At 72.4% G+C, this 56,978-nt stretch carries 46 protein-coding genes and 2 pseudogenes (1 of these 48 running past the window's edge); 28 read left to right on the top strand and 20 right to left on the bottom strand.

What is annotated here, in order from left to right; translation table 11 throughout:
• The 3 genes in view from AB0O82_RS30135 to meaB are tightly spaced (at most 12 nt apart) and all read left to right on the top strand, a layout consistent with a single transcriptional unit that may run on beyond the window.
• Positions 1–1,726 carry the 3' portion of a methylmalonyl-CoA mutase family protein gene (locus AB0O82_RS30135; protein ID WP_363587075.1) on the top strand. 143 nt of this gene lie to the left of the window's left edge, so only the last 1,726 of its 1,869 coding nucleotides appear in the window; its start codon lies beyond the left edge, outside the window; its stop codon occupies positions 1,724–1,726.
• A complete protein-coding gene (gene scpA / locus AB0O82_RS30130) occupies positions 1,723–3,927 on the top strand; it encodes a methylmalonyl-CoA mutase (RefSeq protein WP_363587074.1) in 2,205 nt (734 codons plus the stop codon). The genes AB0O82_RS30135 and scpA overlap by 4 nt, the downstream gene beginning before the upstream one ends.
• Positions 3,928–3,939: 12 nt before the next feature.
• Entirely contained in the window at positions 3,940–4,941 is a 1,002-nt protein-coding gene (meaB, locus tag AB0O82_RS30125; protein ID WP_363587073.1) for a methylmalonyl Co-A mutase-associated GTPase MeaB, read from the top strand.
• Between the two features lie 297 nt (positions 4,942–5,238).
• On the opposite strand, the gene AB0O82_RS30120 is transcribed toward meaB, so the two are convergent.
• The 3 genes from AB0O82_RS30120 to AB0O82_RS30110 form a co-directional block, all read right to left on the bottom strand.
• Complete coding sequence (locus tag AB0O82_RS30120) at positions 5,239–5,712, bottom strand: DIP1984 family protein (RefSeq protein WP_363587072.1); 474 nt, start codon at positions 5,710–5,712, stop codon at positions 5,239–5,241.
• 114 nt (positions 5,713–5,826) lie between these two features.
• On the bottom strand, positions 5,827–6,645 hold the full coding sequence (locus AB0O82_RS30115; RefSeq protein ID WP_363587071.1) for a hypothetical protein: 819 nt from the start codon (positions 6,643–6,645) through the stop codon (positions 5,827–5,829).
• A 318-nt stretch (positions 6,646–6,963) separates the two neighbouring features.
• Positions 6,964–7,443, bottom strand: coding sequence for an ATP-binding protein (locus tag AB0O82_RS30110; RefSeq protein WP_363587070.1), 480 nt, complete (start codon positions 7,441–7,443; stop codon positions 6,964–6,966).
• 395 nt (positions 7,444–7,838) lie between these two features.
• On the opposite strand from AB0O82_RS30110, the gene AB0O82_RS30105 reads away from it, so the two are divergent.
• The 3 genes and pseudogenes from AB0O82_RS30105 (at position 7,839) to AB0O82_RS30095 (ending at position 9,758) form a co-directional block, all read left to right on the top strand.
• On the top strand, positions 7,839–8,951 hold the full coding sequence (locus AB0O82_RS30105; protein ID WP_363587069.1) for a hypothetical protein: 1,113 nt from the start codon (positions 7,839–7,841) through the stop codon (positions 8,949–8,951).
• Between the two features lie 3 nt (positions 8,952–8,954).
• Positions 8,955–9,179, top strand: a pseudogene (locus AB0O82_RS30100) (antibiotic biosynthesis monooxygenase); the annotation flags it as partial.
• Positions 9,180–9,284: 105 nt separating this feature from the next.
• Positions 9,285–9,758 carry a hypothetical protein gene (locus tag AB0O82_RS30095; RefSeq protein WP_363587080.1) on the top strand — a complete coding sequence of 158 codons (474 nt, stop codon included), beginning with the start codon at positions 9,285–9,287 and terminating at the stop codon, positions 9,756–9,758.
• A gap of 20 nt (positions 9,759–9,778) precedes the next feature.
• On the opposite strand, the gene cyaB is transcribed toward AB0O82_RS30095, so the two are convergent.
• The 3 genes from cyaB to AB0O82_RS30080 form a co-directional block, all read right to left on the bottom strand.
• On the bottom strand, positions 9,779–10,348 hold the full coding sequence (gene cyaB / locus AB0O82_RS30090; RefSeq protein WP_363587068.1) for a class IV adenylate cyclase: 570 nt from the start codon (positions 10,346–10,348) through the stop codon (positions 9,779–9,781).
• Between the two features lie 113 nt (positions 10,349–10,461).
• Positions 10,462–11,043, bottom strand: a complete 582-nt coding sequence (locus AB0O82_RS30085; protein ID WP_363587067.1) for an HD domain-containing protein — start codon at positions 11,041–11,043, stop codon at positions 10,462–10,464.
• A 13-nt stretch (positions 11,044–11,056) separates the two neighbouring features.
• The gene (locus AB0O82_RS30080) at positions 11,057–12,169 is read right to left on the bottom strand and encodes a helix-turn-helix domain-containing protein (protein WP_363587066.1); all 1,113 of its coding nucleotides are present in this window, start codon (positions 12,167–12,169) and stop codon (positions 11,057–11,059) included.
• 268 nt (positions 12,170–12,437) lie between these two features.
• Here AB0O82_RS30080 and AB0O82_RS30075 point away from each other — a divergent pair, with 268 nt between their 5' ends.
• The 3 genes from AB0O82_RS30075 (at position 12,438) to AB0O82_RS30065 (ending at position 15,185) form a co-directional block, all read left to right on the top strand.
• The gene (locus tag AB0O82_RS30075) at positions 12,438–12,614 is read left to right on the top strand and encodes a hypothetical protein (protein WP_363587065.1); all 177 of its coding nucleotides are present in this window, start codon (positions 12,438–12,440) and stop codon (positions 12,612–12,614) included.
• Entirely contained in the window at positions 12,611–13,798 is a 1,188-nt protein-coding gene (locus AB0O82_RS30070; protein WP_363587064.1) for a methyltransferase domain-containing protein, read from the top strand. Before AB0O82_RS30075 ends, AB0O82_RS30070 begins: the two co-directional genes overlap by 4 nt.
• Before the next feature lie 226 nt (positions 13,799–14,024).
• The gene (locus AB0O82_RS30065; protein WP_363587063.1) at positions 14,025–15,185 is read left to right on the top strand and encodes an XRE family transcriptional regulator; all 1,161 of its coding nucleotides are present in this window, start codon (positions 14,025–14,027) and stop codon (positions 15,183–15,185) included.
• Positions 15,186–15,240: 55 nt separating this feature from the next.
• Here AB0O82_RS30065 and AB0O82_RS30060 read toward each other — a convergent pair whose 3' ends face one another.
• Complete coding sequence (locus tag AB0O82_RS30060; protein WP_363587062.1) at positions 15,241–15,843, bottom strand: superoxide dismutase; 603 nt, start codon at positions 15,841–15,843, stop codon at positions 15,241–15,243.
• 175 nt (positions 15,844–16,018) lie between these two features.
• Between AB0O82_RS30060 and tsaD the strand changes: the two genes are divergently transcribed.
• The gene (tsaD, locus tag AB0O82_RS30055; protein WP_363587079.1) at positions 16,019–17,071 is read left to right on the top strand and encodes a tRNA (adenosine(37)-N6)-threonylcarbamoyltransferase complex transferase subunit TsaD; all 1,053 of its coding nucleotides are present in this window, start codon (positions 16,019–16,021) and stop codon (positions 17,069–17,071) included.
• 207 nt (positions 17,072–17,278) lie between these two features.
• A complete protein-coding gene (locus AB0O82_RS30050; RefSeq protein ID WP_363587061.1) occupies positions 17,279–19,558 on the top strand; it encodes a M9 family metallopeptidase in 2,280 nt (759 codons plus the stop codon).
• A gap of 73 nt (positions 19,559–19,631) precedes the next feature.
• Here the strand turns inward: AB0O82_RS30050 and AB0O82_RS30045 are convergent, their stop codons facing one another.
• Entirely contained in the window at positions 19,632–20,084 is a 453-nt protein-coding gene (locus AB0O82_RS30045) for a DUF5990 family protein (protein ID WP_363587060.1), read from the bottom strand.
• Between the two features lie 473 nt (positions 20,085–20,557).
• Between AB0O82_RS30045 and AB0O82_RS30040 the strand changes: the two genes are divergently transcribed.
• Together AB0O82_RS30040 and AB0O82_RS30035 are read left to right on the top strand one after the other, a co-directional pair.
• Positions 20,558–21,604, top strand: a complete 1,047-nt coding sequence (locus AB0O82_RS30040) for a cytochrome P450 (protein WP_363587059.1) — start codon at positions 20,558–20,560, stop codon at positions 21,602–21,604.
• A gap of 39 nt (positions 21,605–21,643) precedes the next feature.
• A complete protein-coding gene (locus tag AB0O82_RS30035) occupies positions 21,644–22,663 on the top strand; it encodes a cupin domain-containing protein (protein WP_363587058.1) in 1,020 nt (339 codons plus the stop codon).
• Between the two features lie 318 nt (positions 22,664–22,981).
• On the opposite strand, the gene AB0O82_RS30030 is transcribed toward AB0O82_RS30035, so the two are convergent.
• From AB0O82_RS30030 to AB0O82_RS30020, 3 genes are all read right to left on the bottom strand, one after another.
• Positions 22,982–24,982, bottom strand: coding sequence for an ABC transporter ATP-binding protein (locus AB0O82_RS30030; RefSeq protein ID WP_363587057.1), 2,001 nt, complete (start codon positions 24,980–24,982; stop codon positions 22,982–22,984).
• A gap of 368 nt (positions 24,983–25,350) precedes the next feature.
• Positions 25,351–28,563: a type 2 lanthipeptide synthetase LanM family protein gene (locus AB0O82_RS30025; protein WP_363587056.1), complete on the bottom strand. Its 3,213-nt coding sequence runs from the start codon at positions 28,561–28,563 to the stop codon at positions 25,351–25,353.
• Positions 28,564–28,742: 179 nt separating this feature from the next.
• Positions 28,743–28,922, bottom strand: a complete 180-nt coding sequence (locus tag AB0O82_RS30020; RefSeq protein WP_063346527.1) for a hypothetical protein — start codon at positions 28,920–28,922, stop codon at positions 28,743–28,745.
• 367 nt (positions 28,923–29,289) lie between these two features.
• On the opposite strand from AB0O82_RS30020, the gene AB0O82_RS30015 reads away from it, so the two are divergent.
• The gene (locus AB0O82_RS30015) at positions 29,290–29,874 is read left to right on the top strand and encodes a hypothetical protein (protein WP_363587055.1); all 585 of its coding nucleotides are present in this window, start codon (positions 29,290–29,292) and stop codon (positions 29,872–29,874) included.
• Between the two features lie 16 nt (positions 29,875–29,890).
• On the opposite strand, the gene AB0O82_RS30010 is transcribed toward AB0O82_RS30015, so the two are convergent.
• A complete protein-coding gene (locus AB0O82_RS30010; RefSeq protein ID WP_363587054.1) occupies positions 29,891–30,139 on the bottom strand; it encodes a hypothetical protein in 249 nt (82 codons plus the stop codon).
• Between the two features lie 353 nt (positions 30,140–30,492).
• On the opposite strand from AB0O82_RS30010, the gene AB0O82_RS30005 reads away from it, so the two are divergent.
• Positions 30,493–31,050, top strand: coding sequence for a histidine kinase dimerization/phosphoacceptor domain-containing protein (locus AB0O82_RS30005; RefSeq protein WP_363587053.1), 558 nt, complete (start codon positions 30,493–30,495; stop codon positions 31,048–31,050).
• A 103-nt stretch (positions 31,051–31,153) separates the two neighbouring features.
• Positions 31,154–31,255, top strand: a pseudogene (locus AB0O82_RS30000) (DNA-binding response regulator); the annotation flags it as partial.
• A 181-nt stretch (positions 31,256–31,436) separates the two neighbouring features.
• On the opposite strand, the gene katG reads toward AB0O82_RS30000, so the two are convergent.
• On the bottom strand, positions 31,437–33,671 hold the full coding sequence (gene katG / locus AB0O82_RS29995) for a catalase/peroxidase HPI (RefSeq protein WP_363587052.1): 2,235 nt from the start codon (positions 33,669–33,671) through the stop codon (positions 31,437–31,439).
• 200 nt (positions 33,672–33,871) lie between these two features.
• Between katG and AB0O82_RS29990 the strand changes: the two genes are divergently transcribed.
• From AB0O82_RS29990 to AB0O82_RS29960, 7 genes are all read left to right on the top strand, one after another.
• Entirely contained in the window at positions 33,872–34,285 is a 414-nt protein-coding gene (locus tag AB0O82_RS29990; protein ID WP_363587051.1) for a transcriptional repressor, read from the top strand.
• 98 nt (positions 34,286–34,383) lie between these two features.
• Positions 34,384–34,815, top strand: a complete 432-nt coding sequence (locus AB0O82_RS29985) for a GNAT family N-acetyltransferase (protein ID WP_363587050.1) — start codon at positions 34,384–34,386, stop codon at positions 34,813–34,815.
• A 181-nt stretch (positions 34,816–34,996) separates the two neighbouring features.
• Positions 34,997–35,542 (top strand): SRPBCC family protein, encoded by a 546-nt coding sequence (locus AB0O82_RS29980; RefSeq protein WP_363587049.1) that lies wholly within the window; start codon positions 34,997–34,999, stop codon positions 35,540–35,542.
• Between the two features lie 228 nt (positions 35,543–35,770).
• Positions 35,771–37,342, top strand: a complete 1,572-nt coding sequence (locus tag AB0O82_RS29975; protein ID WP_363587048.1) for a class I adenylate-forming enzyme family protein — start codon at positions 35,771–35,773, stop codon at positions 37,340–37,342.
• Between the two features lie 73 nt (positions 37,343–37,415).
• Complete coding sequence (locus AB0O82_RS29970; protein ID WP_363587047.1) at positions 37,416–39,407, top strand: FAD/NAD(P)-binding protein; 1,992 nt, start codon at positions 37,416–37,418, stop codon at positions 39,405–39,407.
• Positions 39,404–40,891 (top strand): adenylosuccinate lyase family protein, encoded by a 1,488-nt coding sequence (locus AB0O82_RS29965; RefSeq protein ID WP_363587046.1) that lies wholly within the window; start codon positions 39,404–39,406, stop codon positions 40,889–40,891. The genes AB0O82_RS29970 and AB0O82_RS29965 overlap by 4 nt, the downstream gene beginning before the upstream one ends.
• A gap of 73 nt (positions 40,892–40,964) precedes the next feature.
• On the top strand, positions 40,965–42,533 hold the full coding sequence (locus AB0O82_RS29960) for a class I adenylate-forming enzyme family protein (RefSeq protein WP_363587045.1): 1,569 nt from the start codon (positions 40,965–40,967) through the stop codon (positions 42,531–42,533).
• A 56-nt stretch (positions 42,534–42,589) separates the two neighbouring features.
• Here the strand turns inward: AB0O82_RS29960 and AB0O82_RS29955 are convergent, their stop codons facing one another.
• The 6 genes from AB0O82_RS29955 to AB0O82_RS29930 form a co-directional block, all read right to left on the bottom strand.
• Positions 42,590–43,447: an arylamine N-acetyltransferase gene (locus AB0O82_RS29955; RefSeq protein WP_363587044.1), complete on the bottom strand. Its 858-nt coding sequence runs from the start codon at positions 43,445–43,447 to the stop codon at positions 42,590–42,592.
• Positions 43,448–43,482: 35 nt separating this feature from the next.
• A complete protein-coding gene (locus tag AB0O82_RS29950) occupies positions 43,483–45,414 on the bottom strand; it encodes an anthranilate synthase family protein (RefSeq protein WP_363587043.1) in 1,932 nt (643 codons plus the stop codon).
• Complete coding sequence (locus tag AB0O82_RS29945; protein WP_063346539.1) at positions 45,411–46,040, bottom strand: isochorismatase family protein; 630 nt, start codon at positions 46,038–46,040, stop codon at positions 45,411–45,413. The genes AB0O82_RS29950 and AB0O82_RS29945 overlap by 4 nt, the downstream gene beginning before the upstream one ends.
• Before the next feature lie 42 nt (positions 46,041–46,082).
• A complete protein-coding gene (locus AB0O82_RS29940; protein ID WP_363587042.1) occupies positions 46,083–46,853 on the bottom strand; it encodes a 2,3-dihydro-2,3-dihydroxybenzoate dehydrogenase in 771 nt (256 codons plus the stop codon).
• Between the two features lie 94 nt (positions 46,854–46,947).
• Positions 46,948–48,120: a 3-deoxy-7-phosphoheptulonate synthase gene (locus AB0O82_RS29935; protein ID WP_363587041.1), complete on the bottom strand. Its 1,173-nt coding sequence runs from the start codon at positions 48,118–48,120 to the stop codon at positions 46,948–46,950.
• Between the two features lie 495 nt (positions 48,121–48,615).
• On the bottom strand, positions 48,616–49,365 hold the full coding sequence (locus AB0O82_RS29930) for a 50S ribosomal protein L11 methyltransferase (protein WP_363587040.1): 750 nt from the start codon (positions 49,363–49,365) through the stop codon (positions 48,616–48,618).
• 261 nt (positions 49,366–49,626) lie between these two features.
• On the opposite strand from AB0O82_RS29930, the gene AB0O82_RS29925 reads away from it, so the two are divergent.
• Positions 49,627–51,555: a helix-turn-helix domain-containing protein gene (locus AB0O82_RS29925; protein ID WP_363587039.1), complete on the top strand. Its 1,929-nt coding sequence runs from the start codon at positions 49,627–49,629 to the stop codon at positions 51,553–51,555.
• A 38-nt stretch (positions 51,556–51,593) separates the two neighbouring features.
• On the opposite strand, the gene AB0O82_RS29920 is transcribed toward AB0O82_RS29925, so the two are convergent.
• Positions 51,594–52,823 (bottom strand): transposase, encoded by a 1,230-nt coding sequence (locus AB0O82_RS29920; protein ID WP_363587038.1) that lies wholly within the window; start codon positions 52,821–52,823, stop codon positions 51,594–51,596.
• A gap of 273 nt (positions 52,824–53,096) precedes the next feature.
• On the opposite strand from AB0O82_RS29920, the gene AB0O82_RS29915 reads away from it, so the two are divergent.
• The 4 genes from AB0O82_RS29915 to AB0O82_RS29900 all read left to right on the top strand — a co-directional run.
• Positions 53,097–54,083: an NADPH:quinone reductase gene (locus AB0O82_RS29915; protein ID WP_363587037.1), complete on the top strand. Its 987-nt coding sequence runs from the start codon at positions 53,097–53,099 to the stop codon at positions 54,081–54,083.
• A gap of 134 nt (positions 54,084–54,217) precedes the next feature.
• Entirely contained in the window at positions 54,218–54,697 is a 480-nt protein-coding gene (locus tag AB0O82_RS29910; protein ID WP_363587036.1) for an Rrf2 family transcriptional regulator, read from the top strand.
• Positions 54,698–54,775: 78 nt separating this feature from the next.
• Positions 54,776–55,996 carry an MFS transporter gene (locus tag AB0O82_RS29905; protein ID WP_363587035.1) on the top strand — a complete coding sequence of 407 codons (1,221 nt, stop codon included), beginning with the start codon at positions 54,776–54,778 and terminating at the stop codon, positions 55,994–55,996.
• Between the two features lie 258 nt (positions 55,997–56,254).
• The coding region (locus AB0O82_RS29900) for a thiamine pyrophosphate-binding protein (protein ID WP_363587034.1) at positions 56,255–56,978 on the top strand (724 nt) is incomplete at its 3' end.

Here is a 56,978-nt window from a genome sequence, read left to right as displayed (position 1 = left end):
CACCGAACTCCCGGACGGGCTGCGCGCCCGCCCGCTGTACACCGCCGAGGACGCCCCGGCCGAAGCCGGCTACCCCGGCTTCCCCCCGTTCGTCCGCGGCGGCCGGCCGCAGGGCGCCGCCGTCGCCGGCTGGGACGTCCGCCAGCGGCACACCGACCCGGACCGGCGGCGCACCAACGAGGCGGTCCTGGCCGATCTGGAGAACGGCGTCGGCTCGCTCTGGCTGGAGCTCGGCGGCGCGGGCCTGCCCGTCACGGCCCTGCCCGAGACGCTGGCCGGCGTGTACCTCGACCTGGCCGCCGTGGCACTCGACGCCGGGCCCGAATTCACCGCCGCCGCCGAGCAGTTGTTCGCCCTGTACGAGGAGCGCGAGGTCTCCCCCGGTGCCGCCGCCGGCAACCTCGGCGCCGACCCGCTGGGCCTCCAGGCCCGCACCGGCGAGACCGGACGCACCACCGCGCTGCTCGCCGAGGCCACCGCGCTGGCCGCCCGCTGCTCCGCCGAGTACCCCGGCGTCCGGGCGCTGACCGTGGACGCCCTGCCCTACCACGAGGCCGGCGCCTCGCCCGCCCAGGAGCTGGGCTGCTCGCTCGCCACCGGCGTCGCCTACCTGCGGGCGCTCACCGCCGCCGGGCTGTCGGTGGACGCCGCGCTCGGCCAGCTGGAATTCCGCTACGCGGCCGACGCCGACCAGTTCCTCACCATCGCCAAGTTCCGTGCCGCGCGCCGCCTCTGGTCCCGCGTCGCCGAGGTGTCGGGGGCTTCCGCGGCGGCCTCGGCGCAGCGCCAGCACGCCGTCACCTCCCGGGTGATGATGACCGCCCGCGACCCGTGGGTGAACATGCTGCGCACCACCGTCGCCTGCCTCGCCGCCGGCGTGGGCGGCGCCGACGCCGTCACCGTGCTGCCCTTCGACAGCGCCCTCGGCCTGCCGGACTCCTTCGCCCGCCGGATCGCCCGCAACACCCAGTCGATCCTGCTGGAGGAGTCCCACCTCGCCCGGGTGATCGACCCGGCCGGCGGCTCCTGGTACGTCGAGCAGCTGAGCGAGGAGCTGGCGGCGGCCGCCTGGGCCTGGTTCCAGGAGATCGAGCGGGCCGGCGGCCAGCAGGCGGCGCTCACCGACGGGACGGTCCGCGAGCGGATCGCCGCGACCTGGGCGGAGCGTTCCGTCAAGCTCGCCAAGCGGCGTGAACCCGTCACCGGCGTCAGCGAGTTCCCGCACCTGGACGAACAGCCGCTGGTCCGCGAGCCGGCCCCGGCCGCACCGGGCGGCGGGCTGCCGCAGGTGCGCCGCGCCAAGGCGTACGAGGCGCTGCGCGACCGCTCGGACGCGCAGCTCGCGGCCACCGGCGAGCGGCCGAAGCTGTTCCTGGCCTCGATCGGCACCGCCTCCGCGCACACCGCGCGCACCACCTTCGCCGCCAACCTGTTCCAGGCCGGCGGCATCGCGACGACCTCGCTGGAGTCCGTCGACCCGGCCGCCTTCGCCGAGGCCTTCACCGCCTCCGGCGCCACCGCCGCCTGTCTGTGCTCCGGCGACGCGCAGTACGGCGAGCACGCCGAGGCCGTCGCCGGCGCGCTGAGGGCGGCCGGAGCCCAACGGGTGCTGCTGGCCGGTCGGCTCGGCGAAACCCCGGCAGGAGTAGACGAGTTCATCCACGCGGGCGGGGACGCCATCGCCGTCCTCACCTCCCTGCTCGACCAGATCGGAGTGGCACGATGATCCCCGACTTCACCGGAATCGGACTGAACGGGGATCCCTCCGGGGACGTCACCGACGGCCAGTGGCGGGCCGCCTGGCGGCAGTCCACCGGCAAGGACGTCGACGAGCTGGTCTGGGACACCCCCGAGGGCATCGGCGTCAAGCCGCTGTACACCACGGCGGACCTGGCCGGCCTGGACTTCCTGGAGACCTACCCGGGCATCGCCCCGTACCTGCGCGGGCCGTACCCGACCATGTACGTCAACCAGCCGTGGACCGTCCGCCAGTACGCGGGCTTCTCAACCGCCGAGGAGTCCAACGCCTTCTACCGCCGCAACCTGGCGGCCGGCCAGAAGGGCCTCTCGGTCGCCTTCGACCTGCCGACCCACCGCGGCTACGACAGCGACCACCCGCGCGTCACCGGCGACGTCGGCATGGCGGGCGTGGCGATCGACTCGATCTACGACATGCGCCAACTCTTCGACGGCATCCCGCTGGACAAGATGTCGGTGTCGATGACCATGAACGGCGCCGTCCTGCCCGTCCTGGCCCTGTACATCGTGGCCGCCGAGGAGCAGGGGGTGGCACCCGAGAAGCTGGCGGGGACCATCCAGAACGACATCCTCAAGGAGTTCATGGTCCGCAACACCTACATCTACCCGCCGCAGCCGTCGATGCGGATCATCTCGGACATCTTCGCGTACACCTCGCAGAAGATGCCCCGGTACAACTCCATCTCCATCTCCGGCTACCACATCCAGGAGGCCGGGGCCACCGCCGACCTGGAGCTGGCCTACACCCTGGCCGACGGGGTGGAGTACCTGCGCGCGGGCCTGGACGTGGGCCTGGACGTCGACGCGTTCGCGCCGCGGCTGTCGTTCTTCTGGGCGATCGGCATGAACTTCTTCATGGAGGTCGCCAAGCTGCGCGCGGCCCGGCTGCTGTGGGCGAAGCTGGTCAAGCAGTTCGACCCGAAGAACGCCAAGTCGCTGTCGCTGCGCACCCATTCGCAGACCTCCGGCTGGTCGCTCACCGCCCAGGACGTGTTCAACAACGTGACCCGCACCTGCGTGGAGGCGATGGCCGCCACCCAGGGCCACACCCAGTCGCTGCACACCAACGCGCTCGACGAGGCGCTGGCCCTGCCCACCGACTTCTCCGCCCGGATCGCCCGCAACACCCAGCTGCTGCTCCAGCAGGAGTCCGGCACCTGCCGGGTCATCGACCCGTGGGGCGGCTCCGCCTACGTCGAGAAGCTCACCCACGACCTGGCGCGCCGTGCCTGGCAGCACATCCAGGAGGTCGAGGCGGCCGGCGGCATGGCCAAGGCCATCGACGCGGGCATCCCGAAGATGCGCGTCGAGGAGGCCGCCGCCCGCACCCAGGCCCGGATCGACTCCGGCCGCCAGCCGGTCATCGGCGTCAACAAGTACCGGGTGGACAGCGACGAGCAGATCGACGTGCTCAAGGTCGACAACTCCTCGGTGCGCGCCCGCCAGATCGAGAAGCTGCGCCGGCTGCGCGAGGAGCGCGACGAGGCGGTCTGCCAGGACGCGCTGAACGCGCTCACCCGGGCCGCCGAGGCCGGCCCGCAGCGCGGCGGCTCGCTCGACGGCAACCTGCTGCACCTGGCCGTCGACGCGGCCCGGGCGAAGGCCACCGTCGGCGAGATCTCGGACGCCCTGGAGAAGGTGTACGGCCGGCACAGCGGCCAGATCCGTACCATCTCCGGTGTGTACCGAGACGAAGCGGGCCCCTCGGCCTCCCTCCAGCGCACCCGCGACCTGGTCGAGCGGTTCGAGCGGGCCGACGGCCGGCGCCCGCGGATCCTGGTCGCCAAGATGGGCCAGGACGGCCACGACCGCGGCCAGAAGGTGATCGCCACCGCCTTCGCCGACCTCGGCTTCACCGTGGACGTCGGCCCGCTCTTCCAGACCCCCGACGAGGTCGCCCGCCAGGCCGTCGAGGCGGACGTGCACATCGTCGGCGTCTCCTCGCTCGCCGCCGGGCACCTCACCCTGGTCCCCGCGCTGCGCACCGCGCTCGCCGAGGCCGGCCGGGAGGACATCACCATCGTGGTCGGCGGGGTGATCCCCCCGCAGGACTTCGACGCGCTGTACGAGGCGGGAGCGGCGGCGGTCTTCCCGCCGGGCACCGTCATCCCGGACGCCGCCTACGACCTGCTCACCTCGCTGGCGGCCGACCTCGGCCACGAGCTGTGAGATTTTGATCGTATGCCTCCGCGGACGATCGACCTCGACAGCTATGTGACGGGTGTCCTCGACGGCTCGCGCGCCTGGATCGCGCGCGCCGTCACCCTCGTCGAGTCCACCCGGCCCGACCACCGCGCGCTCGCGCAGCAGTTGCTCCAACGGCTGCTGCCGCACGCGGGCGGCGCGGTCCGGGTGGGCATCACCGGCGTGCCCGGTGTCGGCAAGTCGACCTTCATCGACTCCTTCGGCACCATGCTCACGGGGCTCGGCCACCGGGTCGCGGTGCTCGCCGTCGACCCCACCTCCAGCCGCACCGGCGGCTCCATCCTCGGCGACAAGACCCGGATGGAACGCCTCGCCGTCGACCCGCACGCCTTCGTCCGCCCCTCGCCCACCTCCGGGACGCTGGGCGGCGTCGCCAAGGCCACCCGGGAGTCCATGGTGGTGATGGAGGCCGCCGGCTACGACGTGGTCCTGATCGAGACGGTGGGAGTCGGCCAGTCCGAGACCGCCGTCGCCGGGATGGTCGACACCTTCCTGCTGCTCAGCCTGGCCCGCACCGGCGACCAGTTGCAGGGCATCAAGAAGGGCGTCCTGGAGCTGGCCGACGTCATCGCCGTCAACAAGGCGGACGGGCCGCACGAGACGGATGCTCGCGCCGCGGCCCGCGAACTCGCGGGCGCCCTAAGGCTGTTGCAGGCTCCCGACGCGGCGTGGACGCCCCCGGTGCTGACCTGTAGCGGGCGGGACGGCGCCGGACTCGACGTGCTGTGGGAGCGGCTGCAGCAACACCGCAAGGTCCTGGACGCCACCGGCGCGCTGGCCGCGAAGCGGCGGGACCAGCAGGTCGAATGGACCTGGACGATGGTCCACGACCAGCTCTACGCGCGGCTGCACGAACACCCCGAAGTGCGGCGGCTCTCGGTCGAGTTGGAGGCCCGGGTCCGCGCCGGCACCATGCCGGCGGGGCTCGCCGCGCAGCAGATCCTGGACAGCTTCTTCGGCTTGTTCGGCACGCCCTGACGGGAGGCGCTTCTCGGGTGGCTCCGGGGAGGAACAGGTGCGAGGGCCGTGCTGGTGTGCACGGCCCTCGCACCGGGTGTGGGGCGCCCCGTTCCCGCCCTCGCCGCCCGGATCTGCACGTGGTGGTGAGCTGTGCGGTGTGCTCTGTCACCTGTACGCGATGCTGAGCTGCATTGTTCGGTGAGGAATCGAACCCCTGCGTTGCTCTTCACGCGCCAGGGGCCGGATGAACCGCCGGCCCGCGGTGTGTGCACGCCTCCGTGGCGACTACCTGCTTCCCACACCCAGCTTGTGGGGTCAGTCCTCGATCAGGTCGATCTCCCAGTTGGTGCGCTGGATCAGGGTGTCCACCTCGCGGATCTCCTTCGCCAGGGCGTCCGCCTGGGCATGGAGCTCGGCGACCGGCAGGGCGGAGAGGATCCTGAGTTCGGACCGCAACTGCCGTACGGCTCCCCGCTGGTCGCGCCCGGAGGCGGCGTCGGCGGCCGCGGTGATCACCGAGTGGCGCAGCCGCAGGACGTCCCGGCGGGCGAGGGCGTCGGTCAGCGTGCCGCCGCCCTCGATGAGCGAGGTGGAGTTGGTCCGGTTGATCTGACGGATCAGCCGCTCCAGCTCGTCCAGCGCCTCCCCGGCCTGGGCCAGGACCTCCGCCGCGCTCTCGGCCGGTTCCTCGCCCTCCTGGTAGCGCGCACTGCCGACGACGCGCGCCCGCAACTGCTCCACCTGCCGCACCGCAGCCGCGCGCTGCGCGAGCGCTTCAGCCAGTTTCACCGCGTCATCACCTCTACGTCCTGCTGATCGTCCGGCAAGTATGCACATCGGTGCCTGACGGCTCGGCAAGAGGGGTGGAGCCGGCCGGACCGACCCGGCGGGCGCCGGGCGGGTTCACGCCCCTCGACAGCGTTCGGCCGCTGCCCGTACGTCCGCCAGCGCCCTCGCGCGGTCAACCGGCGGCGGCGAGAAGCGTCCGGGCGCCGCCAGTACGTGCTCCTCCCAGCGGTCCTGCCAGAACTCCACCGTCCAACCGGGCCATCGCCGCGGCATCTCGTACGCCTCCGCCGCCGCCCCGAGCACCCACCAGCCCACCCACCGGCGCAGCGGATCGACGTGGATGCCGGCATCGGCCGACGCCCGGCAGACCCCGTGCTCGGGGCCGCCCGCCAGTCGGTCGAGCAGCGCAGCCCCCTCCCGGACCGGATGGTCGTTGACGTTCGCCAACACGTAGCAGTGCTCCGTCCCGACCGTCACCACCGCAACCATCGGCTCGGGGTCAGCCAGTTCCTCGTCGCCCGGTTCGAGCAGCGGCCCCACCGCAATCCCGCACCCACGGGCACGGACGTGTTCGGGGTCCAGCCCCAGGTACGTCCGCAGCTCGGCCGGGCCGTCGTACATCCACCGGACGTCCCACCCCGCCCACGCCTCCTGCAACAGTTCCAGCGTGGCTGCCCGGTGGCGCATCTCGGCGCTCGGCCCTTCCCAGGCGAACAGCATCAACACCTTCCGGCCGAGGTCGATCAGTGCCGCACCCTGGCAGTGCACATCGTCCAGCCACCAGTCGACCGCTCTCAGGTGCCGGACCATCGAGAGAGCCTCCGCCGGCCCGGCCAGGAGGTCGAGGTCGATTCCTACCGCCCCGAACCGCGACAGGTACAGCTCGAACTCACCGCTCTCGCGGACGACGACGAAGTTCGCACGATCACCCATCCGCCCAGAATGACCATCCCCGGCACGGGCCGCCACCACATTTGTGTGGACTGACCACCACCGAACCGAACCCTCCGAGCCATCCGGGCACAACTGCCAGCACAGGGCCAGACGTCGGTGTCTCGGCAGCAGCCGAGACACCAACGCACAAGCCACGTTCCTGCTGTCAGTCGACAACCCTTCACAGTCATGAGGTCATTGATCATGCGGCGCCCGCAAATGGATATGCGAGGAACGCGTCGGATTGCATCATGCGACGTGGCTGGGTGGACTGTTGAACGCGAAAGGGTCGCCTCGACAGACTCCCGAAGGTCGCCACTACGCCACCTCTCGCAGAGTGTGAAGGTCCAGCGCCGTGCCCCACCCATGCGTGGGGCACGGTGCTTCGGCGGCTTCCAGGTACTCGAACCACACCACCTTGCCCACCCCCGCCGGATGCCAGCCCCAGGCGTGCGCCAGCGCCTCCACGAGCAGGAGGCCACGCCCGCTGGTCGAGCCGACGTCGCGCTCGCGCTTCGGGAGTTCCGGGCACCGATCGGCGACCTCCACCCGCACCCGCCCGGCACACCACCGGACGGTAACAGCACAGCGCTCCTTGGTGTGCACGAGCGCATTGGCGATCACCTCGCTGGCGCACAGCTCCACCTCCTGAAGCCCGTCCGCTGACAGCGGCACACCCCACTCCCGCACGATCGCCCCCACCAACCGCCGCGCCGCCGGCACCGCGTCGGCCCCAGGCGGCTCACCCCATTCCAGCGGAACCGGGAATCGAGCGGTGTTGAGCGGGCTGACGATCACTGGAAATCCATTCGGTCACATATCGACAATTCGGCAGCCATGTCGGATCGTTCGGCCCCACACCCACCGTCCAAATGGCTGACATCAAGTCAACGCGGGTACATAGGAAGGGAGAACAGACGAAGCTGGTCCAGGCGTTGAACCGGTTGAACAGAGGACGGGATCGCGATGACCCATCGACCGCGCACACCCAACACCGCGCTCGCGATACTCATGCAGCAGGCGGGGTGGGGCAACGGCCAGCTCGCCCGAGCCGTGAATCGCGTCGGAGGCGAGGCGGGGCACCAGCTGACCTATGACAAGTCGGCGATCTCGCACTGGCTCTCGGCACTCAACCCCGGGCAGACGTACAGGAAGTTGTCCGCGAGACGCTCTCACGTCGGCTCGGACGACCGGTGACACCCGAGGAGACGGGCTTCGGGCGCGGTGCCGAGCAGGCGGGCAGCCAGGGGGTCCTGTCCGATCTGATGTCGATCGGCAAAGCCGACATGGACCCCTCGCGCCGTGGTGTACTCGCCTCCGGGCTCTACTCGCTCGCTCTGACGCTGCCGGTCTTCGACGAGACCGCTGACCGGATGAGCCATGCCGCGGCGGGCCGTACCGTACGGGTCGGCCAGGGCGAGGTCGAGACCGTTCAGAGAATGACGGACCGGATCGCCGATATCCTCGACGAGCTCGGCGCCGCCCACGCCCGCCCGATGGCGGCGGCCTTCCTGGTCAACTCGGTCGGTCCCTGGCTCCAGGCATCCGGCACCACGGAAGTGAAGGCCGGCCTGCTGTCGGCCGCCGCCGATCTCACCTACCTCACCGGGTGGATGGCGATGTACGAGACTGCCCACGGTCTCGGCCAGAAGTACTACGTCCAGGCCCTCAAGCTCGCACGCGAAGCCCAGGACCACGTGACCTACTGCCGCACCCTACGGGGTATGGCGCTCCAGGCGTCCAATCTCGGATACGGCCCGAAGGCGCTGGAACTCGCCGACTCGGCCGCCGAAGCGGCTCCGGCCTCCGGCCCGCGACTGCGGGCTTTCCTCGCCGGCCAACAGGCGCACGGCGCCGCCATGGTGAAGGACCAGCGGCAGGCATTCGCGCGCCTTGCCGAGACCGAAACCGCGCTGACCCAGGCCGAGGGCCGCAACGACTCCGTCGGCGGCTACGACCAGGCCGCCTACCACTTTCACGTCTCGCACGTGCTGTACGAACTCGGCGACCTCCCGGGGGCGATCAAGGAACTTCAACTCTCCAACCGGGCTCGCCCCGCCAACGAGAAACAGGGCCGCGTACACGGCAACGGCCTGCTGGCCCGCCGCCAGATGGAACTCGGGCACGTCGAGGCCGCCTGCGCCACCTGGAACGCGTTCCTGGACGACTACGTCACGATCAGCTCCGTCCGTGGCGACGAGCACTTCCAGGTTCTGGGCAAGGGCCTCCCGGCACGAGCCACCAACCGTGCGGTCCGCCAGCTCCACCAGCGCACCCGCGAGGTCGCCGGCCAGAAGGCCGCGTGACCCGTGGGATTCGGTCTGGTCGTACGTTTCATCGCCCACGACGCCGCAGCAGCTCACGCCTTCGACCAGCTGGCAGCTGCGGCCCTCGAAGAGATCCGCGCCAAGGAACCCGGCACACTCCTCTACGTCACTCACACCGTGCCGGGCGAGCCACACGTCCGGGTCTTCTATGAGTTGTACGCGGACCGTGCGGCCTTCGAGAAGCACGAACGGCAACCTCACGTCCGCCGGTTCCTGGCCGAACGCGCGCAGCACCTCGAATCGTTCGAGGTGACGTTCCTGGATGAGACATCCGGCAAGGGCGCGTACACCGTGAAGGCCGACCGGAGCGGTCTGCGAATCGGAGTCACCGGGCACCGGGGGCTGGCGGCCGGGGTGGAGGAGCAGGTTCGACGGCTGCTCGAAGACGCTCTCGCGGGAGAGGACCCGCCTCGGCTCACGATCGTGTCCTGCATCGCGGACGGGCCGGACGCGTGGATCGCGGAGATCGCGCTCGAACGGGGGGCGCGGCTAGAGGTCGTCATTCCCGCGGATCAGTACCGGGACGGGCTACCAGATTGGCATCACCCCGTCTACGACCGGCTGTTGAGCAGTGCCAACGCCGTTCACCGAACAGGCCGGGTGGAGTCCGACGAAGCCGCGCACATGGCGGGGAGCGAGGTCCTGGTAGCCCAGGTCGACAAGCTCCTCGCCGTCTGGGACGGCCTGCCGGCCCGCGGCTACGGCGGGACGGCGGACGTGGTCGCCTACGCCCGCCAGCGCGGCGTGCCGGTTGAGGTGCTGTGGCCTCAGGGAGCGCGCCGGTGAATGCTAAATGAGTCTACCAGTCAGGCCGGACGCGCCGCCGCGACCGCGTCGGTGTACAGCTCGGCGGTCAAGTCGACTTTCCTGATGCCGAGTTCGGCCAGCATCGCACGGACGAGGGCGAGGGCCGGCGCGAGGTCAGCCTCCGTGGCGGCCGTCGTCTCGACCTCGATGAACGTGGCGTCGTCCAACTCGGGAACGCGAACGAGCGTGGCGAGCAGGCGCCTCCCGTCGCGCTGGAAGCCGTAGTTGCGGCACCGCTTCTCGAACGCGATGCGAGGGGTGAAGCCCAGGCCCCGCATGATCTCGTGCGCGGCATCGGCGTCCTCGACCTTCGTCTCGGACTCCGGCTTCGACCCGGACGCCTCGTCCACCCGGGCCCCCTTGTACGTGAGCACCGTGCGCGTGTCGTCCGGGCTGTGCACGGTACGGATCCGCAACTCGCGATCGGTGCCCATCAGGCTGCCGTCCGGCGCGTCGTAGTACGTGTCGCGGTAGACCTCGGCGCGGCCGGCACCGTGCCGGGCCTCCAGTTGCTCGCGCACGCCTTCCGGGTCGCGCACGACCGCCTTGAGCTCCGCTTCGATCGCCATCCTCGCCCCTCCGTCAGATCACGCGCTCGGCGCCGTCCACCATCACATCGAACTTCCGCTTTGAGACCGACACCTGCGAGGTGCCGCCTTCAAGGCGTGATCCACGACCCGCGTCAGCTCGACTTCTCGCCGAGGGCAGCACGGAGCCAGCCGAGGGAGTCGGTTGCCAGGACGGCGTCGGCGAGTGCGTTGGCGGTCTTCGTGGTGAGACGGCCACGGCTGTTGTCGATCCAGCGCTGGGCGTTCGCGTAGCCCTGCGCCTTGTACTCGACGCCCTGGATCAGGCACTCCAGCTTGTCGGCGTCCCTCGCGCAGACCGCCTCCGGAGAGTCCTTCGCTTCGTACTCCGCGACGAGATCCCGGATGGTGGAGGCGAGGATCTCCGGCATGCCGCCGACCTGGTCGGCCGTCACCGCCGCCGGATCGGCGCCGGGTGCGTACATCTTCCCCAGATGGTTGACGTCCCCGGTGCGCGTCTCCTGGGAATCGTGCCAGACCGCGAGGAAGGCGGTCTGCGCCGGGTCCGCGCCTTCCAGCTTGGCGATGATCGAAGCGATCAACGCGGTTCGCCAGGAGTGTTCGGCGACCGATTCGGGATCGCGGACGCCGGCCATCCACCAGCCCGTGCGCTTGGTCTGCTTGAGCGTCCCGGCTTCGAACAGGAACCTGGCCACCGGCGTCAGGTCGTCTGTCACTGTCTGGCTCCTCTCACGCCTCGACAAGGCGGATCGCGTAGCGGATGCTGTCGAGCTCGCGTCGCCCTCGCCGCGACAGCTCCCGACCATCCAACAGCACCGGGAGCCGTTCGCGCAGGGCGCGGGCCGCAGTTCCGGAGCGCAGCAGATCCGGCCGGATCTGGAGCAGTGACCACACACTGTGGATGTTCAACTCGGCGTACCCGCAGTGCGGGCCGAGCCCCTGAACGAGGTGCGCGAGGAGCTTGTCGCCGGGCCACGGGCCCGGCGACCGGGCAGCGATGAAGTCGTCGGAGAGTTCGAGGTACGGGGCCTCGCCGATCCAGTACGCCCAGTAGTTGAGGTTCGCCAGCGCGCCCGCCTCATCGGCGAGGGCCGTTTCGATGAAGTGGCTGATCCGATCGCGGTCACCGTGGCGGGCGGAGACCATGGCAACGGAACGGGAGTTGAGCCAGCGGCTCAGCCAGTCGCTCGGCTGCTCGGAGCGCTGCTGGTGCGCGAGCCACTCCCGCGTGTCGCCCTGCTCATCGTATCCGGCCAGGTACAGCGCTTGGCGGCGGGCGAGGAACTGGTCCGTTCCACGCGCTTCCTCGGCCGCGCGCCGCAGGTGGGCGTAGAACCGGGGGCGGTCGGGGGCGGGAAGTTCCGGTCCGGTCGGCGCTGGGCCCTTTCGTGGACGCGGCGGGGTCGGGAGGTCGCGAACGGCCTTCGGCGCTGCACCGCTGAGCGGCCACATGAGAATCTCCACGAGGTCGCGCCGTATCACCATCGCCCCGAGGGGGCTCCCGGCAGCCGACGACTTCTCCTCAACGATGCCGGCGAGCAGGATGTCCGCCTCGAAGGATCGCTCCAGTGTTTGGAGGAGTGCGGGCGCTGTGCCCATCTGCATCAGCCGATGGCGGTAGGTGAGCATCTGCCCGACAGGTAAGGCCGTGAGTGGGCGCCGACCACTCTCCCACCCGGCGATCGTGTCGCTTGACACGGCCAGCCGCTCGGCGAACTCGTCCTGGGTGGCACCGTGCTGTTCTCGGATCACCCGAAAGACGTACCCGGAGATGATGCCCACGCGCGGGCGCCGAGGCCTTCCCTGACCGACAGTCAGGGAAGGCTGTTGGCTTGACTGCATGAGAGCCCCCCACCTCGGGAGTCCGTGCCGACGTACGTGTACTCGTGGTCACTTCAGGTTCTGACTCCGGGACCCTACCGTCGTAGGCGTCCCCGACCGAGAGCGGTCGGAGACCCGTCGGTGGGTCTCGCTCCCTGCGACGGCGGCCCCGCTCTCATCAAGGAGCGTACCGGCCCGGGGGCACGCCAGTCGGTAACTGTCACGTCCGTACACCTGGGCAAGCGCTCCACGCGACAACCATCGTGAAGAAAACAGGCAGGAGGCACCCATGGGATGGGGAACCGGCAAGGACGGAAGCTCCGGTGGCGGCAGCGGGGGCAACGACGGCGGGCAGGGCAAGCACGCGAACAAGGACCGGAAGGACTTCGGGAAGGACAAGTCGACCCCGGACACCTCGTCCGGGTCGTCTGCCGGCAAGCACCGCAAGGACGGCGACGGGAAGTGAAGAGCCAGCAGAACGACCTGGAGCAGGCCGCCACGAACGGCCTGCTCCGGGCCGTATCCCGCTCTCTCGGCCACGATGTGTCCGATGAGTGGCGAAGGGCCGCACAGGCGACCCCGCGCCATCGTTTCCTCCCGGACCGGATCTGGCTTGCCGACGGTGACGGCTACCAGCTCTGCGACCGTGACCGTGAGCCCGACCGCTGGTTCGCCGCCGCCAGTTCGGACATTCCCGTAGTGACACAGGTCAACGACGGAGACGAGCCGACGGATGTACGCGATGCGTGGCCTTCGTCCTCGGCCTCCGAGCCGTCGGTCGTCTTTCAGATGCTCGAACTCCTGGACATCGCACCGGGGATGCGGGTTCTTGAGATCGGCGCGGGCACCGGGTACAACGCAGCCATGCTCTCCCACCGCCTCGGTGGGGCGAACGTGACGACGATCGAGATCGACGCCGCCGTGGCCCACCGCGCCCGGACCAACCTCGACGCCACCGGCTACGCACCCACCGTCGTCTGCGGCGACGGAAGTCTCGGCTGGAACGTCGCATCGCCGTTCGACCGGATCATGGCCACCTGCTCCGTGAAGCGCGTTCCGGGCGAATGGATCAGCCAGACCAGGCCCGGCGGGCAAATCCTCACCCCTTGGTACGACGAGTGGAGCTGCGGCGGGCTCCTCCGCCTGACCGTCACCGGCGACGGTACCGCCATCGGGCGGTACACCGCCGACAGTGCCTTCATGTTGATGCGCACCCAGCGCCGCGACCTCCGCCTCTTCCGGGACGTCGTCATGGACGAGCACGTACCGGACGAGTCCACGACCACGCTCGACCCCTGGGCCGTCGCCGACTCGGAGTTCGAGACCCAGTTCGCCCTCGGGCACCGCCTCGGCGACCTCTGGTACGCCTGGCACCACGACCCCGATCTCGATGACGTCGAGACCCGCCTCTGGGTGGCCACGACCGACGGCGGCTCCTGGGCCGCCGTCGACTGGGACGGCACCGAGAACACCGAGCGGTACACGGTGTGGCAGCACGGCCCGCGCCGCCTATGGGACGAAGTCGAGGCCGCCCACCGCTGGTGGCTGGACAACGACCGCCCCGGGCCGAGCCGCCTCGGCCTCACCATCGGCCCCGGAGGCCATCAGGCCTGGCTGGACGACCCGACGAATACGTGGCCCCTGCCGTAGCGGAGTGGATTGCCCGTCTCATTCAGCACGGCCCCGGACCGCCGGTCCGGGGCTGCTTGCCTGGAACCGATCGGATGTTCCAGGTGGTCAACAAGCCGACAACTGGTCACGCAAGGAGCGGAATTGTCGGTACCGTGGATCAGGTGTCGAGCTGAGCCGGAGGGACGTGGTGGATCGCCGGGGCGTCGAGGAACTCGACGAACGAGCCTCGGCGTTAGGGTGAATCGTGGCAGACGACCGACCGGGCCCGTCCGACAGCCGGGAGCACTGGCGATGGGTGCGGAGCTTCCTGAACGACCACCGCTTCGAGTTGACCAATCGGCTCCTTGCCGAGAGCACTCCCGAACGGCTGGTCCCGGGGACTCCGCTGCTGGCTCGCCAGCACTGGATTCCGGAGCAGCCGGTGCCGCTGGAACGCGTCCGGCTGCGCTGGCAGCCGGACGCGCCGGAGGCCGACCTGGACGGCGGTGAGCCGGAGCTCGACCGCATCCGCCCGCGCCGGAGGGGCGGAACGGCCTACCGCCGCTACGCCGACGCGGTGCGGGAGCTTGCCAGGCCCAGGCTGTTCGAGGATCGAAGCTGCTACCGCCTGCTGGATGTCGGGACGTCTGCGGGCGATCCGACGCTGACCTTCGGCCGCGGCCGGTACTTCGACGTGATCGACATCTGTGAGGCCGTTGCGCACGAGTACGCGGCGGCAGTCCTGGCGGGCGGGGCCGCCACGCCCTTCCGCGCTGCCATCGGCGATCCGACCGACCTCGCGCGCCGACCGGTCATGGCGGCCATCAGTACGCTGACCATCCGGCACGATCGCAGGACCGGCGAAGCGGAGTTCGTGCTGCACTGGCGTGATCCCGAGAAGGTCGCCAGCGGCGGGGGTCTCTTCCAGGTGATGCCGGTCGGGATGTTCCAGGCTTCGCACGACGCGCCGTGGAACGAGGGGAACGACTTCGACCTCTGGCGGGCGATCCTGCGGGAGCTGGGCGAGGAACTGCTCGGTGACGCCGAGGACTACGGGAGCGACAGGGCGCCGATCGACTACGCCGCCTGGCCGCTCAACAGGTCGCTCACCGCAGCACGTGTGGACGGCCGCCTGCGGGTGTTCTGGCTGGGTCTCGGGATGGATCCGCTGACCTTCGTCACCGACATGCTCACCGTGGCCGTGTTCGACGCCGAGCTGTTCGACGAGACGTTCCGGCGCATCGTCTCGACCAACGACGAGGGCCACCGCGTCGGGCTGGACGACGCGACGGGGCGCTCGACCGGCATCCCGTTCACAGCCGAGCAGGTGGATCGCCTCACCGGTGCGGAGCCGATGCAGCCCGCCGGCGCGGCGCTCCTGCGGCTCGCCTGGCGGCACCGGAAGGCGCTGTTGCAGCTCTCCTGACCCGAGGAAGGCCCCGGACCGCCCGACCGGTCCGGGGCCGTTCACCTAGTGCGGGTCAGGCGGTCTTGGCGGCCGCGAAGCGGGACGAGACGTCCTGCCAGTTGACGACGTCCCAGAGCTTCTCGACGTAGTCGGGGCGGACGTTGCGGTACTGCAGGTAGTAGGCGTGCTCCCAGGCGTCGAAGGCGAGCAGCGGGGTGGTGCCCTGGCCGACGTTGCCGTGGTGGTCGTAGACCTGCTCGACGATCAGGCGCTTGGCCAGCGGCTCCCAGGAGAGGATGCCCCAGCCGGAGCCCTGCACGCCGGTGGTGGCGGTGGTGAGCTGCTTGCGGAAGGCCTCGAAGCTGCCGAAGTGCTCGGTGATGGCGTCGGCCAGCTCGCCCTCGGGGCGGTCGCCGCCCTCCGGGGAGAGGTTCTGCCAGAACAGCGAGTGCAGCACGTGGCCGGACAGGTGGAAGGCGAAGGTCTTCTGCAGGCCGACCAGGCCGCCGAACTGCTCCTTGTCGCGCGCCTCGGCCAGCTGGTCCAGGGTGTCGTTCGCACCCTTGACGTAGGCGGCGTGGTGCTTGGAGTGGTGCAGTTCGAGGATCTCGGGGGACATCGCCCGCTCAAGCGCGGAGTAGTCGTACGGCAGGTCGGGAAGCGAGTAGGTGCCCATGCTGGGACACAGCCCCTTTCGATGAACAGTGATGATCGTGCCGGGACAACACTATTGCGTATGAGTTGCAGGAACGAAGCATGGGCTCCTGCTTATTCCTCACGTCTCGTCGGGCACAATGGTCGCGAGTGCATGTAATGAGTGATGAGGGTGAGTGACTGTGACAGGGTCACCGGTGGTGCTGGGGATCGAGTCCTCCTGCGACGAGACCGGCGCGGGTCTGGTCCGGGACGGCGTACTGCTCGGGCAGGCGGTGGCGTCGTCGATGGACGAGCACGCCCGCTTCGGCGGGGTGGTGCCGGAGATCGCCGCCCGGGCGCACGTCCACGCGATGGCGCCGGTGGTCGGCGAGGCGCTGGCGCGGGCCGGGCTGACACTCGATGACGTCGGCGCCGTCGCGGTGACGACCGGTCCGGGGCTGGCCGGGGCGCTCCAGGTCGGGGTGGCCGCGGCCAAGGGCTACGCGTTCTCGCTCGGCGTCCCGCTGTACGGGGTGCACCACCTGGCCGGGCACGTCGCCGCCGCGACGCTGGACGGCGGGCCGCTGCCGAACCCCTGCGTGGTGCTGATCGTCTCGGGCGGGCACACCTCGCTGCTGCTGGTGCGCGACCTCGCCCGCGATCCGATCGTCCACCTCGGCGACACCCTGGACGACGCGGCCGGCGAGTGCTTCGACAAGGTCGCCCGGATCCTCGGCCTCCCCTACCCCGGCGGGCCGGCGATCGACCGGGCCGCCCGGGACGGCGACCCGACGGCCGTCCGCCTGCCGCGGCCGCTGACCGGACCGCGGGACGACCCGTACGCGTTCTCGTTCTCCGGACTCAAGACGGCCGCCGCCCGCTGGGTGGAGGCGCAGCGCTCGGGCGGTTCCGACCCGTACGTCCCGGACGCGGCGGCCGGGTTGCAGGAGGCGATCGCCGACGTGCTGACCCGCAAGGCGGTGCGGGCCTGCACCGATCACGGGATCGGCACCCTGGTGGTGGTCGGCGGGGTCGCGGCCAACTCCCGGGTTCGGTCGCTGGCCGAGGAGCGCTGTGCGGCGGCCGGGATCACGCTGCGGGTGCCGCCGCTGAGGCTCTGCACGGACAACGGGGCGATGGTGGCGGCGATCGGCGACCTGCTGGTCCGCTCCGGCGCCGAGCCGGCTCCGGCGGAGCTGTCGGTGGATCCGTCGGCGCCGCTGGAGTTCGCGGCGTTGACGCCGTTGGCGCGGACTGCCGCCGCCTGAGGGTTTCACCGCTTTTGCTCCGGATCGCACCCCCGTCGCCGGCCTGACGGCGTGTTGATCCGGCAACGGTTCGATCTCGCCCGACGCGAATCCGTTCCCAAGCCTTCCCCCGGCCGCAATCACTGTGCCATTTTACATGTCACACATCAGGAACCCGTGTGCCCCCAACCGCACGGCAACCCTCAACGGCCCCGGAGGCCCCCACAGATGCGTCCCTTCCGGATAACCACGGCCCAGGCGCGGAAACTGCCCGCGCTCGGCGCCGCGTTCTTCCTCGCTCTCGGCCTGTTCGCCCCGCAGGCACACGCCGCGACGGCCGACTCCACCACCACCCTCAAGGCCCAGGCCGGCAAGGCGGCGGCGCCGCGCTCCGTCCCGGTGCCCAAGTCCCCCGACACTCCGAAGGACGCCCGCCCGCTGGCCGCGGACCAGCAGGCCAAGGCGACCGCCCCGGCGGCGGGCAGCGCCACCGGTGCGCACGCCGCCAAGGCCGCCAAGCAGCTCTCCGCCGCCCCCGCCGCCGCCTGCAACGTGTCCGCCTTCACCGGCAACACCGGTGCCGCGCTCGTCCAGCAGGTCAAGGCCGCCGACCTCGGCTGCATCAACACCCTGTACAACCTGACCGGCAACGACGCCAAGGGCGCGTTCAACGAGGCGCAGATGGCCACCGTCGCCAACGCCCTGCGCGACGTGTCCGCCGCCTACCCCGGCGACGACTCCACCTCGGCCGGCCAGCTGGTGGTCTACCTCCGCGCCGGCTACTACGTGCAGTGGAACCACTCGGACGTGGTCGGCCCGTACGGCACCACCCTCCAGACCGCCATCCGCGGCGCCCTGGACGGCTTCTTCGCCGCCCCGCACAGCAAGGACGTCACCGAGGCGAACGGCGCGACCCTCGCCGAGGCCGTCACCCTGATCGACAGCGCCCAGGAGAACGCCCGCTACACCGGCGTCGTCAAGGGCCTGCTCAACGACTACACCGGCTCCTGGACCGGCTCGATGGCCGACGCCGTCGGCAACACCAAGACCGTCATCGAGCGCGGCTTCGACCTCCCGGCCTTCACCGCCGCCCTCCAGGCCGACCCCTCCTTCGCCACCGCCATGGCGTCCTTCGTCACCCGCAACAGCTCCCAGCTGAACGGCTCCGACCTGGTCACCTCGATCGGCATCCAGATCGGCAACCTGGTCGCCAACGACGCCACCAAGGCCCAGGGCCGGCCGATCGTCAAGGACCTGATCAACCGCTACCCGCTGGTCGGCGCCACCGGTCCGCTCACCATGAACCTGGTCTGGTTCGCGGAGAAGAAGGACACCGGCAACTGCAGCTACTACGGCACCTGCGACCTGCCCGCCCGGCTCGTCCCGCTCGTGCTCACCGTCGACCACACCTGCAACGCCAACCTGCGCATCCGCGCCCAGGACATGACCGCGCAGCAGCTCGCCGACACCTGCACCAGCCTGATCAACGAGGACCAGTTCTTCCACCAGGTGGTCAAGGACAAGGGCCCGGTCGCCAACGACAACAACACCAGTCTTGAGGTCGTCGTCTTCGACGACTACTACGAGTACAGCCTCTACGCCTGGGAGATGTACGGCATCGCCGTCGACAACGGCGGCATGTACGAGGAGGGCGACCCGGCCAAGGCCGGCAACCAGGCCCGCTTCATCGCGCACGAGGCCTCCTGGCTGCGCCCCGCCTTCCAGATCTGGAACCTCAACCACGAGTACACCCACTACCTCGACGGCCGCTACGACTTCTACGGCGACTTCGCCGCCGGCATGACCACCCCGACCGTCTGGTGGGTCGAGGGCCTCGCCGAGTACGTCTCGTACAGCTACCGGGGCGTCCACTACGACGACGCCGTCGCGCAGGCCGCCAAGGGCACCTACGCGCTGAGCACCCTCTTCGACAACACCTACGACAACTCCGACTCCACCAAGGTCTACAACTGGGGCTACCTGGCGGTGCGCTACATGCTCCAGTCGCACCCGCAGGACGTCGACGCACTCCTCGCCAAGTACCGCGTCGGCGACTGGAACGGCGCCCGCGCCCTCCTCAAGACCACCATCGGCACCTCGTACGACGCCGACTTCGCCACCTGGCTCAAGGCCTGCGGCGCCGACAACTGCGGCAGCCTGCCCACCAGCCAGGCCCCGCTCTGCACCGCCGGCGACACCCGGCAGTACGACAAGAACTGCCGCCGCGACGGCGTCGCCGCCACCACCGGCAACTACAGCTACAGCTTCCTCAACCTGCCCGCCGGCGTGAAGCAGCTGACCATCACCACCAGCGGCGGCACCGGCAACGCCGACCTCTACTACAACGGGGGTGCGTGGGCCACCACCGGGTCGAACCTGGCCAAGTCCACCAACGCCGGCAACGGCGAGACCCTCACCATCACCAACCCGCCGTCCGGCTGGGTGTACTTCAGCCTCTACGCCCAGCAGGGCTTCGGCGGCGTGACCGTCACCACCACGTACAACTGACCTGCGCATACCGAACGTTGAGGAGGGCCCCGCGTGCGGCGGGGCCCTCCTCGCGCGTTCGGACGCCGCGTACTCAGCCCTCCGCCGACCAGGTCACCACGGGCGGGCGGACGGCGGCGCACAACGGGTGGCCCTTGGCGTCCGTCAGGCGCAGCCGGGCCACCAGGACGCCGCGCTCCACCGCCGCCTCGGCGACCTCCCGGTCGACCGCCGCCAGCAGCAGCTTGGCCCGGCGGAACAGCGCCCGGCCGTCGCCGTTCCCGGTCACCCAGTTCAGGTAGACGAACCGGGCGCCGGGACCGCCCTGCACGTACCGGCCGGTGAGGTCCACTCCTCCTGGTGTCGGCCTCGCCTCGCACTCCAGCGACCAGTGGGCGCGCGGCGCGTCACCGGGGAACAGGTCGAGCAACTCGGCCGGGCGACCCCGGCGTTGGACGGCGACGTGCAGGTCCCGGTAGCCCGGGAAGCCCGGCGCGGCGGCACACTCACGCCCCGGCAGGTCGGTGGCCTCAATCCTCAGTTCCATACCGATATGGTCCCCCACCGCGCGCCTCGGGAAGTTATAACGATCGGCCATCTAATGCGACGCACACTCGACCAGAGGAACAGGGAATCCTTTGTCAAAAGACCGTCAGGGACCTAGCTTTCGCTTGAGGTCCGGAGTTAGATGAAAGCCAGTTCGACTTCCAGGCCGGAATGTCGGATTTCCGCCAAGCCGCGGGCGCTTGTTCCGTTGTGCCCGCAATCTCGGAAAGGGAGAATACCCATGAAGATGATCAAGGCGATCGTGAAGAAGTTCAAGCGTGACGAGGACCTCGCCAACCACGCGTGGGTCCTGCACGTCATCTGATGCACCGTCGGCGGCGGGGGCCCCGGGCATGCCGTGGTCCCCGCCGGCGCGGCGGAGTGCCCCACCCGCTCCCTGTCCGGAGTTCTCCACCGGCTGCGGAGAACTCATTTCATCGCCATTTCATTGGAGGCGGGATTCTCGTGGAGGAAATGGCGCCGACAGCCGGGCGCAGCCATTCCATCGTTTACGCCCCGAAGATCCAGGACCTGCTGACCAGGGAAGAAAAGGTATTCCGGATCGACGCCCGCACGGTCGGCGTCTCCGACTGCGAGCTGATGGCCGAAATCGTCGCGGCGCGCCCCGTGCGGTCGGCGGAGCGCTCGGTCTACAAGCCCGCCGCGGGAGCGGACATCCACCACGACAGCGCGACCCGGACGATCCGCGCGCTGGGCCAGGACGTCATGGCGGGCATCAGGACCCCGCAGCCCCCGGCACGCGGGCTGTCCGGCGCCTGGCCCTACGCGGCCACCTCCTACCTGCGCCGATGGCTCTTCGCGTCCGACCCCCTGCCGGTCTCCCTCCTGTCGAAACGCGGCGTCACCCGCTCCGACAGGCTCTCCCGGATCGTCGACCGCGCCGTCACCGTCTGGCCGGGATCCGCTGCCGAGGGCAGGAGCACCGCGCTGGCCGCGCAGATCCGCGACGCTTCCGGCGCCCGGGAGCGGAGGCAGGCCATCGCGCTGTACCGGCGATCGACGGCCACCCTCTGCGACGGGGTCGCCGCGCTGGCCGGCAACGCCCTGTGGCTCATGGGGCCGGACCGGGAGCGGGAGGGCGCCCGCGCCGACCTCACCGAGGTCCTGTGGGAGACCCTGCGGTTGCTCCCGCCCGCGTGGATGCTGTTCCGCAACGACGGCCACGCCTACACCGGACTGCACCCCGAGATCCGGCCCGAGGACCGCGTCGCGCTCTTCCCGCTCCTGATGCACCGCGACCCGGAGCACTGGTCCGACCCGCTGGAGTTCCGGCCCGAACGGTGGGCCGGGATGGCGGACCCAGAGAAGACGCCCGGGTTCATGCCGTTCGGCTTCGACGGAGCCCGCTGCTGGGCCAAGCACCTGGTCGTACCCCTGGCCGAACGCCTGCTGAACGTCGCCTTCGACCACCGGCTCGCCATTCGCGGCCCGCGGCAGGAGACGCACGTCCCCCTGCGTTCCCTGCTCTCCGTGCGGTTCGACGCCGCGGCCAGGGCCTGACCCACGAGCCCCGAACACCCTGACACCACGGGACACACCATGGAATCGCCCACGCTGGCCGACTGGGTCGGCGATGTCCGGAGCTTCACCGGCCACCAGTGGCAGCGCAAGCCCGCGGTCTTCACGCCGGAGGAACTCGCCCCGCCGTTCGACCTGGACGCGTTGGACGCCGCCTTCGACACGGGGCTGCTGCGCACCCCCTACCTGGAGATGGTCCGCTCCACCAAGGTGACCGTCCCGCCCGAGGCCTACACCACGTCACGCGTGGTCAACGGCACCACGTACCACGGCTTCGCCGACCGTGCGAAGGTCCTCGCGCTCCTGGGCGCCGGGGCGACGCTGCTGCTGCGCTGCGTCGACCAGTGGCACCGCCCGACGGGCGAGCTGGTGGCGCGGCTGTCCGAAGAACTCGACCGGCGCGTCGAGGCGTTCTTCTTCGTCACGCCCGCCGGCGGCCAGGGTCTCGCGGTGCACCGTGACGACGCCGACGTGTTCGTCCTCCAGGCGGCCGGACGCAAGACCTGGTACGTCCACGACGCGCCGACCGTGGCGCACTGGTCGCCGGGAGAACTCCCCGACGACGAGCACTCCCCGCGGCTCCTGCACGGCGTCCTCGAACCCGGCAGCGTGCTCTACGTCCCGCGCGGCTTCGCGCACCGCGCGGTCGGCGCCGCCGGCCTCTCCGCCCACCTCTCCCTCACGATCCGCGACATCTCCGTGCCGGACCTGCGGGCCGCCCTGGAGCAGCGGTTGACGGACGGGCTGGACCTCCCGGCGCGCCCGCTGGGCGAGGCCGCGATCGACGACTCCTGCGCCGCGCTGCTCGACCACGTCCGGGCGAGGCTCGACATGATCGAACCGGAGGACGTGCGGCTCACCGCCCGGGCTGCGCAGGCACAGGCGGCCCGGGCGGCGGCGGAGAACGCGGAGCGCGCGGAGACGTTCGCCGAGGCGGCCCGGGCCTGGGAAGGCGGCGGGACCGCCGCCGGGCGGGCCGGGCTGGCGTCCGTCAGCCGCACCTGGCGCCGGCTGCGCGACGCGGCACGCACGACCCACTGACGCGCTGCCCCACTGGCGCACCGGCGCACCGACGCACCGGCGCAGGGCCGTCAACGAGACCCCGCGCGTCCGGCGGGAGCCGCCCGTCCTCCGTACCGCCGTGACGACGACGGTACGGAGGACGGTCAGCACCGGCCTCGACGGCCGAGGACGTCAGGGCGTGTCTGACAATTCGCGGCGGATCAGCGCGCGGCGTTGGGCGCCCGGCCGGGCGTGCCGGCGAAGCGTCCTCGTACTGGGTCGTACTTGGGCGTTTCGGCGGTGCGTCCGGGCGGGATGCCCGGCGTCGCGCGCCCGGCGGGAATTGTCAGACACGCCCTAAACCCGCTGCGCCGGGACCGTCCGGTCCCGCTGGAGGTCCAGCAGCTCACGGAACAGCCCGTCCGGGCGCGCCGCCAGCTCCGCCCAGGTGCCGGTCTGCACGATCCGGCCCCGGTCCATCACGATCACCCGGTCCGCCACCGCCGCGTTGGCGATGTTGTGCGTCACCAGCAGCGTGATCCGCCCCGGGGCGAGGGCGCGCAGCGCGTGCAGGATGCGGTGCTCGGCGCGCGGGTCCAGGTCCGAGGTCGGCTCGTCCAGGATCAGCAGCCCCGGGCTGCGCACCGTCCGGTACAGCGCCCGGGCCACCGCCGCCCGCTGCCAGCCGCCGCCCGACAACTCGGCGCCGCCCCACCAGCCCTGGGCCAGCAGCGTGCGCCAGCCCGACCGCAGCCGGGCCACGATCTCGTCGAAGCCCGTCCGCGCGGCCGCCCGCTCCACGTCCGCCATCACCTGCTCGGTGAGGTGCCCCAGGTGGACGTTCTCGGCCGCCCCCAGCGGCCAGCGCGCGAACTCCTGCGGCACCCGGGCCACCCGCGACCACATGCCGTCCGCGTCCAGTTCCTCCACCGGCACGCCGTCCCAGCAGATCCGGCCGGACTGCGGCAGGTAGAGGCCCGACAGCAGCTTCAGCAGCGTCGACTTGCCGCTGCCGTTCTGCCCGATCACCGCCACCACCTCCCCGGCCCGCAGCGTCATGCTGACCCCGCGCAGCGCCGGCTCCTGCTGCTCGCCGGGGTAGGCGTGCCCGAGGTCCACGACCTCCACCAGTCGCGGCGCGTCCGGCACGATCCCGCCGCGCCGGATCCGGTGACCGCCGGCCTCGTCCAGGAAGGTGAAGTAGTCGTCCAGGTACAGGCCCATCCGGTAGAGCCGGGCGCCGTTGCCGACCAGGCCCTGCAGCCCGGACGAGGCCGTCCGCAGCGCGAACGTCGCCGTACCCGCCGCCGCCAGGTCGATCCGGCCGCTCGCCACCAGGTACAGCAGCGTGCCCCAGACCAGCGCGCTGCCCGCCCCCGTGCCCAGCGAGGCCAGCAGGGAGACCTTCGCCGCCTCCCTGGTCGCCCGGTCCGTCGCCTCGACGATCTTCTCCCCGGCGCGGCGGTACTTGGCCATCAGGAACGGCGTGACCTGGTCCGAACGGACCTGGTCCGCACGGGTCTTGTCGATCAGGAACCAGCGGTAGACGCGCAGCGCGCCACGGTCCTCGTTGGTGACCACGGCCGCCAGGTAGTGGATCCGGGCCGTCCGGACGGCCGCCACCCCGGTCGGCACCGAACCCAGCAGCAGCAGCGGCACCAGCCACGGATGGAGCGTCGCCAGGACACCCGCCGCAGCGGCCAGCGAGACCGTCGAGGCGATCACGTCCTGGGCGTTGGAGAGCAGGTCCGGCGTGGTCGAGGCACCCCGATCGGCCGCCTCCCACTGCTCGTTGTACGCGGGCTCGTCGTACGCCCGCAGCTCGGCCGCGCACCCGGCGGCGATCAGCGCCAGCTCCGCCTCCCGGGTGACCCTCGGCGACACCCGGCCGGACAGCCCCACCACCGCGACCCCCAGCACCGCGCGCAGCGCGGCCGAGACGGTCAGCAGGAGCAGCGACGGCGCGGCGGTCCGCAGGTGCTCCCCCACCGGGCCCGCCACCAGCAGCGCGCCCAGGGTGCCGGTCGTCGCGTACAGCGCCAACGCCCCGAACACGCCCGCCAGCGCCTGGCACACCAGCAGCAGCACGGTGGACGTCCGGTCCGCCGCCCACGCCAGCGCCACCGCGCGGCGCACCAGGTGCGGGAGGCGGCGCAGCATCGCGTTCGCCGACATCGACGCGCCGGCCTCGGCGCGGCGGTCGCCGGGGAAGCGCAGGCGCAGCTCCTCGTCGTGCTGGTCGTGGTCCTCGTCGTGCTGGTCGTGGTCCTGGTCGTGCTGGTCGGGCTGGTCGTGGTCGGAGGGGGTGCGGTCGGGCGGGGTGTGGGGCCTCTCGGGCTTCACGATCTGTTCGGACACAGTGCTCCCTGCTCCCTGGTACGGCGGCCGGTGGCCGCAGCGGATCCGCGCGCGGGCAGCCCTCACCGCCGAGTGGGCGTGTGGGGTCGGCAGCGGTGCCGGAAGGCACGCTGCGAAGGGCCTGCTGCGGTGCGGACCCCGATCCTGGCAGCGGTCCGCCGGGCCGTCCGGCGTGTCCCGGCCGGTCTCACTCGATCCGGGCGATTCCGTGTCGGCGGCGGCGAGTTGGTGGCAATCGATCACCGGGAGGGTCCGCGATGTTCGATTCGGGGGCCGACTGCGGCACGCTCCGGGCACGCGGTCCGACGATCACAGGAACATCCCGGCCGAGCCCGCGCTGCCCGACCTCGCCGACCTCGCCGACCGTCTCAGGGGGTCGGCGGGTGGAGCGCGAGGAGGGAGGGGGTGGTGGGGGCGGCGAGGCGGAGCAGCCCGTGGCCGGTGCCGGCGAGGCCGACCATCAGGGAGGGGCTGTGGACGCCGTGCGGGAGGCCGCAGGTCCAGCCGCGGGTGTCGAGGTCGTCGAGGGTGGCGTGGGCCTGCCGCAGGGCGGCGGTGCGCCAGCGGTCGCCGGCGAGCAGGAGGGGTTCGAGGTTGCCGAAGTCGCCGTGGCAGAGCGAGAAGTTGTGGCCGAAGCCCTCGCGGAGGACGGTGGTCAGGGCGGTGTCGCGTTCGGCGAGGAGCAACTCGCGGGCTTCGGGGAGGAGTTCGGCGAGTTCGGTGCGGGCGAGCGCGATGCCCGAGGCGCCGTGGCACCAGAGGGCCGGGTAGTGGGGCGCGTCAGGGCCGTCGTCCTCGCGGACGTCGCGCCAGTTGGCGGCGGCCGGGTCGAACAGGGTGCGTTCGTACTCGACGGCGGCGAGGGCGAGTTGGGGCAGCCGGGGGTCACCGAGATGCCGGCCGGCACGGGCGAGCGCCCAGGCGATGCCGGAGCCGCCGTGCGCGAAACCGGCCAGCGGGCGCTTGACGGTGCCGGCGAGGGAGGCGGGCAGCCAGCCGGCGCCGCCTTCGGGGTGCGGGGCGGCGGCCCGGACGAGGCGTTCGGCGCAGGCGGCGAGGGCGTCGGTGACGGCGGGGCCGGGGCGGACGGCCGCCCAGGCGAGCAGTCCGCCGATGGTGCCCGCGTTGCCGGCGAGGAGGTCGTGCTGGGCGTCGTCGGCGGCGGTGGCGGCGCTGCGGCGCACCACCTGGGCGGCCAGGGCGTCGAGTTCGGCGTCGGGGTGGTGGGCGGCGAGGTGGGCGAGGGCGTAGAGGATGCCGCCGACTCCGGCGAGGCCGCCGCCGAGGCGGTCGGCGCGCCGGCGAATTTGGTGACGTAACGTCAGTTCGGCTGCCCGGGCGGTGCTTCGGTGCTCGCGATCACCGGTGACGGTGGCGAGCTGATGGAGGAAGAGGGCGACGCCGGCCGTCCCGCTGTAGAGGTCGGGGCCGAGTTCGGCGGGTGCCCAGCGGCCGGGCGGGGCCCAGTTGGGGCCGGCCCAGGCGAGGTCCGCGCTCCCCCGGTAGGCCTCCCGGAGGAGCTGTTCGCCGGCGTCGACGGCCTTGGCGAGGGCGCGGGCGGCCAGGTCCGGGCCTTCGGCCGGCCTCCCGGGTGGCGCGGGAGGGGACGTGACCGGGTGGCGGCGCGGCTCGCGGGCGCCGTCCGCGGTGGTCACCGACAGGCGCAGCAGCTGGAGTTGGCGGGCCAGGTCCGGTTCGCCGAGGGCGTCCGCCTTGGCGAGGGCGAGGTCGAGTGCGGGCCGGTCGGTGACACCGGGGATCAGGACGCCGGTGGAGGAGCGGGCGTCGACGCTGTCGGGGCGGATGGTGAAGACCGGGACGTCCCCGCGCCAGAGGTCGGCGCGCTCGTGGTCGACGTAGGCGAGCGCGTGGTCCTCCCAGGCGGGGAGCGCCCAGAGCCGGTCGAGGTGGCGGTCCTGGTCGAGGCCGTCGCGGAGCAGGTCGGGGTGGCAGGCGGTGGCGAGCAGGCTGCGGTACTCGAAGGTGTCGCGGCGGAGCATCCTGGTCTCGTCGGCGGCGAACGCCCGGATGAGTTCCCGGAGTTCGCCCTTGTGGGCGGCGAGCAGCCGGTAGGCCTCGGTGAAGCCGGCTTCGAGCTCGCCGACGTGGTCGGCCAGGCGCAGCGGCCGCCCGGGCGGGACGGGACGGCTGCCGGGCGCCGCGACGGGCATCCGGTGGTACTCCAGGCGGAGCCGGTCGGTGCCCTGGTCGACCAGGACGGGGGCGGGGCGCGGCGGGAGGCTGCCCGGATCCCAGCCGAGGGCGGAGAGGTCGGTGCCGCCGTTGCCCTCGTCCCACATGCGCTCGGGCAGCAGGCCGGAGCGCAGCACCGAGTGTCGGGCCTGGTGGCGGGCGAGCCGTTCGGACTCGGAGAGGTCCTTGGCGGGTTCGGGCAGGTCGGGGTGGAACAGCGCTTCCAGGTCGATCAGGACCGGCTGGTCGCGGACGGCGATCAGGTTCTGGGCGTGGCAGTCGACCGCGTCGAGGGTGTGGAGCAGCGCGGCGAGGGTGCCGGCGCGGTGGTAGAAGTCGCTCAACTCGGCGTCGTCGCTGGCTGGTTCGGCGGCGACGTGGGCGACCCAGCCGTAGCCGTCGCGGGCCAGGTGGGCGAGGTCGTGCAGCGGCAGCCGGAGCATGGGGTTGAGCCAGCGCAGGAGGTGCTGGAAGTGCGTCTCGGCGCCGAGCGGGCGCGGCTTGTAGACGATGCGGGTGCCGTGTTCGAAGCGCAGGGCGCTGACGCTGGCGCCGCCCCGGTGCGGGTCGCCGAGGCCGGTGGCGAGTTCGGTGAGGCGGCCGAGCGGGCGGCCGTCGGCGAAGGTGCGGGCGAGGGCGGGGAGGTCGGCGGCGAGGCGGCGGTACAGGGTGAGGCAGGTGGCGGTCCACTGTTCGGCGGCGGTGGCCAGCCGGTACGCCAGCACCGGGTATTCGGCGAGGAGTCGGACGGCGCGGCCGGGTTCGGTGAGCCGGTCGAGGAAGTTCCGGTAGCGCTGTTCGGGGGTGTCTCCGGTCAACTCGCCGGAGAGGCGGGCGACGTGGAGTTCGGTGATGACGGTGCGGACGGCCGCGGTGTGCGCGGTCGCGGTGAGTGCGGGCAGGACGAGGTCGGCGAGCTGGTCGGGGGTGCCGAGGGTGGCGGGACCGGGGGAAGCCGCGCCCGGGGTGGCGGGGCCGAGTTCGGCGAGGCCGGTGCGCAGGCGGTCGCGGGCGTCGGCGAGCAGCGGGGCGACGAGCCGGGCGAAGGCGTGCTCCTCGGGGAGGTCGAGGGTGTGCCCGGCCTCGAAGGCGGCGGCGAGGCGTTCGGCCCAGTCGGGGGTGCCGAGGCGGTCCGCGAGGTCGGCCGGGTGTTCGGCGAGCAGGGCGCGCAGCCCGTCCGGGTCGAGGCGGTCGGCGGCGAGGCGGCGCTCGAACCAGTCGTCCCGGTCGAAGGGCGGCTGGGCGCGCCAGCGGTCGAGGATCCGCCCGGCACGGTCGGCCCGTTCAGTCCGTTCGGCGCGCTGGGCGTCCGGGTCGGGCAGCGGACCGCGGGCGGCGAGCGGGACGGCTCGGGCGGCGGCCCGACGGATTTCGGACGCGTCAACCACGGGCGGTCTCTCCATGCTCGGTTCGTGCACGACGGTTTCGGTGCTGTGCGCTCGACGGTCGCGGTACCGGGCGTACGCGCCCCGGCGATGCGGCCGGGGCGCGCGCTCACCGGCCGTATCGTGCGTCCGCGACGCGGGCTCCGGCGGTGCGACCGGGGTCCGCGCCGCGGACGGCGGACTCAGAAGCTGCAGACGTGGGCGCAGCTGCTCCAACCGCCACAGGTGCTGGCCTGCACCGCGGCGGTCACGTAGACCTCGTCCGACAGGTCGCCGGCCGGGTGGACCTGGTGGCCCTGGCCGAGGGTGAGCCGGAAGTCCTCGTCCTTGAGCGCGCGGACCTGCTCTGCCGTGGGCTGCATGGTGCCTCCTTCAGACATTCGGGTCTGGCACGGTCGTGCCGGGTCGGGATCCTGGCACCGCCCCACCCGCCGCACCAGGGGTGTGCCGCGCACCGGGCACAATTTCGGCCAGGGTCGAAATAGGGACGAGGCCTCCCCGCCCGTCCTGCTTCCGCAGGCCGCGCCCGCTCCCCCGGCCAGCCGTCGAACCTCCCGTCGCCCTACACCTGTCCGGAATCCGGGCAGTGACGGGGGCCTGAACCAGGCCCCACGTTTGAACGGCCGGGCCCCGGGCAGTCCGCACCGCCCGTCGCTCCTGTGGCCGGGCCGGGCACCGAAGGTCACGATGGAATCCGGCAACCCCCGCCCCCGGCCCGATCGGAGCGCGATGAGCGAGCAGCACAACGTCGTCCTGCTGACCTTCCCGGACGCCGCCACGTGGCGGACGGCCTTCGACGAGGCTCAGCACCTGCCGGGCCTGCGGCAGCTGGCGGCGCTGGAGCGCAGCGCCGACGGCCTGTTGGAGATCCAGGACACCTTCACCCGGGGCGCGGGCGTGACCACCGTCAGCTCCGGCGTCCTCGGCGGCCTGGTGGGCCTGGTCGGCGGGCCGATCGGCGTCCTGCTCGGCTTCGCGGCCGGTGCGGCGCTCGGCAACGCCGCCGAGGAGGGCCGGGCGACGGAGGGCGGCGCCGGGCTGATCATGCTCTCGCCGCGCGTCCCGGACGGCGGCGCGCTGCTCGTCCTGGAGCTCCGGGAGTCCTCCCCCGACCGGGCCGACGACCTGGCCTCCCGGCACGGGGCCACGGTCGAGCGGATCGACGCGCAGGCCTTCGCCGAGCAGGTCCGGACCGCCGAGCACAAGGCGGAGCAGGACCCGGCGGAGCAGGACCCGGCCGCGCGGAACGCGGCGGAACAGGACACGGCGGAGGAGCCCAAGGCGGAGGGTCACCGGCCCGGCGAGGGCGCCTGACCCGCCGCCCGGCCCCTCACTCGGCCCGCAGCGCCTCGATCGTCCGCGCCCGAGCCGCCCGGACGGCGGGCAGCAGCGCCCCGAGCAGCGCGATCAGCACGCCGCCGAACCCGAGCAGCGCCAGCACCGGCGTGCCGAACACGTCGAGGGCCGAGCCGCCGAGGACGGAGCAGGTGGTGGCCACCAGGGCGGCCAGCCCGATCGCGACGGACTGCGTGCGGCTCCGGCGGACACCCGCGCGCACCGCCCTGCCCAGCGCGGTCATGCCGCCACCGCCGAGTCCGAGGCGATCCGGCCGTCCCGCATCCGGACCGTGCGGTGGCGCAGTCCTCGGCGAGGGCCGCCCGCGCGCCCTCGTAGTGGCGGCTCACACCGCTCAGTTCGATCACCGGTTCGCTGCTCGTCCCCCGCTCCTCGTACGTTCCCGCCTGGTGGACGGCACGAAGGTACGGACGGGCGGCGCGCCGGGGACGCTGCCCAGGGCGACTCCGCTCCCCCGTCCGGCCGACCCGGCGCGGCCAGGCCTTCGACCTGGCCCCGGCCCTGTTCCTCGCCTTCGCCTGCGCCCGCTACGCCACCACCGCGAGCAAGGGTCACGGCACCGACTGGTACGGGCTGATGCTGCTGGTGCCGCTCGTGCCGCTGCCGCTGGTGCTGCGCCGCCGCCTGCCGCTGGCGGTGCTGTGGGCGGTGATGCCGGCCGCGCTGCTGGTGCGCCACCAGTCGGAGGACATCGCGTACGCGGCCGGCGTGGCCGTCATCATCGCCGCCTACAGCGCCGCCGCCTACGGGCGCCGCCCGGCGGCACTGCTGCCGATCCTGCCGGCGGCCGCCGCGACGCTGGTGGTGCTCTTCGACGACGCCAAGCTGCCGCACTTCCCCAACGCGGTGATCGCGCTGCTGGTCCTGGTCCCGGTGTTCGCGGTCGCCTACGAACTACGGATGTGGCGCCGCCGGGTGGACGAGGAGCGCGAACGGCTGTCCGCCCTGGAGCGCGGGCGGCTGGCCGCGCTGGAGCACGCGGTGGAGCTCGAACGGGCGTGGATCGTTCGGGAGTTGCACGACGTGGTGACGCACAACGTGAGCATGATGACGATCCAGGCCGGGGCCGCCCGCAAGATCCTGGACACCGCCCCGGACAAGGCCCGCGAGGCGATGGCCGCGGTGGAGGCCTGATCGGCCTGCGCGAACGCCTCGCCGTCTACGGCGGCACCCTGCACACCGGCCCCCGGCCGCGCGGCGGCTACCGCGTCAAGGCCCTTATCCCCCTGGAGAGTTCATGAGCGAGCGGGCGCTGCGCGTGGTGGTGGCCGACGACCAGGCCCTGGTCCGCACCGGGTTCCGGCTGATCCTCGAATCGGAGGGGATCGAGGTGGTCGCCGCCTACGAGACCGGGCTGGTCAACGTCGGCACGGCGGCGCAACCCCGGTAGCGGTCCGCCATCGGCCCGGAGGCGTACACCTCCGGGCCGATGGCGGATCCTCACCGCCCTCCGGACGGCTGACGCCAACTCCCGTCGGCCGCCCGGGAACCCGGGATCACGGGATCGGGCGGGCGCGGGATCAGGCGACGTCGAACCGGTCCAGGTTCATCACCTTGACCCACGCCGCGACGAAGTCGGCCACGAACTTCTCCTTCGCGTCGTCGCTCGCGTAGACCTCGGCGACGGCGCGCAGTTCGGAGTTGGAGCCGAAGACCAGGTCGGCCCGGGTGCCGGTCCACTTGAGCGCGCCGGTGGCCGCGTCCCGGCCCTCGAAGGTGTGCCCGTCCTCCGAGGTGGCCTTCCACTCCGTGCCCAGGTCCAGCAGGTTGACGAAGAAGTCGTTCGTCAGGGCCTCGGGGGTCTCGGTGAGGACGCCGTGCGGAGACTGCTGGTAGTTGGCGCCCAGCACCCGCAGGCCGCCGACCAGGACGGTCAGTTCGGGCGCGCTCAGGGTCAGCAGGTTCGCCTTGTCGAGCAGCAGGTACTCGGCGCCCAGCCGGCTGCCCTTGCCCACGTAGTTGCGGAAGCCGTCCGAGGTCGGCTCCATCGCCGCGAAGGAGTCGACGTCGGTGAGCTCCTGCGTCGCGTCCACCCGGCCCGGTGTGAACGGCACCACCACGTCGTGGCCGGCCGCCCGGGCGGCCTTCTCCACGCCGACGCCGCCGGCCAGCACCACCACGTCCGCCAGCGAGACCTGCTTGGCGCCGGACCGGGCGTTGAACTCCTGCTGCACGCCCTCCAGGGTGCGCAGCACCGAGGCCAGCCGGTCCGGCTCGTTGACCTCCCAGCCGATCTGCGGCTGGAGCCGGATCCGGCCGCCGTTGGCGCCGCCGCGCTTGTCGCTGCCGCGGAAGGAGGAGGCCGCCGCCCACGCGGTGGACACCAGCTCGGAGACCGACAGCCCGGAGGCGGCGATCCGCTCCCGCAGGGCGGCGACGTCCGCGGCGTCGATCTGCCGGTAGTCGACCGCGGGCAGCGGGTCCTGCCACACCAGTTGCTCGGCCGGGACCTCCGCGCCGACGTAGCGGGCGACCGGGCCCATGTCGCGGTGGGTCAGCTTGAACCAGGCGCGGGCGAAGGCGTCCGCGAGTTCCTCGGGGTGCTCCAGGAAGCGCCGGGAGATCGGCTCGTAGACCGGGTCCAGGCGCAGCGAGAGGTCGGTGGTCAGCATCGTCGGGGCGTGCCGCTTGGACGGGTCGTGGGCGTCCGGGACGGTGCCCGCTCCGGCGCCGCCCTTCGGCTTCCACTGGAAGGCGCCGGCCGGGCTCTTGGTCAGCTCCCACTCGTAGCCGAACAGCGTCTCGAAGAAGCTGTTGTCCCAGGTCACCGGGGTGGCCGTCCAGGCGCCCTCCAGGCCGCTGGTGATCGCGTCCCCGCCCTTGCCGGTGCGGAAGGTGCTCTTCCAGCCGAGGCCCTGCTGCTCGATCGGGGCGTCCTCCGGGTCGGGGCCGACGTTGTCCGCCGGGCCCGCGCCGTGGGTCTTGCCGAAGGTGTGGCCGCCGGCGATCAGCGCGACGGTCTCCTCGTCGTTCATCGCCATCCGGTAGAAGGTCTCGCGGATGTCGCGGGCGGCGGCGAGCGGGTCCGGGGTGCCGTTGGGGCCCTCGGGGTTGACGTAGATCAGGCCCATCTGGACGGCGGCGAGCGGGCGCTCCAGCTGGCGGTCGCCGGTGTAGCGCTCGTCGCCGAGCCAGGTGGTCTCCGGGCCCCAGTAGACGTCCTCGTCCGGCTCCCACTCGTCCACCCGGCCGCCGCCGAAGCCAAAGGTCTCGAAGCCCATCGACTCCAGGGCGACGTTCCCGGCCAGGATCATCAGGTCGGCCCAGGAGAGGTTGCGGCCGTACTTCTTCTTCACCGGCCACAGCAGGCGGCGGGCCTTGTCCAGGCTGGCGTTGTCGGGCCAGCTGTTCAGCGGGGCGAAGCGCTGCTGCCCGGCGCCGGCGCCGCCTCGGCCGTCGCTGATCCGGTAGGTGCCCGCGCTGTGCCACGCCATCCGGATGATGAAGGGGCCGTAGTGCCCGTAGTCGGCCGGCCACCACGCGTGCGAGGTGGTGAGGGCCGTCTCGATGTCCCGCTTCACGGTCGGAAGGTCGAGGGATCCGAACGCCGCGGCGTAGTCGAAGTCCGCGCCGAGCGGGTTCGCCACGGCCGGATTCTTCGCGAGGATCTTCAGATTGAGCCGCTCCGGCCACCACTGGCGGTTTCCGCCGCCCTGGGTGGGGTGCGGCGCGCGCCCGTGGGCCACCGGGCAGCCACCCGTGCCCTCCGCCTGCGGCTCGGGTTCGGTAACGATGGGATCGTGGTTCTCAGACATGGAAATCCTTCCCTACAAGGCGGATCACGGTGTCTTGACTGCTACTTCCTGCTACCCAGGCTATCGCCGGAGCCGATCCTACGATGGACTCGATCCACGTCAAGATTGACACCAAACCCATATCCGATCGGGAACCGGAGAGAAGCCGCAATCACTTGGTAAAATCCGGTCTTCCCATTGACCTGAATAGGTGAACCGATATGAGTGACCTGCTGGAGCGACTGCGCGGACGCGGCTGGCGCCTCACCTCCCAGCGGCGTGTCGTGGCGGAGGTCCTGGACGGCGAGCACGTTCACCTCACCGCCGACGAGGTCCACGCCCGAGCCGCCGAACGCCTGCCCGAGATCTCCCGGGCCACCGTCTACAACACCCTCGGCGAACTGGTCACCCTCGGCGAGGTCATCGAGGTCTCCACCGACGGCCGGGCCAAGCGCTACGACCCCAACGCCCACCACCCGCACCAGCACCTCGTCTGCACCCACTGCGGCACCATCCGCGACGTCCACCCCACCGACGACCCCCTCACCGCCCTGCCCACCGACCAGCGCTTCGGCTTCACCGTCACCGACGCCGCCGTCACCTACCGCGGCCTCTGCCCGGCCTGCGCGGGCTGACCACGGGCTGACCACGGGCTGACCACGGGCCCGGACTCACATCCCCGCCCGGACCGAGGACCGGGATTCCCTGCGAAGATCGAGGGATGGAACTGACGATGGTTGACGTCGCACCGGGGAGCGCCGCCATGGCGGCCGATGTCGGGCCGCTGATACGGCAGTTGAGGCCGGCCCTGACCGCCGAGGGGTTCGCCGCCTTCGCCGCCGAGGCGCACGCGCAGGGGCTGGTCTTCACCGCCGCGTACGACGGTCGCGGGCGGTGCGTCGGGGTGGCGACCCACCGGGTGCTGGCGACCAGCCGCGGCCGGCTGCTGTTCGTCGACGACCTGGTGACCGACCGCGCGGTGCGGTCGGCGGGGGTCGGCGGGCGGCTGATGGCGGAGCTGGAGGAGCGGGCCCGGCGGGCGGGGTGCGCCCGGATCGAGCTCGACTCGGGGGTGACCAACCACGGCGCGCACCGCTTTTATCACACGGCCCGGATGTCGATCGTCGCCCTGCACTTCGCCCGCGAGATCCGGGCCGGTTCGTAGCGGTTCGAGGGGACGGTCGGTTCGCGGCCCGCGGTGCCGGCCGGTTCGTGGTACGCGATGCCGGTCGGTTCGCGGCCGTTCGCCGCGGCACCGGGCCGGAGTTGACACGGAATCACGGAGTTGACGGACCCGCCGGCCCGCCCTTGACCCCCGCCGGGGCCGGGCTGGGACGATCCCCGGCATGGGCGAAACCATCAACGAGAAGCAGCCGATATTCTCCGCCGACGCCGACATTCGAATTTCCGCGACACCGGTCGAGGTCTACGCGGTGGTCAGCGACCTGCCGCGCAGCGGCGAATGGAGCCCGGAATGCCTGGGCGGTGAATGGACGGTCGGCGAGCCGGCCGCCGTCGGGTCCGTGTTTCGCGGCGACAACCTCCGCGGCGACGACATCGTCGCCTGGGCGCCGGTGGTCCGCGGCCGGTGGACGACCCAGTCCGAGGTGGTCGCCGCGGAGCCGGGCCGGACCTTCCGGTGGGCGATACACAACTCGGACGGCCAGAAGCAGGAGAGCATCTGGGGCTTCGACATCGAAGCCGCCGAGGGCGGCGGCAGCCTGCTGACCCACCACTTCCGCATGGACTCGGCCACCCAGGGCATCAAGGGCATCACCGCGGAGATGGACGCGGCCGAGAAGCAGCGCTTCTTCGCGGAGTGGGGCGACAAGATCTCCGGCGATCTGGCCGCCACCCTGCAGCGCATCAAGGCCGTCATCGAAGAGGCGTGACGCCGGGCGGTATCCGGCCTTTCCGCGATTCGCCCGGAATTCCCGGGCTCGTACCCGGGCACGCGGCCATTCGGACGCCCGGGCACGCCAATTCACCTCGGACGGTGTCCCTTTCACCGCGGGTGGTGTCCATTCCATTCACGTCAGGCGCCGACGGCGCACAGCCGCGGCCCGGGAGGCGTACAGGTGCTTCTTCAACGTATCGGAAACCGGGGAATTCAGCTCGGGATGCTCTTCGAACGCGCCGCGGCCAGACACGGCGCGAACGTCCTCATCCTCGACCACGACCTCGACGCGGCACCGGAGTTGGGCCGCAGGGCGACTGTCGCCGAGGTGTCGGACCTGGTGGACGACCTGGCGTCCCGGCTCTGGGCGGCGGGCGTGCGGCCGAGCCGGCGGGTGGTGGTGTACAAGGCCGACGGCTTCGACATCACGCTGCTCGCGTGCGCGGCGGCGCGGATCGGGGCGGTCCCGGTCCTGCTGTCGCCGGCTCTGGACGGCGCGACCGTCGCCGAGCTGGTCCGCCGTACCGACCGGCCGTTCCTGGTGACCGACCAGGAGAAGCTGGACAACGTGCTGCCCGAGACGGTCTTCGACCTCGCCGACCGGGTGGTGCTGACCTCCGGCTCGTACCGGGACGCCGTCGAACTGCGGGCGCTGGCCGGGGTGGAGAGGGTCAAACCCGTCATCATGCCGGCCGACCACCCGACGCTGATCACCCACACCTCGGGCACCACCGGGACGCCCAAGCTGGCCGTGCACACCGGGTTCAGCCTGCAGTCCCGCTACCGCCCGCAGGCCTCCGTCATCGCCCCGCTGATCCCGGGCCGGGAGACCATCGCCATCCACGTCTCCTTCGTCCACTCCCGGCTGATCACCGCGCTGGCGATCTCGCTCTACCGCGGCTTCCCGCTGGTCGTGCTGCGCGAGTCGGACCCGAAGCACGTCGGCGACCTGTTCGCGCGGCTGAAGCCGGGCATCCTGGAGGCGCACCCCAACTCCTTCATGGAGTGGGAGGAGTTGGCGCAGGACCCGCGCGGCCCACTGTCCAACGTCAAGCTGTTCAGCAGCACCTTCGACGCGATCCACCCGCGGACCGTGCACCGGTTGCTGCGCGCCACCCGGCGCCGCTCGCCGCTCTTCGGCCAGTTGTACGGGCAGAGCGAGGTCGGCCCGGCCATCGTCCGCGGCTTCACCCGACGCCGCACCCTGGACGACGACGGCCGCTGCGTCGGCATGCCGTTCCCCGGGATGACCGACGTCCGGGTCGTCAGCCGGAACGGCAACCCGCCGTCCGAGCGGAACCCGGGCTTCATCGAGGTGCGCAGCGACGGACGCATCGTCACCTATCTCGGCGAGCAGGACCGCTACGACGCCCAGGTGTCGGCGGACGGCTGGTGGCGGATGGGCGACGTCGGCTACCGCACCAAGTGGGGCTGCGTGCACCTGCTGGACCGCGAGGTCGACCTGATCGAGGGCTTCGGCAGCACCCTCGCGGCCGAGGACACCCTGTTCGGCCAGTTGCCCGGCCTCGCCGAGGTCATCATCATCCCCGGCCCGGACGGCCGGGCCGTGCCGGTGGTGTGCACCAAGGACGACGAACCACTGGACCTGGCGGCCTGGCGGCGCGCCACGGCGTCGCTGCCGCCGATGGCCGAGCCGGTCCACCGACGGCTGGACGAGCTGCCGAGGACCGCCACCACCAAGATCAAGCGCCTGGAACTCGCCCGCCTGCTGCTCGCCGACGCCCCGCAGGGCACCCGGGCGGACGTGGAAGACGTGGAGGACGTGAAGCCATGAGTGAGCGAAGCCATCTCGTCATCGAGAGGTGCGCGCGGGCGAATGCCCCTGCCGAGCGAAGCGGGGCGGGCGCATGAGCGGAGTGGGCAGCAAGGCGGCACTGGAGGTCTGCGTCATCGGGGCCGGCCCGCGCGGCCTGTCCGTTCTGGAGCGGCTCTGCGCCAACGAGCGCGCGGCGCCCTCGCACGGCTCCATCACGGTGCACATGGTCGACCCGGCCGCGCCCGGCGCCGGCGCCGTCTGGCGCCAGGACCAGTCACGGCACCTGCTGATGAACACCGTCGCCTCGCAGATCACCGTGTACACCGACGACAGCTCCCGGATCGACGGCCCGATCGAGCCCGGTCCGAGCCTGTGGGAGTGGGCGGTGGAGGTCGCCGAGGCCGGCGCCGCCTCCGGGCAGGACGAGGAGTGCGTGGCCGAGGCCCGCACCCTGCGAGCCGACAGCTACCCCACCCGGGCGTTCTACGGGCGCTACCTGAACGCGAGCTTCCGCCGGGTGGTGGACGGCGCGCCCGCGCACGTCACCGTCCAGGTGCACCGCTCGCGGGCGGTGGCGATGGCGGACACCCACGGTGTCCCCGGCGGCCCGCAGGGCATCCGCCTGGAGAACGGCAGCCGGCTCAACCACCTGGACGCCATCGTGCTCGCCCAGGGCCACGTCGCGGCCCGGCCGACCCCGCACGAGGAGCGGACGGCGAGCCTGTCCCGGATCCACCACCTCACCTACATCACCCCGGCCAACCCGGCGGATCTCGACCTGAGCGGCATCCTGCCGGGCCAGCACGTACTGTTGCGCGGCCTCGGGCTGAACTTCTTCGACCACATGGCCCTGTTCACGGTCGGCCGGGGCGGCGCCTTCGTCCGCGCGGACGGACGGCTGGTGTACCGGCCGTCGGGCCGGGAGCCGAAACTGTTCGCCAGTTCGCGCCGCGGCATCCCGTACCACGCCCGCGGCGAGAACGAGAAGGGCGCGTACGGCCGTTACTTCCCCCGGTTGCTGACCGCCGAGTACATCGCCGGGCTGCGCGAGCAGTCCGCGGCCGGCGAGCCGGTGCAGTTCCGCACCGACCTGTGGCCGCTGATCGCGCGCGAGGTGGAGAGCGTCTACTACGGCACGCTGCTCGACGCGAAGGGCCGCGGCGCCGAGCGGGAGCCCTTCGTCCAGCGGTACCTGACGGTCGCCCACGGCGGCGGCTTCGCGGCCCTGCTCGACGAGTACGGCATCCCCGAGTCGGAGCGGTGGGACTGGGAGCGGCTCTTCCGCCCTTACGGGGACCGGGAGTTCAGCGGGCCGGAGGACTTCCGCGACTGGCTGCTCGGGTACCTGGCCGAGGACGTCGAGGCGGCCCGCGCCGGCAACCTCAGCGGCCCGCTCAAGGCCGCCCTGGACATCCTGCGCGACCTGCGCAACGAGATCCGCCTCGCGGTGGACCACGGCGGGCTGGAGGGGAACTCGCACCGGGACGACCTGGAGGGCTGGTACACCCCGCTCAACGCCTTCCTGTCGATCGGCCCGCCGGTCTCCCGGATCGAGGAGCTGATCGCCCTGATCGAGGCCGGGGTGGTCGAACTCACCGGCCCGGGCACCGAGATCCGGATCGACACCGAGGCGGCCGCCTACGTGCTCACCTCCCGGGCGGTGCCCCAGCCGCCGGTGCGCGCCACCGTCCTGATCGAGGCCCGGCTGCCCGAACCCGACCTGCGCCGCACCACCGACCCGCTGCTGCAGCACCTACTGAGCACCGAACAGGCCACCGCGTACCGGATCCCGGGCACGGGCGGCACCGACTACGAGACCGGCGGCCTGGCCGTCACCAAACGGCCGTACCGGCTGCTGGACACCCGGGGCCGCGCGCACCCGCGGCGCTACGCCTACGGGGTGCCGACCGAGTCGGTGCACTGGGTGACGGCGGCCGGAATCCGGCCCGGCGTGGACTCGGTGACGCTCGGCGACTCGGACGCGATCGCCCGCTCGCTGCTCGCCCTGCCGCCCACCACCCAGCTGCCCTTCGGCGTCCGGCCGGACGCGGCCGTCACCGACCTGACCGGAGTGCTGATATGACCGACCCTGACGAGCCGGCCGCGCCGGACGAACCCGGCGGCCCGCACGACCCGCACGACGCGCACGACGCGGCCGACATCCTGACCGACGCCGGGCTGCTCTCGCCGGTCCGCGCCGGGACGCCGGTCGAGGCCGCCGTCTGCGACCGGGCCTGGCTACAGGCCATGCTGGACGCCGAGGCGGCGCTGGCCCGGGCCCAGGCCGGGCTGGGCACCCTGCCGAGGACCGCCGCCGACACCATCACCCGCCTGGCCCGCGCCGAGCTGCTGGACCTGCGGGCCCTCGCGGTCGAGTCCCGGGAGACCGCCAACCCGGTGGTCGGGCTGGTCCGGGCGCTGACCGGGGTGGTGGCGGCCGAGGACCGGGCCGCCGCCGAGTACGTCCACCGCGGCTCCACCAGCCAGGACGTCCTGGACACCGGTGCGATGCTGGTGGCCGCCCAGGCCCTGCGGATCATCCGCGCCGACCTCGCCCGCACCGCGCGGGCCCTGGCCGTCCTCGCCGAACGGCACCGGGACACCGTCCTCCCCGGCCGCACGCTCGCCCTGCAAGCCGTACCGACCACCTTCGGCCTCAAGGCAGCCGGCTGGCGCCAGCTCGTCCTGGACTCCGAGCAGCGGCTCGGACGGGTCGCCGAGCACGGTCTGCCGGTCTCGCTCGGCGGCGCCGCCGGCACCCTCGCCGGGTACCTGGAGTACGCCCGGATCGACGGCGCGGCCGCGGGCGGGGCGAACGGGGCGGCGCCGGACCCGGGCGACTACCTGGACCGACTGCTCACCGCCTTCGCCGCCGAGACCGGGCTGGCCCGCCCGGTGCTGCCCTGGCACGCGCTGCGCACCCCGATCGCCGACCTCGCGGGCGCGCTGGCCTTCACCGCCGGCGCCCTCGGCAAGATCGCGATCGACGTGCAGTCGCTGACCAGGACGGAGGTCGGCGAGGTGGCCGAGCCCACCGCGGCCGGGCGCGGCAGCTCCTCCGCGATGCCGCACAAGCGCAACCCGGTGCTGGCCACCCTGATCCGCAGCGCCGCGCTGCAGGTGCCGGTGATCGCCGCCGGGCTCACCCAGTGCCTGCTGGCCGAGGACGAGCGCTCGGGGGGCGCCTGGCACGCCGAGTGGCAGCTGCTGCGCGAGGCGCTGCGGCTGACCGGGGGCGCCGCACACACCGCGGTGGAGCTCGCCGAGGGGCTGGAGGTCAAGCCCGAACGGATGCGCACCAACCTCGAACTGACGGGTAGTCAGATCGTCTCGGAGCGGATCGTCGCCGTCCTGGCACCCCGGCTCGGCAAGGCGGCGGCCAAGCAGCTGCTCACCGAGGCGTCCGGCGCAGCCGACCGCGACGGTCGGCCGCTGGAGCAGGTGCTCGCCGAACTGCCCGCTCTCGACGGCATGTTCGGCAGGGTCGAGCTCTCTCGGCTGTGCGATCCGACCACGTACACCGGAGCGGCCGGCCCCCTCGTCGACCGGGCCCTGCGCGAGCCGTGAGGCCGGCCCGGCGTCCGGCGCCCCGGCACCGGGCGCCCGAGCGATCCGCGACCAACCGAAGGGGAAGAGGAGCATGTTCCTGCAACGCGTCGGCAATCGAGGCATCCGGCTGGGCACGGTCTGGGACCGCGCGGCCGCCCGTCACCCGGCGAGCCCGGTCTACCTCGACCACGACCTCGACATCGCCCCGGAGCTGGGCCGGCGGGTCACCCTGACCGAACTCGCCGACCTGGTCGACGACTTCGCCGCCCGGTTGTGGGCTTCCCAGGTCCGCCCCGGCTCGCACGTGGTGATCCACAAGTCGGACAGCTTCGACATCTCCCTGCTCGCCTACAGCGTCGCCCGGGTCGGCGGGGTACCGGTGCTGCTGTCCCCGAAGCTGGACGGCGCCACCGTCGCCCGTCTGCTGGGGCGACTGTCCCGGCCGACGCTGCTCACCGACGCGGCGAAGCTGGAGCAGGCACTCCCGTCCGAGGTGTTCGACCTGACCGAGCGGGTGCTGGTGGCCACCGGGGAGTTCCCGGGCGCGACCGCGCTGGCCGGGCTGGCCGGGGTCGAGCGGGTGGCGCCGGTGACCATGCCGCAGGACCGGCCGGCCCTGATCACCCACACCTCGGGCACCACCGGCCTGCCCAAGCTCGCCGTCCAGACCGGCATCACGATCCAGGCCCGCTGCCGCCCGCAGTCGGTGCTGCTCGCCCCGGTCGGGCGGCACGAGCCGATCGCCGTGCACGTCTCCTTCGTCCACTCGCGGATGATCAGCGGGGCCGCGCTGTTCGCGCTGCGCGGCCATCCCATGATCATCCTGCGGGACGACGAGCCGGAGCACGTCGCGAAGCTGTTCGCCCGGATCCCCCCGGGGGTGATCGAGTCCCACCCCAACACCCTGCTGAGCTGGGAGGTCCTGGCGGACCACCCGGCGAAGCCGCTGGCCAAGGTCCGCTGCTTCAGCAACACCTTCGACGCCATCCACCCGCGCACGGTCGACACCCTGCTGGGCGCGTCCGAGCGCAGCCTGCCGTTCTTCGCCCAGACGTACGGGCAGAGCGAGACCGGCGCCATCGCCGCCCGCACCTACACCCGGCACCGCCGCAGCGGCGCCGACGGCCGCTGCGTCGGGCGGACCTTCCCCGGGATGACCGAGGTCCGGGTGGTCAGCCGGGACGGCCGGCCGGTGGCCAAGGACTCCCCCGGCCACATCGAGGTGCGCAGCGGCGGGCAGATCGTCACCTACTTCGGCGAACGGGAGCGCTTCGAGGGCCAGTTCTCGCGGGACGGCTGGTGGCGGATGGGCGACCTCGGCTACCGCACCCGGTGGGGCTGCCTGCATCTGCTGGACCGCGAGGTCGACGAGATCCCGGGGATCAACAGCACCCTGGACCTGGAGGACAAGCTGTTCACCCGGCTGCCCGAGCTGCTGGAGGTGATCATCGTGCCCGGCGGGGACAAGGCCCCGGTGCCCGTGGTCTGCACCCGGGACGACCAGCCGCTCGACCTCGCCCGCTGGAACCGCGCGGTGGCCGGCCTGCCCACGCTGGCCCCGCCGGTGCAGCGCCGGCTGGACGAACTGCCGCACACCGCCACGACCAAGGTGAAGCGGCTGGAGCTGGCCAGGGAGCTGGCCGCGGCCGAGGAGGCCTGAGCCGAGGAAGGCGTCGGCCCCGGCGGTGTCGTGAGACCCGCCGGGGCCGACGCGTGTCAGGAGGAGCCGATGGCCGGCAGGCTGCGCAGGACGGACCGCAGGTCCCCGGGCCCGAGCCGGACACCGAAGTCCTCCGCGAGGACGGTGGCGTACCGCTCGTCGGTGAGGTCCGCGGCCTCCGTCGTGCCGTCGGCGCGGCCGACGACCAGCCGCCGGCCGTCGAGGGAGAGCCGGCGCTGCGACGTGATCTTGGACAGGTAGGCCCGGCCGGTGAACGGGGAGCGCTCGTGGGTGGAGGTGTAGTGGTTCATCACCACGCAGTCGACCTGGTGCAGCGGCAGGCCCGTCTCGAACCGGTAGAGCGGCAACCACCCGTCGGGACAAAGGAGTTCGAGCACCCAGCAGTCCGGCTCCGAGCCGACCCGGCGGAGCCGGTGAGTCCAGCCGTCGGGCTCGGCCAGGGCGCCGTCGGTCAGCGGCAGCGGCTCCAGCGGCCCCTTGTCGCCGAAGCCGACGTCGGCGAGGAAACGCGCCTGGCCGACCGTCACCAGCAGCACCAGGTGGGTGCGTGGCAGCGGTCGGCCGGCGTTCAGCAGGGCGCGGGCGGCGAGCCTGGTGACCTGGAAGCCCAGGCGTTCCAGCACCGCGGCGAAGAGCAGGTTCTGTTCGAAGCAGTAGCCGCCGCGGCCGCCGGCGACCAGCTTGGCCTGGACGCGGTCCAGGTCGAGCGGGACGCCGCGGCCGAGCGGGATGTCGAGGTTCTCGAACGGGAGGGCCAGCAGGTGGGCGCGGTGCAGCCGGCGCAGCGTCCCGGGTTCGGGGGGCAGCGGACCGGAAACACCGGTGCGGGCCAGGTAGGCCCCGACGTCGAGCAGTTCCGCTCCCCATTCGCCGGTGGCGCGGTCATCGCCCATCCTGTCGGCCCCTCTCCCGTGCGGTCTCCCGGAGACTACCCGGCAAGGATCGCCCCGGCACGGAGGACCTCGGCGATCAGGCCGCCGACGATCCGGGGGCCGTCCTGGGTGAGCACCGACTCGGCGTGGAACTGCATGGACGCGAAGTGCGGGCCGCGCAGGGCGTGCACCTCGCCGGTCTCCCGGTCGCGGACGGCCTCGATGGTGCCGACGCCGTCCACGTCGACCGTGTCGTGCGGGCTGACGGCGGCGAAGGTGTTGTAGAAGCCCACCCGCTCACGAGCGCCGAACAGGTCGATCTCGCGCTGGACACCCTGGTTGGGGACGTCCCGGCGGCGCAGCGGCAGGCCGAGCAGGGTCGACAGCACCTGGTGACTGAGGCAGACCGCGACGAACGGGCGCCGCCGGGCGAGCAACTCGGCCACCGCGGCGCGCAGACTGGCGATCTTGGGGTGGTCGGCCTGCCGCGGGTCGCCCGGCCCCGGGCCCATCACGACCAGGTCGAAGCCGTCGAAGGCGTAGTGCTCGTCGAACCGACGGATCGTCACCTCAAGCCCGAGTGACTGGAGTTGGTGGCCGATCATGGCGGTGAAGGTGTCCTCGGCGTCGATCACGAGCACCCGGCGCCCGGCGAATTCGGCGAGCCGCCGGCCGCGGTCCGCGTCCTCGGCCAGCCAGAAATCCGAGATGACGGTGTTGCGCCGCTCCAGCGCGGCCCGTACCCGGGGGTGGCCGGCGAAGGTGCGCGGGCCTCCGGCTTCCAGCGCGGCCAGCAGCCCGGCCGCCTTGGCCCTGGTCTCGGCGACCTCGGAGGCCGGGTCGGAGTGGCGCACCAGGGTGGCGCCGACCCCGATCCGGATCCGGCCGGCGGTGTCGATGTCGGCGGTGCGGATCAGGATCGCGGAGTCCATCGTGCGCCCGCCGCGCTCGTCCCGGCCGATCAGCGCGGCCACGCCGCTGTAGTAGCCGCGCCCGGCGGTCTCGTGACGGCGGATGACCCGGGCGGCGCTCTCCAGCGGGCTGCCGGTGACGGTCGGGGCGAACATCGTCTCGCGGAGGATCTCGCGCGGGTCGCGGTCGGTTCGGCCCTCGATGAGGTACTCGGTGTGCGCGAGCCGGGCCATCTCCTTGAGGTACGGGCCGACCACCCGGCCGCCGCCCTCGCAGATCCGGGCCATCATCTTGAGCTCCTCGTCGACCACCATGTAGAGCTCGTCGGCCTCCTTGCGGTCGGCGAGGAAGTCCATCACGCCGGCCAGGGTGGGGCCGGAGGGCGGGTAGCGGTAGGTGCCGCTGATCGGGTTCATCACGGCGACGCCGTCGGCCAGGCTGATGTGCCGCTCGGGGCTGGCGCCGACGAAGGTCCGCTCCCCGGTGTGCACGACGAAGATCCAGTAGGCGCCCGCCTCGCGCTCGGTCAGCCGGCGGAAGAAGGCCAGCGCGGCGCGCAGGGTGTAGTCACTGATCTCGGCCAGGAAGGTGCGGCGGACGACGAAGTTGGCGCCGACGCCCTGCCCGATCTCCTCGGCGACCACCCGGCGGACGATGTCGGCGTACTCCTCGTCGCCGAGGTCGAAGCGGGCGCCGGTCAGCTCGGTGGGCCGGTCCGGGATCAGCGCCAGCGCTTCGCCGAGGTCGACGGTGGCGTGCTCGGTCACCGTCATGGCGAGCAGCGGGGCACCGTCGTCCTGGGCCTCGAAGCCGCGCTCGGCGATCTGCCGGTACGGGACCAGGACCAGGACCTCCGGGCCCGGGCGGCCGGGCTCGGGGCCCAGCGGGACACCGTCCAGCGTGTCCGCGGTGGCGACCTCGCCGAACAGGACGTCCAGCGTGCCCGGGCCGGTGGTCTCGGGCCGGTGCAGGAGGGCGAAGGCGGGCGGCCGCTCCGCGAGCACCCGGCGCAGCAGTTCCTCGGCCGTCCGGTCCGTCGTCCGGCCGCTCGTCCGGTCCGTCGTCCGGCCGGTCATGCGAAGGTCTCCTTGGCGGTGATCAGCATCGCGCAGCGCGCGGCGGCGTACTCCAGGGCGAGCCGGTGGTGGGCGGCGGAGAAGTCCGCGACGGCGTCGGCGACCAGGAACGGCCGGATGTCGTTGGTGAAGGCGTCGACGGCCGTCATCAGTACGCCCACGTGGGCGTAGACGCCGCACAGGATCAGCTGGTCGCGGCCCTCCTCGCGCATCCGCTGGAGCAGGTCGGAGCGGAAGAAGGCGCTGTAGCGCCACTTGGTGAGCAGCCAGTCGCCGGGGGCCGGGGCGAGCGACTCGACGACCTCGCGGTCGACCGGGTCCATCCGCATCCCGGGGCCCCAGAAGTCCAGCAACAGCCCGCGCTGTTCGGTGGTCATGCCGCCCGGCTGGGCGGTGTAGGCGACCGGCACGCCGAGCTCGGCGGCCTGGCGGCGCAGCAGGGCGGCGTTGTGCAGCAGCTCCCGGCCGGGTGCCTCGTCCGCCGGGAAGGGGCGCAGGAAGTAGCGCTGCATGTCGTGCACGAGCAGCACCGCGCGGTCCGGGCGGACGGTCCACGACACGGTGTTGTCGGGCAGCTCGCCCGCGGTCGGCATCGGATAGGGCTCGATGGTCGGAATGCCTGCCATGCGGTGGACTCTCCTGGGGGAATGGTGAGTTGGGCGGGCCGGTCAGGCGCCGAGGCCGGCGCCGCCGTCGACGGTGAGGTCGTGCAGGGTGATGTGGCCGGCCGCGTCGGAGAGCAGGAAGAGCACGGCGGCGGCGATGTCGGCAGGGCTGGCCAGCTTGTTGAGCGGGATGCCGACCCGGAAAGCGTCCGCGCGACCGTGCAGGGTGCCCTGCGGGCCGGACTCGTCGTGCCACATCGAGGTGAGCATCGGGGTGTCGGTGGATCCGGGGGCGACGAGGTTGCAGCGGATGCCGTACCTGGCGACCTCCAGGCCGAGGCTCTTGGTGAACATCGTCGCGGCGGCCTTGGAAGCGGCGTAGGCGGCCATCTCGGTGCGCGGGGTGCGGGCGGCGTTGGAGGCGACGGTGACGATGGCGCCGCGCCCGCGCGGGATCATCCGGTCGACCACCGCGCGGGACACGTGGAAGACGCCGTTGACGTTGACCGCGAAGGTGGCCGTCCAGTCCTCGACGGAGAAGTCCCGGACCTCGCCGAGGCGCAGCACCCCGGCGGCGTTCACCAGTTGGTCCACCGGCCCGAGTTCGCGCTCCACCCGGTCGACGAGCAGGTCGACGGCGCGGTGGTCGCTGACGTCCACCGGGTAGGCCTCGGCCCGCAGGCCCTCCTCGGCGAGGGCGGCCACGGTCTTGCGCAGGCCCTCCTCGTCGCGGTCCGCCGCGGCCACCGCGGTGCCCTGTTCGGCCAGGGCGCGGACCACGGCCGCGCCGATGCCGCCTGCTGCCCCGGTGACCAGGGCGATCGTGTTCGTCACTGCCGGACCTCCCTCGGGGCCGACGCGTGGCCGGCCCGTTGCTCTCGGTTGCTCTCGGTGTGGTGGTGTGTGGCGCCGTTCCGGGCCCGGCGGGTCAGCCCTCCCAGGCGGAGACCACGGTGATGGCCTGGCCGGGGTTGAGCCGGGGATCGCAGAAGCTGGTGTACTTGTCGCCGACGTGCGCCACCCCGGAGGCGTCGTGGGCGCACTCGGTGACGTCGTCGGGCGTGGTCTCCAGGTGCAGGCCGCCGGCCACGCCGCCCTCGGAGCGGACGGCGTACTGGAAGTGCTGGATCTCCCGGACGACGGTCTCCACGAAGCGGGTCTTCAGCCCACCGGGCGTGGTGACGGTATTGCCGTGCATCGGGTCGGTGAGCCAGATGACCGGGTGGCCGGCCTCCCGGACGGCCCTGACCAGCGCGGGCAGCCGGTCGGCGACGACCTCGGCGCCCATCCGGGCGATCAGGGTCAGCCGCCCGGGCTCGCGGTGCGGGTCGAGCCGCGCGCACAGCTCCAGCAGTTCCTCGGGTGCCATGCCGGGTCCCACCTTGCACGCGACCGGGTTGGCCACGGACGCGAGCATCGTGACGTGGACGCCGGCCACGTCGCGGGTCCGCTCGCCGATCCACGGCCAGTGTGTGGACGTCAAGAGGCTTTCGGTGTAACCGATCTGACGGATCATCGGAATTTCGTAGTCGAGCAGCAGCGCCTCGTGGCTGGTCCACACCGGCGGGCTGAGCGGCGAGCGACGGTCCGGATCCGACCAGCCGAGGTGGGTCATCGCCTCGGCCGCCGCCCAGTAGCAGCCGAGCAGCCGCCGCGGGTCGGGGCGGCGCAGCTCCGGGTCGGGTTCGGGGCTGTTGACCAGGTGGCCGCGGAAGACCGGGATCTCCAGGCCCCCGACGAACTCGGTCGGCTTGGAGCGGGGCTTGGCGAACTGGCCGGCCATCCGGCCGACCCGGACCACCGGCCGGTGGGTGGCCATCGTGACGATGCCGGCCAGGACGTCCAGCAGGCCGGTCTTGCGGGCGACGTCGCCCGCGGTGCACTCCGCCGGGTCCTCGGCGCAGTCGCCGATCTGTACGACCTGGGCCCGCCCGGCCGCGACGTCGGCGAGCACGGAGCGCAGCCGCCGGACGTCGGCCGGGCCGACCAGCGGCGGCAGACCGGCCAGCCGGTCCTTGATGTCGGGAAGGTGCTCGTGGTCGGCCCAGTCGGGCTGATGGAGTGCGGGCCGGGACAGGAGCGCGGACAGGGCGGTGACCATGGGGGTCTCCCGGGGCGAAGGTGCGCCGGCTCGGCGGCGCGCACGGAAGGGCGTCGTGGCGAGGCTGTGGATGGCACGGGTCAGGGAGGAGCGGCCGGCCCGCGGGCCGGGTCCCGGTCCGGCAGCGGTCCGCCGGCCGCCGAACGGCTGAGGCTCTTCCAGATCTTGTGGCGTGCCACCAGGTGTCGCCAACGCCCGCCCCCGCACTTCGTCAGGTGGCGGATACTCCATCAGGTGGCGGCACACTCCGTCAGATGTCGCCCCGGCGCGACCGAGAACGGTGACGGCGGGCCCTCGACGAGGTCCGTCCCGAGGTGGCGGACCGGCGAGATCCGGCCATGGAACGGCTCGGGCGCGCGCCCCATCTGGACGCCGTACAGCACGGCCGGACTCCGGTGGCCCACGCATCCCCCGGGGTGGGCGGACCACCGTGCGCCGGCACCTCGTGGCATGTGCCGAAGTCGGCGTGGCAGATCGGGCCGCCGGGCTCGGACGTCAGAAGCCGGTACCAGGTGCCGTCTCGCCGCCGGACCGGCCGCGCGCCACGGTCACCTCGATCAACATGTGCGCGACCTCCTCCTCGCCCTCCGGGAAGACGCCGCTGCGCACCACCCGCAGGGTGCGCCCGCATTCCTCGGCGATCCGGAGGAGCGCCGTCAGGTCGCCGCGCTCGCTGAAGTGCAGCAGCACCGAGCCGCCCGGAGCCAGCCGGCCCGGAGCCTCGACGAGGAAGCGGCGGTGGGCGGCGTAGCCCGGGTCGACGTAGCCGCGCTCGTGCATCGTCCGGTAGCGGTAGTCCTCCGGCGCGAGCACGTAGTTGGAGTGCCAGAAGACGGTGTCGAAGCGCTCCTCGGGCGCGAGCGCGGCGAACAGGTCGCTGTGCACGCTGTGGACGCGGTCGGCGACGCTGTGCCGGTGGGCGTTCATCTCGGTGTTGCGGACGGCGGCCTCGTTGATGTCGCCGGCCACCACCCGTGCATGCCCGGCCAGTGCTGCGGCCACCGCGATGACGCCGGTGCCGCAGCCGATCTCCAGCAGCGAGCCGGAGCGCCCGGCGGCCCGCGGGTCGTCCAGACCGAGCAGGCGCATGGAGATCTCGCTGGTGGGCGAGTAGACCGGGGCGAAAATCCCTGGCAGCAGGTCCCATTCACGGCCGCAGAGCCGGAAGGTCGCGGGCCGGTGCGGGTGCTCCAGCGCGGCCCTGCTCCGTTCCAGCGAACGGCGGTAGTCCTGTAGCGCCTTCATGTCGTCCGCCTGTGCCCCCCACCGCGCCAGCTGGGCGTTGTCGCCCGGACCACCTCCCCGGTGGCCACCACGTCATCCTCCTCAACCGGCACGGGCGGCGGGAAGGTGACCCGGCAACACATCGGGGCCACTCGGCGGTGCCCCCTCCACCGTCCAAACCGTGGAATCATCCGAGCCCCACCCAAAGTGACATGATAAACACTTTGCATTACCTGGCATGTGCCAGGCAAAAAGGCTGATGTGCACGGGTGGGGGTAGGGCATGGCCCAACAGGGGGTCCGTAAGCGGCCTGACGCGCTGACGGTACTGACCTTGCTGGTGGCGGAGGCACCACCGGCGCGCATCGAGTCACTGCTTGCCGAGGCCGCCCGCGGCGGCGCCCGCGAGGCCGAGACGGCCGCACTGGAGCGGGCCGTCCGGCTCGGACTGGACATCTGCGCCCAGCGCCGCGGGCGCCAGCAACGCGAGGCGGGCCTGTCCGCGCTGCTCGACACCGCCCGGGACCTCCTCGTCCCCGACACCCTCGACGGGGTGCTCAAGGTCGTCACCCGGCGCTCGCGCCTGCTCCTCGGCTCGGACATGGCGTACGTCAGCTTCCCCGGACCAGAGGACGGCCTGTCCTACATCCGGGCGTCGGACGGCCACACCTCCACGCTCAACGTCGGCCTCCAGCTGACCGGCGGCTCCGGACTCGGCCACGCCGCCGTCGCCAACCTCGCGCCGGTCTGGACCCCGGACTACCTCGACGACAACCGGATCCAGCACAGCACCGACATCGACGAGGTGGTCCGGGCCGAGGCGCTGCGCGCGATCATGGCCGTCCCGCTGAGCTACGGCCCACACCCCTTCGGCGCGCTCTACGTCGCCGACCGCAATGTGCGGCACTACACCCCGGAGGAGATCTCCACCACGAACCTGCTCGGCGAGCTCGCCGGCCTGGCCGTCCAGCGCGCCCTCGTCCTCGACGACGCCAAGGCCACCGCGCAGACCCTGCGCGAGGAGCACGGACGCACCACCGAGTCGCTGCGGGAGCTCAGCGAGCACCGGCGCATCCATCACGAACTGATCGAACGGGCGCTGACCGACTGCGAACTCCACGGTCTCGCCGAAGCCGTGAGCCGGAACCTGGGTGGCGCGCTGCGGATCCACGCGGCGGACGGCACCGTCCTGACCACCACCGGCCGGATGCCCGAGACCAGACCCGCCGCCGCGGAGGTGCACGCCGCCAAACGCCCGGTCCACACCGCGGACGGCCTCTGGGCGGCCCCGGTCACCGCCGGAGGCGAGATACTCGGCACCCTGGTGTTCCGCCCCGAGGACCTCCCCGCGGCCGGCATCGACGAACTGCTGCACCTGGCCGCCCAGGCGGTGGCGGTGCAGCTGCTGCGCACCGGCGACACCACCGTCGTGCAGGGCCGCGCCCACGGCGAGCTGATGGAGGACCTGCTCACCAGCGCCCAGCGCCCGCCACAGCAGTTGGAGGAGCGCGCCCGCCGGCTCGGCATCAACCTGGCCACGCCGCACGTGGTGGTGGTCGTCCGCCCCGAGGCCCGAGCGGTCGGCCGGGCCTGCGCCCTGGCCACGGGCCTGGCCCAGCGACTGAACGGGCTGCGGGTCGGGCACGGCGGCAACGCCGTGCTGCTGCTGCCCGGCACCGACGCCGGCACGACGGCCCGGGCCGTCCTGAATGAACTCGCCCCGCTGCTCAGCGAACCGGTCACGGTGGCGGCGGCCGGGCCGGTCGCGGACGCCGCCTCGGTCTACCACTGCCACCAGGAGGCGCTGCGCTGCCTGGAGGCGATGATCGCCCTCGACGCCACCGGCCGCTCGGCCTCCCCCCGGGAGCTGGGCTTCCTCGGTGTCCTGCTCGCCGACAACCGGGACGTCCGTTCCTTCGTCGACTCGGTCATCGGTCCGGTGCTCGAGTACGACCGGCAGCGGTTCACCGACCTCGGCCGCACCCTGGACGCCTACTTCGAGACCGGAGCCAGCCCCACCCGGGCCGCCCAGAAGCTGCACGTCCACCCGAACACCGTCGCCCGCCGCCTGGAACGCGTCGCGGAACTGCTCGGCCCCGACTGGCAGGACCCCGGCCAAGCGCTCGAAGTCCAGCTCGCCCTACGGCTCTCGCGCGTCCGCGACCTCCTCGTCAAGGACGGCCCGTCGGCGGGAGTCGACCAAGGGACCTAGTGCCTGTCGGGGCGCGGGCGTGATCCGGAAGAGTGCCCCTAGCTCACGCGGCGGAGCGAGCGGCCGCCGGTGTGGGAGAGGGCCACGACCGCGTGTGCGGCCGAGGCGAGGGTGACATGGCGGTGCCAGCCGTTGAAGGAACGGCCGGTGTAGTCGCGGATGCCGGTGCGGTCCGCGATCTCGTCGAAGTCCCGCTCGACCCGGCCGATCCGCAGGCTCAGCCGGAACAGCTGGGCCGGCGTGGCGTCCGGGACGTCGGCCAGCCACAGCTCCTGCGGCCAGCGCCGGCCGGAGCTGCCCGCGCCGAGCAGCAGCAGGTCGCGGTCCGGGCCGTCCGGCCTGCGGCTCACTCCCAGGGAGCGGGCCGCCCCGGTCACCGTCCGCACCCGGACGGCACCGACCAGCGCGGTACGCAGCCCGGCGTCCTGGCCGTGGTCGGTCCAGGTCACCATCCGCCTGCGGTCCCGGCACGCCCCGATGATCCGGTGGGCCGGCATCGCCTCCACGCCGTGCCCGGCCCCCTCGGCCGGGCGGAGCGGCAGCGTGCTGTTGATCCGCACGAGGAACGGCACCCCCGCCGCGCGCAGCCGCCGCAGCGCCTTCATCCCGTCCAGCTCCCGGACGTCCATCACCACCGGCAGCGTGGGCAGCCGCCAGTCCGAGGTCAGCTCCAGCACCGCCTCGACCGAGCAGTCACCCAGCGTCCGGGTGTCCACACTCGCCGGGATGGACGCCTGGCTGCGCCGCGGCACGTCGTCCAGCCACGCCCGGGACAGGTGCAGCCGCCAGTTCACCGGCATGCTCACCTCCTCGGACGCCGCCCAGACGCCCACCGCCTGCTGCGCGTTGAGCACCTGGCCGAGCGAGGAGATGAACCGGCGATCCACGCCCACCGAGTGCTCCCCGGCCTTCGGGATGACCGTCTGCTGCACCACCCAGGCCTGCGGCGGCGCGACGGACGTCACGTAGTGCGCCAGCGCGGCGCGCACCGGGTCCCACTCCCAGGTGGAGCTGCTGATGAAGTGGTGCAGGTTCTGCTCCGTGGCCTGCCCGCCGATCAGCCGCGCGATGTTGCGCACCGACTTGCGGCCCTCCGCGCCCAGCAGTCCGCGCAGGTACTCCACACCCTTGCGGCGCTGGTCCGCCCGGGGCAGCGACGCGAACAGCGCCGGGCACAGCTCCGAGAGGACGATGTCGTGGGAACTGCCAACGCCCGGCGTGCGCCCGGGTGTTCGCGTGTCCCTGATGTGCAGGGCGAAGTCGCTCATCGAGATCCCCAACCTCTACATGGCAGACGCATCTTCAGATGGGTCGACGGTATGCAGAGGGCTCAGGCCGGGCCCAGGTGCACCGGGCACACGGCTGCACGCGCGGCCTATGGCCGGACCACCGGACAGAGCGCGCGAGCAGGCGCGATCGCCCCCGGAGCCGCCCGGTGGGGTGTGCCGGGGCCATCAGGGGCGGGCCGACCGCGCGCGAGTTGACGAACAAACGGCTTCCGTGCGGCACCCCGGCGTTGACCGGTGGAAGACTCTCCGAGCATGCGAGCAGCCTTCATCGAGGCCCTCGGGCCGCCCGAGAACATCCGCTACGGCGAACTTCCCTCCCTCCGTCCTGGGCCGACCGACATCCTGGTCGACGTCACGGCCACCACCGTCAATCCGGTGGACACCTTCGTCCGCTCCGGCCTCTTCCGCACCCCGGTCGCGTTCCCGTTCGTGATCGGCCGCGACCTGGTCGGCACCGTCGCCGCGGCCGGGCCGGCCGCCCCCGGCTTCGCCGTCGGCGACCGGGTGTGGACCAACAGCCTCGGCCACGGCGGGCGCCAGGGCGCCGCCTCCGAGCAGGTCGTCGTCCCCGCCGACCGCCTCTACCACCTCCCTGAGGGCGTCCTCCCCGAGGAGGCCGTCGCCGTCGTCCATCCGGCCGCGACCGCCTACCTCGGCCTGTTCACACACGGCCGCCTGCGGGCCGGTGAGACCGTCCTGGTGGCCGGCGCGGCCGGGAACGTCGGCTCCGCGCTGGTCACCCTCGCCGTCGACGCCGGGGCCCGGGTCGTCGCCACCGCCTCCGCCCGGGACCTGGAACAGTGCCTCGCCCTGGGTGCGGCCGAGGCCCTGGACTACCGCGATCCGGACCTCGCCGAACGGCTCGCCCAGGCCTGCCCCGGCGGCGTCGACCTCCACCTCGACACGTCCGGGGAGAACGACCTGGCCACCGCCGTCGACCTGCTCGCCCCGCGCGGACGGATCGTCCTGCTGGCCGGCGCCCGCTCGCGGCCGATCCTCCCGGTCGGGCCGCTCTACATGAAGGACTGCTCGATCGCCGGCTTCGTGATCTCGCATGCGACCAGCACCGAACTGGCCGAGGCCGCCGTCGGCATCAACCGCCTGCTCGCGGCCGGACGGCTGCGCCCCCTGGTGGTCGAGACCCTTCCGCTGAGCGCCGCCGCCGAGGTCCACGGCCGAATGGAACGCGGCGAGCTGCACGGCAGACGGGTGGTCCTCAGGCCCGATTCGCGGGCCTGACCGGTCGGCTGCTAACCGTTGTACCGGAGGTCCGGCAGGGCCGCAACGCCCTCGTCGGGCCGCGACTTGACATATTCCGGACCTCCGGCGTGTCCGGCCTGCGTCGCAGAACCTGGACGTGTATTGTCCTGGTTATGCGAATGGGTGAAGGAGTCGAGTGGGGCCTGCACTGCTGCCTCACCCTGGCATGGCTCGACAGTGAGCAACCGGTTCCGACGGCACGGCTGGCGGCCTGGTTCGACCTGCCGCCGGCCTACCTGACCAAGCGCCTACAGGCACTGGTCCGGGCCGGCATCCTGAGCTCGACACCGGGCTCCAAGGGCGGCTTCCGGCTGGGCCGACGGCCGGAGAAGATCACCCTGATGGACGTGGTCGCCGCCATCGAGGGCCCCGACGACGTGTTCCGCTGCACCGAGATCCGCCAGCGCGCGGACGGCGGTGGCGCCATCGCACGGGAGTTCCGACAGCCGTGCGGGATCGCCACCGCGATGCGCAAGGCCGAACTGGCCTGGCGCCGCGAACTCGCCGGGCAGACGGTGGCCGACCTCATGGCCGCCGCGCCGGGCGGGGCCGCCGACCGCACCCGACGCCACTACGCCCGCATGACCGGCTGACCGCACCGCCCGACGGTCCGACCGCCTCACCGCGCGGCGACACCACAGCACGCGCACCGACCCGCAAGGAGAATCTGGATGTCCAGTGTCTCGATTCCGGCCGACCGGAAAGCTCCGGCCGAACCCGGCTCACCACCCCAGGGCGGCCTGTCCTCCACCCTCGCCCTCGCCTTAGGGACGTTCGCCGTCGGCACGGACGCCTTCGTCGTGGCCGGCTTCCTCCCCTCCATGGCCCAGGACCTGCACGTCTCCCCGGCCACGGCCGGCCAGTCGATCACCGTCTTCGCCGCTGCCTACGCCGTCCTCTCCCCCGTCCTGGCCACCCTCCTCGCCCGGCTTCCCCGCCGAACCCTGCTGATCACCGCACTGTTCACGCTCGGCATCGCCAACCTAGGCTCGGCACTGGCCCCCAACATGGCCGTGCTGATCATCAGCCGCATCATCGCCGCCGCCGGCGCCGCCGCCTACACCCCCAACGCCGGAGCCGTCAGCGCCTCCCTCGTCCGCCCCGAACTGCGGGCCCGAGCCCTCGCCGTGGTCATCGGCGGCCTCACCATCGCCACCGCACTCGGCGTGCCGCTCGGCAACGCCGCCAGCCACTGGTTGGGTTGGCGCACCGCCCTCGGCCTCGTCGCCGGACTCTGCCTGCTCGTCGCCGTGATACTGCGCCTGATCATGCCGTGGCTCCCCGGCAACGTCCGGGTGCCGCTACGCACCCGCCTCGCCGTCCTGCGCCGGCCGGCCGTCCTCGCCGTCCTGCCGCTCACCGTCCTCGGCATGGGCGCCAGCTACACCGCGTACGCCTACAGCGTGCCCATGCTGGAAGCCGTCAAGGTGCCCGAGCGCTCCATCCTGTGGATGCTCTTCCTGTACGGCCTCGGCGCCGTCATCGGCAACCTCGCCGCGGGCTACACCACCGACCGCTGGGGCTCCACCAAGGTCCTGATCGTCGGCTACACCGCCATGGTCGTCGCCCTCGGGTCCCTCGCCTGGCTCGCCGCCTCCGACTCCGACCTCAAGCCCGTCGTCGGCCTGCTGGTCCTCCTCTGGGGCGCCAGCAGTTGGTGCCAGACACCCCCGCAGCAACACCGCCTGATCGAGGTCGCCCCCCAGGAGGCCCCGCTGGTGGTCTCCCTCAACTCCTCCTCCATCTACCTCGGAATCGGCCTCGGCACCATCATCGGCGGCGCCACCCTCGGCGCCGGCGCCGCGACCGTGTACGGCCTCGGCGCGGCCATCGCCGCCATCGCCCTGGTCTTCCTGCTCTTCACCCACCACTCGCCCACGAACAAGGGCTGAGACGCGAGACACTCCTTGCGGGCCGGGCAACTCCCTTCCGGCCAACGCTTCCTGACGGCACGGCGTCGCACCGAGCGCTGAAACACCCCTCAGCACGCGACGACCGACGACCGGCGCGGAGACAGACCCTGCTGCCCCGGTTTCCCCGACACGTCCCTGGCCGCCCAACGGCGCCGCGCACCGCAGCGGCCCCGGCCACGGACACCACCCGGCACTCCCCGCCGGACCACCACGTCGACGAAACCGAGAGATTGCCAGATGACCCAGTTGAGCGAGTCCCCCGTGACCACCCACAGCACCGAGACCACCGGATCGACCCCAGCGCCGTTCACCCCCGACGCACGGACCGGGCCCGTGGAGTCCGCGATGACCGGCGCCCAGGCATTGATCCGTTCACTCGAAGAGGTCGGAGTGGACACCGTCTTCGGCATCCCGGGCGGGGCCATCCTTCCCGCGTACGACCCGCTGATGGACTCGGCCAAGGTGCGCCACATCCTGGTCCGGCACGAGCAGGGCGCCGGCCACGCCGCCACCGGCTACGCCCAGGCCACCGGCCGGGTCGGGGTCTGCATGGCCACCTCCGGCCCGGGCGCGACCAACCTGGTGACCCCGATCGCCGACGCCTACATGGACTCCGTGCCGATCGTCGCGATCACCGGCCAGGTCCCCTCGACCCTGATCGGAAGGGACGCCTTCCAGGAGGCGGACATCTGCGGCATCACCATGCCGATCACCAAGCACAACTACCTGGTCACCGACCCCGACGAGATCCCCCGGGTGATCGCCGAGGCGTTCCACATCGCCGCCACCGGCCGCCCCGGCCCCGTCCTCGTCGACATCACCAAGGACGCACTCCAGGGCCTGACAAGGCATCGGCAGGACGAGCCCTCGCTGCCCGGCTACCGGCCGGTCACCAAGCCGCACGCCAAGCAGATCCGCGAGGCCGCGAAGATGCTGGTGGGCGCCAAGCGCCCGGTGCTGT

It is taken from the genome of Kitasatospora sp. NPDC088264, from assembly GCF_040685715.1.
Taxonomy (GTDB): Bacteria; Actinomycetota; Actinomycetes; order Streptomycetales; family Streptomycetaceae; genus Kitasatospora.
This window is presented reverse-complemented; position numbering and strand designations above follow the sequence as displayed.

Excerpts from the sequence above, each read along its gene's own strand:
- scpA (WP_363587074.1), top strand. The coding sequence starts at position 1,723 with ATGATCCCCGACTTCACCGGAATCGGACTGAACGGGGATCCCTCCGGG.
- meaB (WP_363587073.1), top strand. The coding sequence starts at position 3,940 with ATGCCTCCGCGGACGATCGACCTCGACAGCTATGTGACGGGTGTCCTC.
- AB0O82_RS30115 (WP_363587071.1), bottom strand. The coding sequence starts at position 6,645 with ATGGGTGATCGTGCGAACTTCGTCGTCGTCCGCGAGAGCGGTGAGTTC.
- cyaB (WP_363587068.1), bottom strand. The coding sequence starts at position 10,348 with ATGGCGATCGAAGCGGAGCTCAAGGCGGTCGTGCGCGACCCGGAAGGC.
- AB0O82_RS30080 (WP_363587066.1), bottom strand. The coding sequence starts at position 12,169 with ATGCAGTCAAGCCAACAGCCTTCCCTGACTGTCGGTCAGGGAAGGCCT.
- AB0O82_RS30075 (WP_363587065.1), top strand. The coding sequence starts at position 12,438 with ATGGGATGGGGAACCGGCAAGGACGGAAGCTCCGGTGGCGGCAGCGGG.
- AB0O82_RS30060 (WP_363587062.1), bottom strand. The coding sequence starts at position 15,843 with ATGGGCACCTACTCGCTTCCCGACCTGCCGTACGACTACTCCGCGCTT.
- AB0O82_RS30050 (WP_363587061.1), top strand. The coding sequence starts at position 17,279 with ATGCGTCCCTTCCGGATAACCACGGCCCAGGCGCGGAAACTGCCCGCG.
- AB0O82_RS30045 (WP_363587060.1), bottom strand. The coding sequence starts at position 20,084 with ATGGAACTGAGGATTGAGGCCACCGACCTGCCGGGGCGTGAGTGTGCC.
- AB0O82_RS30040 (WP_363587059.1), top strand. The coding sequence starts at position 20,558 with ATGGCGCCGACAGCCGGGCGCAGCCATTCCATCGTTTACGCCCCGAAG.
- AB0O82_RS30035 (WP_363587058.1), top strand. The coding sequence starts at position 21,644 with ATGGAATCGCCCACGCTGGCCGACTGGGTCGGCGATGTCCGGAGCTTC.
- AB0O82_RS30020 (WP_063346527.1), bottom strand. The coding sequence starts at position 28,922 with ATGCAGCCCACGGCAGAGCAGGTCCGCGCGCTCAAGGACGAGGACTTC.
- AB0O82_RS30015 (WP_363587055.1), top strand. The coding sequence starts at position 29,290 with ATGAGCGAGCAGCACAACGTCGTCCTGCTGACCTTCCCGGACGCCGCC.
- AB0O82_RS30010 (WP_363587054.1), bottom strand. The coding sequence starts at position 30,139 with ATGACCGCGCTGGGCAGGGCGGTGCGCGCGGGTGTCCGCCGGAGCCGC.
- AB0O82_RS30005 (WP_363587053.1), top strand. The coding sequence starts at position 30,493 with ATGCTGCTGGTGCCGCTCGTGCCGCTGCCGCTGGTGCTGCGCCGCCGC.
- katG (WP_363587052.1), bottom strand. The coding sequence starts at position 33,671 with ATGTCTGAGAACCACGATCCCATCGTTACCGAACCCGAGCCGCAGGCG.
- AB0O82_RS29990 (WP_363587051.1), top strand. The coding sequence starts at position 33,872 with ATGAGTGACCTGCTGGAGCGACTGCGCGGACGCGGCTGGCGCCTCACC.
- AB0O82_RS29985 (WP_363587050.1), top strand. The coding sequence starts at position 34,384 with ATGGTTGACGTCGCACCGGGGAGCGCCGCCATGGCGGCCGATGTCGGG.
- AB0O82_RS29980 (WP_363587049.1), top strand. The coding sequence starts at position 34,997 with ATGGGCGAAACCATCAACGAGAAGCAGCCGATATTCTCCGCCGACGCC.
- AB0O82_RS29975 (WP_363587048.1), top strand. The coding sequence starts at position 35,771 with ATGCTCTTCGAACGCGCCGCGGCCAGACACGGCGCGAACGTCCTCATC.
- AB0O82_RS29970 (WP_363587047.1), top strand. The coding sequence starts at position 37,416 with ATGAGCGGAGTGGGCAGCAAGGCGGCACTGGAGGTCTGCGTCATCGGG.
- AB0O82_RS29965 (WP_363587046.1), top strand. The coding sequence starts at position 39,404 with ATGACCGACCCTGACGAGCCGGCCGCGCCGGACGAACCCGGCGGCCCG.
- AB0O82_RS29960 (WP_363587045.1), top strand. The coding sequence starts at position 40,965 with ATGTTCCTGCAACGCGTCGGCAATCGAGGCATCCGGCTGGGCACGGTC.
- AB0O82_RS29955 (WP_363587044.1), bottom strand. The coding sequence starts at position 43,447 with ATGGGCGATGACCGCGCCACCGGCGAATGGGGAGCGGAACTGCTCGAC.
- AB0O82_RS29950 (WP_363587043.1), bottom strand. The coding sequence starts at position 45,414 with ATGACCGGCCGGACGACGGACCGGACGAGCGGCCGGACGACGGACCGG.
- AB0O82_RS29945 (WP_063346539.1), bottom strand. The coding sequence starts at position 46,040 with ATGGCAGGCATTCCGACCATCGAGCCCTATCCGATGCCGACCGCGGGC.
- AB0O82_RS29935 (WP_363587041.1), bottom strand. The coding sequence starts at position 48,120 with ATGGTCACCGCCCTGTCCGCGCTCCTGTCCCGGCCCGCACTCCATCAG.
- AB0O82_RS29930 (WP_363587040.1), bottom strand. The coding sequence starts at position 49,365 with ATGAAGGCGCTACAGGACTACCGCCGTTCGCTGGAACGGAGCAGGGCC.
- AB0O82_RS29925 (WP_363587039.1), top strand. The coding sequence starts at position 49,627 with ATGGCCCAACAGGGGGTCCGTAAGCGGCCTGACGCGCTGACGGTACTG.
- AB0O82_RS29920 (WP_363587038.1), bottom strand. The coding sequence starts at position 52,823 with ATGAGCGACTTCGCCCTGCACATCAGGGACACGCGAACACCCGGGCGC.
- AB0O82_RS29915 (WP_363587037.1), top strand. The coding sequence starts at position 53,097 with ATGCGAGCAGCCTTCATCGAGGCCCTCGGGCCGCCCGAGAACATCCGC.
- AB0O82_RS29910 (WP_363587036.1), top strand. The coding sequence starts at position 54,218 with ATGCGAATGGGTGAAGGAGTCGAGTGGGGCCTGCACTGCTGCCTCACC.
- AB0O82_RS29905 (WP_363587035.1), top strand. The coding sequence starts at position 54,776 with ATGTCCAGTGTCTCGATTCCGGCCGACCGGAAAGCTCCGGCCGAACCC.